Source organism: Acidimicrobiia bacterium (assembly GCA_040289475.1).
GTDB lineage: Bacteria > Actinomycetota > Acidimicrobiia > ATN3 > PSLF01 > PSLF01.
On record PSLF01000002.1, the window covers coordinates 1 to 57,671 of the forward strand.

Below are 57,671 nucleotides of genomic sequence, written 5' to 3' on the forward strand. Positions count from 1 at the left end.
GAAGATAAGGACTGGTCGAGTCAACGAGTCTATTAGCCAAAGTTCCTCCCGCCCATTTTGAGCGCTGAATAGCACGATGTTTGGCAGCTTTTGAATTGCAAGCCTGCTACGTTCACCGTAGTTATCCTATGCTACGCAGTCTTCGATGGATCGATATATGAGAAGAATTAGGCGAATAGCGTTAGGAAACGACTTTTTGCAGGCTATTGCGGTACTGGGAGTCTCGTCGCTTTTCGGTATTGCAATGTGGTACTGGCTGTGGCCGTTCGGCTTGCGGCTCCAGCTTGCGCTGGTTGGCGGAGTTTCGTTCGGAGCATTTTGTTCGCTTGGCTCCTGGCTACGCTCTCGAGATATCGAGTGGGAGCGGACCCATACCAGAGCACTGCCGCTCACTTTCAGAAGGCGAGTTCGTCGTCTCTGATTCGGAGTCTCTGAAACGGACCCAGCGCGCATAACATTCCGCCCGATACAGGTGACTCGATAGAGACTGGAGAGTTCTGAAGGCCAGCCGCTATTGGAGCGACTCTAGTACTTCTTCGTCCGGGTATACAGCTCTCACGACAGTCTTTATTCCACCTCTTATGTTGAACTCAGCTTCGACAATCATTCTCTTTGGCTCTACAGCTGCAACGAGATCGGAGAGGATGGTGTTCGTTACCTCTTCGTGGTAGTGCCCTTCGTCTCTGAAAGACCACAGGTAGAGTTTTAGAGACTTTAGTTCGACGAGTTTGGGACCGGGCACGTAAGCGATTCGGACTACGGCAAAGTCGGGTTGCCCGGTTCGAGGACAGACACAGGTGAACTCTGGGCACTCAAGCTCCACTACGTAATCTCTCTTGGTCTCGGGGTTAGTAATAGCCTCTAGCTCTCTTGATGGAGTAGTCGGCATTTCGAACTCCTTATCCTTCCCAGAAATCGCACACCGCGTCGGCAAATGCTTTGGGGCGCTCAAAAGGCGCAAAATGAGTAGCGTCTTCTATCTCTCGATAAATCGCGTTCTTTTTCATCGAGGCAAGAGCGGATGTGTCGAGAAATCCACCCTTTGGCGAGCGGGATCCCTGCATGAGCAAGATGCGGTGTTCTAGACCAACAAGCCTCGCGTATCCGTCGTGCTGTCCACCGGCTATGTAATTGACAGCTTCTATCTCTGGAGGACAGGCGAGCTTCACGCCGGCTGGACGCGAGGAGGGATCGGGGACGAGAGCGGTTTTCACGTATAGCTCGAAAACATCCGGATCGAAGAAGGAATAAGGAGGCTTGGATCCAAGTCTTTCCCGACACTCTTGCACCGATGCAAACGAGAACCTTCGCCTTCTAGCCTGAGGCACGAGGGGATTTGCGCTCGGATCCCAGCCAGCTACTCGCTCTGGGATTGCGATAATAGGCTCGAATAGGCTCAATGAGGCGAACAACTCGGGTACCTCGGAGGCGGCTATCGCTATTATGGCTGCCCCCATCGAATGTCCGACAGCCTCTACAGGCCTGCTATCTCCTTTCGTTAGCGCTTGGATTATCTCGACGAGGTCGCAGGCCTGACGGTGCCAGTCGTAGTTGTCAATATTTGGATCGGGTTTTGAAGACAATCCTTGGCCTCTCAAATCGTAGAGGATGTGTCTTGTACGGGGGCGGCACTCCAGCGCTCGCAGTACCGGTAGCCACATCCGTGAGGAGAAACCGTTGGCGTGTACCCAGACGGCCACGTAGTCGCACTCCTCCGGACCCAGCTCCCAGACAGCCAGAGCAACGCCGTCGGAGCTATGTATGTATCGGGGATTCTGGGTCTCTACAGAATGCGCTGTTTTTGAATCGATCAAGATGCGAGCCTCCATTTCCATTTGGACAGCTATCCTCATAGACATGTCGATTATCTCTTGTGTTGCTGAGACCTCCCAAGCTCGAGCATCGAGACGAGTGGTCGGAGTATTAGCGTTATGGCTTGCAGTTGGCTCGATTGTGCAGCTCGCACTGGCAACTGGTGCAATTGCTCAGAGTCCCCCTCAGAAACCCAATTCTCCCGAGATAGCCTCGATTGACAGGGATCTAGCCGAAGTGCTCGGAGAGCTCGAGCGCTTGGGGGAAGAGGAGCAGATAGCTACCGAGGCTTACCTCAGAGCTCAGGACGAGCTTGAAAAGGCAAGTATTGCTGAAGCATCCACCAGAGCTGTAGTGGACGAGATGAGGGGCCGGCTTGTTAACGCGCGCGCGGTGCTGGCTATGCGAGTAGCCGCTGCGTACAAGCGGGGGAGCGATTGGGGATATCGCCTTTCCTTGCTGCTTCAAGTGAGGAGCTTGGGTGAGGTGGGTATAGCTTCCAAGGTTGTTTCAGTGGTTGTAGGTCAAGACCAACGTACTGTGGCGGCGTGGAAAGAGGCCGAGGCAGATCAGGCCGAGGCCGAGGCTGCTCTATCTAGGGTTACCGAAGAAAAAGCCGCTTTTGCCAAAGAAGCATCCATTCGACTCCAGGAGATCCAGCGCGCAATCGAGACAAAGCAGAACTATCGCGCAAGCCTAGAAAGCCACAAGCGGGCCCTCCTGGAAGCTTATGAACAAGAACAGCGCCAGCGTGAACAGCAGGCTGCAGCCGCTGTTACAAGTTCTGACAAAGGGAGGTTTCGTGTCGCTGGAGCAGCCTCGGATAGAGTCGCCCGAGCAGTCGAGATCGCTCTTGGCCAGCTGGGCAAACCCTACCGTTTCGGAGCATCGGGACCAGATGCTTTTGACTGCTCGGGACTCGTGATGTACGCCTTCGAACAGGCAGGCTTGAGCGGCATTCCTCACAGGGCTGACCTACAGTACTTTCTCTCAGACCGCCATCCCTCAAGAGCAGAGCTCATGCCGGGAGACCTTGTCTTCTTCTCTAAACCCGGAACTCCTGAGGGCGTTCACCACGATGGCATATACGTTGGTGACGGAATGATGGTCCACGCGCCGCAGACCGGTGACGTGGTCAAGGTGTCGAGCATTGATCGTTCCGATTACTTCGGGGCCACTCGGTTAGCATGATTCAGCGTAGATGGAGAGGGCATGGATAAAACTATGAGTTCGAGTAACGATTTTCCTGGGGAAGCCTCGCCTAATTCGGCGGGCTACGCATCACCCAACGAGGCATTCGTTGCTACCCAGTATCATCGAGGGTACCCTACGGTTTCCCAATCTCCGCCGCCTGCGTACCAGGTGTCTACGCAGTATCCCGTGACTTCTGCTCAGCAGATTCCTGCCTCTGTTCAATCTCCACCCACGCTTTTGGTCACTACGACCGACGGCATCGACGGCAAGAGAATTAGCCAGTATCTGGGTGTAGTTGCTGGCGAGGTAGTGCTGGGCACCTCGATAACGAAAGACATAAAGGGTTCTGTTAGGGGATTTGTTGGAGGAAGGTCGTCGTCTTACGAAAAAGAGATTCGTCAGGCCCGGCAACTCGCTACCCAGGAGATGGTACTAGTAGCGCAGCAGATGGGGGCAACGGCAGTTGTAGGAGTCTCCTACTCTTACGTGACGGTCAACGCTTTGGTCATGGTGGCAGCCACGGGCACGGCTGTTCGCACTGAAGACCTGTGATTCTTTCCAAATCAGCTAATCGAAAGCCTCCGGCCTTGTGGTTCGACAACAAGTCGGAAGTGAGCCTAGATCGGCTTTTGCGGCCGTGAGACTATTTTCACCCTGTGATACTGCTTTCCAAAAGCGCGGCACTCTTCGTCGGTGGGAATCCAAATGTCAACCTTCTTACCTAACGGCCCCCGATCCTTCACGGTGAAGGTGCCGACTCCTTCGATGGATATGACAGTTCCGAGGGGGAGAAATCCTGGGGAAGTAGCTGCTGTCGACGTATCTGGCGGCGATCCAGACGCGGTATTGGATTTCATTGTGTAACAGGTAATGAGAAGCACACCCAGGTCGTCAGGGTTCGCTTCTATGTTGGGCGCAGAATTTGCGCTCGGGGATTTTGCCGATGCGGCTGGGCGCGGCTTGGCTACACCGGTCGGAGGGGGCGTATTCGTTTGAGGAACGGCGGTTCTCGGAGCCACGGGAACAGGTTTGGCCGGAACAGCTTTGGGGTAGAACATACCACTGCTTTTCAACTCAGGGATGCTCACCGCGTCGGGCCCCCCGATAGGTGGAGCGAGAAGATCCCTACTTAGAGGATCTCCAGCTCTGGAAGACCCGTACGGCGTTACAGCTAGGTACGCTGTCGCTACGGTGGCCACCAGAAATGCCTGTGTCAGTAACCGGTGGCGCTTGCGTATTCGAATGGGGCCAGAAGACCCCGCACATGCCCGCTTCCACATAGGGGCCTACAATACATGACTCGGCCCTCAATGTCACGTATCTCGTGAAATTATTCACAAGGAAGGACAGACATGAGTACTTTCCGCAAGCCCAAGCAGGCTCTTAAGCGATCCAAGGCGGGCGTAGAGAGCAGCGGTCTCCTCTCTTCGAGCTCGAAGGGCAATAGGAAGGAGGATCAAAGATCAGCATCTCGAGATGCAGAGGCCAAAAGGGCCCGAGAGATCGCAAAGAGGCTGGCCAGTCAATACCCAAACGCAGAGACAGCGCTCGTCTATAGGAACCCCTTTGAGATGCTCGTGGCCACGATTCTTTCGGCTCAATGTACCGACGCAAAGGTGAACGAGGTAACTCCAGCGTTGTTCGATACGTATCCAGGGCCCGAGGAGCTGGCAGCAGCGAGGTTAGAGGACGTGGAAACGCTGATTCGGCCCACCGGTTTTTTTCGCAACAAGGCGAAGACACTAGTGGCGATGGCGTCGATGTTGGTAGAAGAGTTCGGCGGTGAGGTACCTAGGCGCATGGAAGACCTCGTGCGCCTGCCGGGGGTCGGGCGAAAGACAGCAGCAGTAGTACAGAGTACAGCGCTCAAGAATGAGTTCCCCGAAGGTCCAGAGGGTATAGCTGTCGACACTCATGTGTTCCGGATCGCGAAACGTTTGGGGCTATCGGACAAGAACGATCCCGATGGGGTCGAGCGAGACCTCACGAAGCTTCTTCCTCGCAGTGAATGGGGCGATTTTGCACTTCGTCTCATCCTGCATGGGCGGCAAGTTTGCAAAGCCCGCAAGCCGTTGTGCGGAGAGTGCGTGCTAAACGATGTCTGTCCCTCTGCAGGCATCGTCGGATGACTAGAGTCGTTATTGTTGTCGAGGTCCTCCTGCAGTGGCGGCATGCGAGGGACCGAGAACTGTTTTTGGGATCGCCCTACACAGGTGAGTAGTCCCCGTGGCGAGGTCCGCTCGAATTTACAGATTTCTAACTGTAGAGAACGATTTTTCGCACACTTTAGTGCCAACCTTCTGTACAGAAAAACGCCCAATTGGGAATGTGCCGCTGGCACATGTAACAACGTCAGCCGAATACCCTAACGAAGGAGGTTGGCTTCGATGAGGAAGTGGAGAAAGATGTCGGTCGCGATAGTTGCTGCTGCGGTGCTGGGAGGACTGCTGCTTGCTTCCGCAGCACTGGCTCAAGACAAGGGATCTGACCAAGGGGCAGGCTCCCACGAAGCCGCGGCGGAAGCGAATAAGAACCCAGGACGCTGGGGCCAGAAGATCAGGGGTGTCATAGGTCGCCACACGATGAGAGAGAGCAGGGAAATCTTTTTGAACGGAAAGACCGTAGTGGTCAAGACCTACAAAGGCCAACTGGTTTCATCTGGAGACTCGAAGCTGACAATCAAGTATTTGGATGGCACCACAGGCGATGTCCAACTGGTAGGCGAAGTTAAGGTGTGTGCAAACGGAAACGCTCAAGCCGGCTTAGGCGATCTGCAATCCGGCAAGCCGGTCAGGATTCATACGGCGACGAATCTTCCGAGAGGGGATGTATCCGTCGTAATCCAGGCATCAAGCAAAGACGAGTTGAAAGGCTGCAGGGATCTCGTCGACTCGATCCGAGATAGACTTCGGGCTGAAGCAGGCGCATCTGAGGCCCCCTCGCAGCCATGAGGAACTCCTAAGAAAGCGGTCGAGCTCTCTCGGGAGCGCTGGACCGGGATACGGTTCAGCGCTCCTTTACATTTGGAGGATGGTCAAAACGCCGGCCATGCGTTGGTCGTTTGGGGTCACTGGATGCGGTGACCCGTACCTACCGCTGCAATACGAGGTAGAGATAGCACGAAGCGCGCACCATGGGGATCCCGATGTTCGTATGTGAGAGTTCCTCCGTGTGCCTCGGCCAAGCCTTTGGCAATGGCAAGTCCTAGGCCCACCCCTGACGATCGCCTCGTAGAAGAGGAGTCCACTTGGACGAAGCGGTCGAAGATGGCCCGACGCTTTTCTTCGGGCACACCGGGTCCTTCGTCTTCCACGAATACTCGATAACCGCCTTCGAAAGAGCGGATTCCGATGACTACCGTGCCATCCCCGTACTTTAGGGCGTTAGAAACCAGATTCGTCACGATCTGTTCTACTTTCGACTCGTCTGCCTGGACCACCGGCTGCTCGGCAGCAGGCAAATCAACACGGATTTGCATCCCTTTCTCTGCCGCCTGGGAGGCGTACTGTTCGGCAACTCTGTCGACCACTTTGGACAAATCAACTCTGGTGATTTCCAAAGACAGCGCGCCCTCCTGAAGGCGACTCATGTCCAAGAAGTCGTCGATGAGTTTGGACAATCGCTCGGCTTGGGCATCGATGATAGAAAGGAAGCGTCTTTGCTTGTCCTCCGGCAGCGTGCCTATTCCTTCCATCAAAGAGCTGGCGAAGCCACGTATAGATGTGAGCGGGGTGCGGAGCTCATGGCTGACCACGCCCAAAAGCTCGCTTTTCATGCGATCCAGATCGGTGAGACGTCGAACCGCTTCTCGCTCGGCCGCAAATGCACCTGCATAGCCTAGGTAATGGGAAAACTCTTCTGCGACCCTCTGCAGAAGGCGCATCTCTGCCGAGGTGAACTCTGGGCCTTCTGCCGGCCTTACGGCGACGACAAAACAGGGCTGGCCGGCCGAGGGAACAAACCCGACCCAAAACGTTGGTGGGGACTGAGGCCCGAGCTTGCCGCTTGGAAACACCGCGACCATTCCGGTTTTGGGGCGTTCACCGGGTCTAGGCCTGACATTTAGGGAGAGTTCGATCAAGTGGCGGGTAGCGTCCCATGCGGCTCTTTCCATCAACCGGGGTATTGAGGGGGAGCCCTGCTCGGTGTATGGCGTGTGTCCGGAGTCGTACTGGCTCACCATTCGATAGGGCTTATCAGTGGAAGCAGCCTTCCCTTCGGATGATGTCAGCGCGGCAAATTCTAGGGGAGAAGTGGTAACAACATAGGCCGCTCCACATACGGCTCCTAATCCTCTTGCTAATGTATGTAGACACTCGGACAGCATCTCTTCTACGTTGCCGAGTCGGCGTGCCTTGGAAAGCAGGACGTTCAATACCTCAGCGTGGTATGCCTGTCGTCTTGCAGCCTCGACGATTTCTTGAGACTCTATGGCCAATCCCAGCAAGGATCCTGCGGCCTCCACGGCAAATACAGTCAATGACTCGGATCCTTTGACGCCTCTGAGCTCGGGACGAATCTGTCGAAACCCCACTGCTAACAGACCCTTCGTTCCCATCCTGGTCACCAGGGGCTCGAGGATGACGTCTACGAGCCCTTCTGCTGCTATCCAGTCGTCAACTGCGCCAGAGGGTTGTTCGGGGACTGATAAGAGAATCACTCGTTCTCCCCCCTGAAGGACTCTGGATACAGGGGTATAGCTCATTTTGTTCTCGATTCCACCAGCAGCTGGCCCTCTGCTCCCAAGAACGTCTGCGACTTTGTACGTGTACTCCAACCCGGGAACGACCAGAGCGCCAAAGTCGGCTGCGCACAAGCGAGCTACGAATTCGATGGCACGAGATGCCACTTCGAGCGCCGGCTCTCCTGCGGTGATTCTCTGAAGCAGGCCGGCTATCGACTCCAGCAAGACAGTCTCACTCCAGCTACTTGGCTGTTGAGGATCGAAGAATGAACCTGAGGCACTAGTCGATGTAGTCACTTCGCTACCGTCACCGTGGCATGCGTCATTGGTATCTTGAGGACAGTTTTTCAACAAAACCTGCGACCAGGTTGGCAAGCTCGTCGGGAGCTTCTGCTGGTAGCGTGTGTCCGACACCTTCAAGGACAACCATCTCCGAATCCGGTATGAGCCTGTGCATTGTCTCCATCACGTACAGGGGAGTCATGACATCGGCTGTGCCCGCGACTAACAATACAGGGATGTTCAAGGTGGGTAACAGATCGGTTGCGTCTTGGTAATCCATGGCCTTGAACATTCTCAAGAGAAGTATCGGATCCAAGGCTCCGAGTCCCTCGAAGTAGTTGCGCATCGCTTCTGCTGTCGCTCTTGGCCCGACCATTCTCGCAATCTTTCCAATAGCGAAAGGGAGCGGCGTGCGAAAGGCTCCGTGCCACAGAATTCTGGCAGGGATCGCTGCCATCTCTGCTAATGGCTCCAATACCGACACGGCCACACGCGCGAGTGGAAAACCATATAGATCTCCGAGGGGTCGTCTGTGGGGGCCTGCCACCGCCACTAATCCTGCAGCAGCTCCCGGATTGATGCGGATTGCTTCTAGGGCGACTTGTACCCCAAAGGAGTGACCCACCACGATTGCCGTGTTCATTCCGAGTTCTTCCATGAGACAGAGCAGATCACGGGAAAAAGATGGAACTGTGATCTCCGAGGGGTTGCACGGATCCGACGATGCTCCATGGCCCCTGTAGTCCCATAGAACAACCCTAATTTTTTCGGCGATACTAGATACGAGCGAGTCCCAGTACGCATGCGCTACGCAGGCAATCCCGTTGCACACAACTACCGGAAGAAGGCTTGTTTGTCTGGGGTGTGGTCCGAAGACTTCGTAGGCTATCTCGGTGCCGTCAAACGATTCGAATACTCCAACCGAATGGGGCTGGAGATCGACAATAGGCGAGCCAGGTGTTTTGTGACCCGCGTTGTTCAGTCCCGAGTTCACCATTGGAGCCTTCGTTCTGAGGTCATCAAAAAGTTTGGACAACCATGGGCCTGATTTCACGACTTCTTCGTGACAGCGGCGTCATAAGATCGTTCGGACGCCAAAGGCTGCTGTTTAGATGTATCTTCCCATGCCATTTTCGGCCGGTGCACGTGCATGCTTCACTGGTTGTGCTCGGCTAGATTGATTTCTACGGAGGGTGGTTTGCTCAAGAAGTACTACGTCGAGTCGGAAAAAGACGCAACATCGCTGGTAGACTCGGTTAGACGATCAGCCGCATCGGGGGTGTCAACCTCCGCTGGGGCACTCGAAGCAGAGGTGGCGTCCATAATCGACGCCGTGCGCCAAAAAGGCGACATCGCTCTGTACGAGTTCACTAAGCACTTCGACGGAGTCGACCTAAGCGATAGGGGATTTGAAGTTTCGCCCGCGGCATTGGAAGCGGCCCTTCAAGAGATCCCTCACTCGGCTGTTACAGCTCTCGCGCGAGCAGTTGACCAAGTGCGGGCGTACTTCAAAGAGCAGTATGCCGCCGTCGCCTCCGAGTTTCATTTCCAACGGGGCGGAATCGATGTGCGTTTTGTGGTGCGACCGGTCGAAAGTGCAGGGATCTATGTGCCCGGCGGCAGGTATCGCTACCCCTCTTCTGTGATCATGACAGTAGTACCGGCAGTCGTAGCCGGAGTTCGGTCCGTAACGCTCTGCACGCCTCCCACTCCCAGGGGTGGCCTGGATCCATTGGTGGGGGCGGCAGCCCGCTTGGCTGGCGCCCACAGGGTCTTCACTTTGGGGGGAGTCCAGGCGATTGCTGCGATGGCGTATGGAACCGAGACAATTCCCCAAGTCGACGTCGTCGTCGGACCGGGGAATGCCTATGTGGCATGCGCTAAGCGCATGGTATTCGGGCAAGTCGGAATAGAGGCCGTTGCCGGCCCTTCTGAGCTGGTGGTCGTAGCGGACGACTATGCACCCTGGGATCTGGTCGCTACCGACTTGGCTGCACAAGCAGAACACGGTCCAGGTGGACTAGCGATTGCGGTGGTGTTTTCGGAAAAAGCAGCCGAGGCGCTAAACAAAGCAGTTACAGAGGAGGTCGCAAAAGACTCACGCGATCAGTTGCGTAAAACCATGCAAGCCGGAGGGGCCATTGCTGTTTGTAGAGACGAGGAATGTGCGTTGTGGGTTGTGCTCGCTGCTGCCCCTGAACACGTACAGGTGATGATGCGAGAGCCAGCTCGCTGCGAGCGTTTTGCCGACAGAATCAATTGTGCTGGCGTCGTGTTTTTGGGCTCTTCTACGCCCGCACCTTATGGTGACTACATTGCCGGTCCGAGTCATGTGCTTCCCACAGGCGGCTCGGCTAAGTTTGCCAGCGGGCTCGGAGTGTACTCTTTTCTTAGGTATCAAAACTACGTCGTGAACTCGGGTATTTCTGAAGAGTTGGAGCAGGCCGCTTTTGAACTAGCTTCGGTGGAGGGTATGGTTGCGCACGCTCGCTCCATACAACGCCGGCGTTCTCGAGGGGAGGTACCATTCCAGGCGCCAGGAGGGGCCGCGGCGGCCATAGAGGATCCGTCGTGAAAGGAAGTTCAGACTTGGATTCCGCCGGATCTGACACTGTGAGCTCGGGGTCGATCACGAGAGCCGCTCCAGCCGCCAGGCCCAACGTCCGACTCCTACAGCCCTACAAACCCTCGCTGCGTTCTGCACGCGTGTTGCTCGATGCAAATGAAGCTCCAACCACGCCAAAGCGAGTCAGGGAGCGGTTAGAGGAGCGATTAGCCTCCTTGGACCTCAACCGATACCCTTCGCGGATACGGGCCAGAGAAGTCGCCGCAATGCTGGAGTCGCTTCACGGCGCTTCAGAAAGCAAAGTCGTGATGGGAAACGGCTCGAATGAGATCCTCTTAGCGATACACCTAGCATTTGGTGGGCCTTCGAGACGAGCCGTGTACTTTGAGCCCACCTACACCGTGTATTCAGCGATCTCCGCAATTGTTGGGACCAAGGCAGTGGCCGTGCCGAGGGACGAGAGTTTCGATATTTCGACATCGTCTCTTGAACAGGCGGCAAGCTACCGGCCCTCGATCGTCCATTTGTGCAGTCCAAACAACCCAACTGGAAACGAGGACCCACCTGGCTTCGCAAAACGCGTTGCCTCGGCTTTTCCCGATGCTTTGGTAGTTGTGGACCGAGCCTACGCACCTTTTGGTGGCGACTCTGCAGAGGCAGATTTATTGAAGACAGGAAACCTTGTGATCGTGAGGACGTTTTCCAAGGCAGCCGGGTTAGCCGGACTGCGTATCGGCTATGCCCTGGCTCCCAAAAGCGTCGGCGAAATGCTCGAGAAAGCAGTTCTCCCCTACAACGTCGACGCAGTTTCCCTGGAAGCCGCAGCAGCATGTATAGAGGAGGCGGAATCCGTGCGGAAGCAAGAAGACGAACTCGCAAAAGAACGAGACCGAATCTTTTCCGCAATCCGTTCCCACCGAGAGCTAGTCGCATTTCCTTCGGCTGCAAACTTCGTTCTTTTTGGACCACGCGGGGCCGGCTCGGCTAGGAAGTCGTATAGAAGTGATTCCGAGCGGTTACGCCTTACTGAGATGGCACAACGCATTTTCTCGTTCCTTCTCGAGAAATCAGTGCTTGTTAGAGACTGCACTTCCTGGCCGGGGTTAATCGGTTGTCTCAGGGTGAGTGCAGGACTTCCTGTCGAAACAGACCATTTCATCACAGCTCTCGAAGGAGCTGTTGCTAGGATCAAGCCGTGAGTAGGCACTCTCGCATAGTTCGAACCACCAAAGAGACTACGATCGAGGTCATTCTGGAGTTGGATGGCATGGGCCGTGTGGAAGTCGAAACCGGGATCGGCTTCTTCGACCACATGCTAGAGCAGTTGGGGCGCCATTCTGGGACAGACCTACAGTTGCGGGCACGCGGCGATCTTCGGGTAGATCAACATCACACCGTCGAGGATTGTGGTCTGACACTGGGAGCTGCACTTGCGGAAGCGCTCGGCGATAAAAGGGGGATAAAGCGGTTCGGGCACGCTTTAGTCCCACACGACGAGGCGCTGGCCGAGGTAGCTCTCGATTTGAGCGGACGCCCGTTTCTCAGATACCAGGTGCCACCGAAGATGCCCAGTGCGGGGGAGTTTCCGCCACACCTGGCTCACGAGTTTTGGAAGGGCTTTTCGACCGCTTCCGGAACCACACTCCACGTGCTCTTGAGAGAAGGAAAAGACCCACACCACTGCCTGGAAGCGATATTCAAGGCGGTAGGCAGAGCCCTCGGGGATGCGATTACGCTTGGCGAGCGAGGATCCGGAGAGGTGCCCTCTACAAAGGGGGTGCTTTGACCGAAGATCTTGTCGCTGATTTCAAGGGTGTCGAGGATAGCCGAGTAGATCAAGTAGGCTCCGAGAATCGCTACACTCCGCGCATAGCCGTTATCGATTACGGGATGGGAAACCTTCACTCCGTCGTCAAGGGTCTTCAGAGAGCAGGGGCGGATGCATATACAGTCGACACTCCGGATACGCTAGGAGCCCCTGACTCCCTGGTACTTCCGGGGGTTGGAAACTTTGGAAAGTGTGTTTGCAACCTTCGGCGCGCGGGATTCGATTCCGTGGTATCGCAGTGGATAGAGGAAGATCGCTTTTTTCTTGGGATTTGCTTGGGCCTTCAGCTTTTATACGCTTATAGCGAGGAGGCAGAAGAGCCCGGTTTGGGCATTGTAGATGCACCGGTACTACGTCTTCCAAAGACAGTCAGGGTTCCCCACATGGGATGGAACACAGTGAGAGCTAAGGTATCTCCTCGAATCGCTGCTGGATCAGCATCCGAAAGTTCTACCACGTCTTCGAACTCCCTAGGACTCGCTGTCTCGAGGGATACAGATGTGACGCAGACCTCCGAAGGTGTGTACAGCTTGAACACAGCAAACGGCAAGTACTTCTACTTCGTTCACTCGTATGCGGCACCGGTCGCTCCGGCCGGCTCAGAGGTAGTGTTGGTTACGGACTATGGAACGGAGTTTGTAGCTGGCTTTCAGCGTGGCCGCGCGTGGGCTACTCAGTTCCATCCCGAAAAGAGCGGAACCGCTGGACTAGCCCTCCTCGAATCTTTCGTTGCGGCTTCCGCGGCATCGGGAGTCAATTCAGGCAAGAAGTGATAGAGGTATATGCGGCCATCGATATCTTGGGGGGGCAGTGCGTCAGGCTCAAAAGGGGGGATTTCGCCAATCCTATTGTGTATGGGGATCCAGTGGAAATGGCAGAGCGCTGGCAATCGGCTGGGTGTGACTGGCTGCACGTCGTGGACCTCGATGGGGCGCTTTGTGGAAGATCGGTCAATGTCTCGAAAGTAGCAGCAATCATCGCGACAACTTCCCGCCCGGTTCAGCTAGGGGGAGGGTTGCGGGACAGAGATGCTGTCGAGGCGGCTCTGGGAGCGGGCTGTGAAAGGGTAGTCCTGGGATCTGCCGCGGTTATCGATCCTGCGTCAGCCACGGAGATGGCACGCGCTTGGCGAGGACGAGTGGCTTTAGCTTTGGACATTAAAAGAGGTGAGATCGCTGTAGAGGGATGGACTAAAGGGTCAGGGATCACTGTAGACGAGGCAATTGGAATGTTAGCGGAGGCCCCATTTGCATCTGTCGTCGTGACCGACATTGCCCGCGATGGGCTAATGAGGGGGGTTGCCCTAGAAACCGTCGAGGAGGTTCTCGAAGTCACGCCTTGGCCGGTGATCGTATCGGGCGGCATTTCGTCTCGAGAAGATGCTGAAGCAATAGCGGACTTGTCGCACAGGCATCGTAGGGGACACAAGTTGCGGGGAGTGATCGTAGGGCGGGCGTTGTACGAAGGGGCAGTGACGATAGCCGAAATCAAAGCGGCTTTGGAAGGATGAAGTGCTGGCTACGAGAGTCATTCCTTGCCTCGATGTCGCGGGGGGGCGGGTAGTAAAGGGGATCGAATTTGCAGACTTGAAAGACGCTGGCGACCCGGTCGAGCTGGCTCGCTATTACGGATCTCAGGGTGCAGACGAGATCGTTTTTCTAGATATAACAGCCTCACAGGAGGGACGCAAAGCCACCTTAGAGATAGTCTCGAGGGTTGCTGAGACAGTTTTCATACCGCTTCTCGTAGGTGGGGGGGTTTCCTCGGTAGACGACGTTCGTATGCTCCTAAGGGCTGGGGCAGACAAGGTCTCGCTCAATACTGCGGCGGTAGAGCGACCCGCACTTTTAGCGGAGGCTGCAACGGAATTTGGGTCCCAGTGTGTAGTTCTGGCTATCGATGCTCGAAAAAGAGAGACAGGTCGCGGATGGGAAGTTTTTACCTATGGGGGTCGCAAGCCTACCGGTGTAGACGTCGTCTGGTGGGCCCAGGAAGGCGAGCGGCTGGGCGCCGGGGAAATCCTGCTAACTTCGATGAATCGAGATGGCACAACGGGCGGCTTTGATTTGCAGCTTCTTTCTGCAGTTACTGGCGCAGTTAGTGTTCCGGTAATCGCCAGCGGAGGTGCTGGATCCCCGGAGCACTTTGCAGAGGCCGTTCTAAAGGGTGGTGCCTCGGGCGTGCTTGCCGCGTCGATCTTTCACTACGGCGTGTACTCGATATGCGACGTTAAGCGACATATGGCAGCCTCTGGTATCCACGTTAGATTTTGACTCGAGTAGGGCCAGGGAGCGACTCATCCAATCGTCCAGAGTACTTTGGTTCAATTCCAAGGTTCTCACGTCGCTAGAAACATAAGATCTCATTGTGATTTTTCCGTCGTCCCAAGAGGAAGAGCCGGTGGAAGACACATCCGAGCAGACAGTTTCCGAGCCTGTCGATGCCTTCAACATTTCTGCGATTGACTTCGGTCCTGACGGGTTGGTTCCAGCCGTCATTCAGGATGTCTCGGATGGGACGGTTCTGATGGTCGCCTACATGGACGAAGAGGCTCTTCGTAGGTCACTTTCTACTCGAAGAACGTGGTTTTACTCTCGTAGTCGCCAGCAGTATTGGTGTAAAGGCGAGACCTCCGGAAATCGACAGCACATCGTCGAGGCCTACTACGACTGCGACGGAGATACTCTCCTTTTCAAGGTCGTTCAAGAAGGCCAAGGGGCTTGTCACACTGGACAGCGGACGTGTTTTTACCGGTCTTTTTCCGAGGGTAGATAGGTCCATGGACCAAAATTTGCAAGCATCCATCATGCATCGCGAGAGGCTTTGAGATGGAGCCGAACATTCACCCAGGAAAAGACGGATTTCTGCGTTTGGCGGAAAACTTTTCAGTCGTTCCGGTGTGGGCGGATGTGCTCGCGGATTTTGAGACTCCGGTATCGGCCTACCTAAAGCTGGTCGGCGATTCCCCTGGTTTTCTTCTTGAGTCAGTGGAGGGCGGGGAGCGCTGGGGACGGTATTCATTCATAGGCCGCAATCCTCGTCTTGTTCTTGAGTCGAAGGATCGAGAGGTACGAGTGTCGGGTTCTGTGCCGGGGTGGACGCCCGAGCCGGGAGGTAGTCCCCTCGATGCACTGTCGGGTCTGATTTCTGCGTTCTCCAGCCCTACGATAGAGGAACTGCCTCCTCTCCACGGCGGTGTGGTCGGATACATCGGTTACGACGTAGTCCGCTTTATGGAGAAGGTTCCTTGCACTACCGAGGACGACTTGCAGATCGCGGATATGTCAATGTTTCTCGCAGAAGAACTTGTCGTCTTCGATCACTTGCTGCAGAAGATCCAGATAGTAGAGAACGTGTTCATCGACGGCGACCCGGCGTCTGGCTATGCAGAGGCGAAGTCCCGGATAGAGGCTGCCATAGCCCAGTTGTCTCACCCACTCAGATACGAACCCTGTGCGGCATCGTTGGAAGGGGTCTTGGAGAATGCCAGTTCTAACATGACGCCCGAGGAGTACCAAGATGCGGTCGAGCGGGCCAAGGAATACATAAAGGCGGGTGATATCTTTCAGGTGGTCTTGAGCCAACGCTTTTCGGTTCCGCTCGCAGTTAAACCTTTCGACGTCTACAGGGCGCTCCGCCTTTTGAATCCCAGCCCCTATATGTATTACATAAGCAATGACAAGGTGACCATCGTAGGCTCCAGTCCCGAGATGTTGGTGCGGGTAAGAGACGGAGAAGTCGTTACGCGACCTATTGCCGGGACCAGACGACGGGGGGTCACAGCTGAAGAGGATGCTTTTTTGGAGGCCGAACTTCTCGGCGATCCAAAAGAGAGGGCTGAACACGTAATGCTCGTTGATCTTGCCCGCAACGACATTGGTAGGGTCGTAGAGTTCGGCTCCTGTCGCGTCGACGATTTGATGATCGTGGAACGCTACAGCCATGTCATGCACATTGTTTCATCGGTGTCGGGGCGACTCTCGCCGGGCAATGATTGTATCGATGTACTAAAGGCAACTTTTCCTGCCGGCACCGTGACCGGCGCCCCCAAAGTACGAGCTATGGAAATCATCGACGAGCTCGAGAAAACTCGGAGAGGTCCTTACGCTGGTGTAGTTGGATACTTCGACTTCTCGGGAAATATGGACACGGCTATTACGCTCAGGACGATGGTTGCAAAAGGTGACACAGCGTACGTGCAAGCAGGCGGGGGAATAGTTGCTGACTCCGATCCCCAGCTAGAGCTAAAAGAATCTGAAAACAAGGCAAAGGCCGTACTCTCCGCTATCGCTGCTGCTCATAAAATGGGCGGCGCGGTGGCAGATCATTGAATAAGCAAGGTCCAAAGTGTCTAGCGAACGCGCCTCGCCCATCGAGTCGCTGGCTAGTTCTCGGGGAGCGCAGATAAGTCAAGTGGGCGGTGTGCGTACCGCTTACAGCTATGGAAATCTGGCTTGCGAGATCAGCGCGGTTTTGAAAGAGGCCGGGCTTTTCGACTTGTGGGTCCGGCCAGTGCTCTCCGTTATAGGCGAGGACTCTGCTTCTTTTTTACAAGGGCAGCTGAGCCAGGACGTCCAAAGCATGTCCGAGGACACCTGGCGCTTGTCTTTTCGACTGTTTCCAAACGGCAAGATAGAGTCGTTTCTTCGCGTGATACGCGGTCTCGGCGACGATGGATCCATGTTTTTGTTGGACACGGACCCCGGTTTTGGAGGCGCTCTGCGTGACTCGTTGTGTCGATACTTGATTCGCGTGAGAGTACGCTTGGAGGAGCCGAAGAGTATCGGGTTTTTGCGTGTGGCCGGGCCAGAGGCATCTCGAGTACTACAGAGCGTTGGTATCGCAGTGCCAAGCCGAACCGACGAGGTACTCTCCCAGCAAGTCGCAGGGATCGGTGCTTCTCTTAAAGTTCTCGAGGCTTTGTATCCCGGTGCAGGACTTACCTCTCTTCAGGAGGGCATCAGGGCCTACGACATCCTGGTCGGTGAAGACGAGGCTGGTAGGGTCTGGAAAGCTCTTTCAGAAAAGGGTGCCACGCCGTGCGGGTGGATAGCGTTGGAGGCGTTTCGTATAGCGGCGGCCTTTCCATCTCTAGGGACAGAACTCGACGAGAAGACGATAGTCCAAGAGACGGGATTGGAGAAGATAGCAGTCTCGTTTCAGAAAGGTTGCTATCTCGGTCAGGAGCTAGTAGCCCGCATAGACTCTCGGGGACACGTGAACAGGTATCTGAGACGACTCAGAGCTAAAGAGCAATCTTCGAGTCCCAGTAGGGACGTTCTTTCCTCGACACCGCCGCCTGGGTCGAGGATCCTCTTCGAAGGACGACAGGTAGGCACAGTGACATCATCGGTGGCAGCTCCTTTTATAGGGACTGTGGCTTTGGCATACGTAAGACGCGAAGTGAGCGAAGGTAACTCAGTTATTGTCGATTGGAAAGACGGGCAGATCGAAGCGCTTGTAGAGAGCAGGCCCGAGCTAACGTAGAAATTACAACTGTTTTACTAATTGCTAATAGCTTCATCCGTAGAGGCTATCGAGTATAGGGACATGACGACACCGATCAAGTCTGTCCTTGTCGTAGAAGACGAAGAAAACATAGCCGAGATCGTCCGACGCTATCTTGAGCGCGAAGGCTTTTCGGTGACGACGTGCTTGACCGCTCAGGAGTGCTTCGAGGCTGTCGAGCGCTTGGGTCCTCAACTCGTCATTCTCGATATCGGCCTCCCCGATGTAGACGGCGTGGAAGTATGCAAGCGCCTCAGGGCTTCTCATTCCATCCCTGTCATTATGCTGACGGCCCGAGACTCTGAGGTCGACAGGGTTGTCGGGTTGGAGGTAGGGGCAGACGACTACATCACAAAACCGTTCTCTCCCCGGGAGCTTGTAGCCAGGGTCAAAGCGGTGCTGCGTCGCACTCATCCAGAACCCCAAGTAGAGCGGGTCCAGATAGGAGAAATCGTCGTGGACCGTGGCCGTCAAGAGGTGCGCAAGGGCAACCAGGTAATTGAGCTGACTGCTAAGGAGTTCGAGTTGCTTTGGTACTTCTGTATCAACAGGGGGCTCGTTTTGTCGCGGGAACAGATCATTAGGGCTGTTTGGGGATACGAGTACCTAGGGGAATCGAGAACGATAGATGTCCATGTTCGGCAATTGAGAAGAAAGTTGGGCGAGGAGTTCCCCTTGAAAACTCGCTGGGGCGTTGGGTATCAGCTCCGTGTCTAAGGTTGGAACAACCCCGGCTGAAGGCCGTATCCGAAGCGTTTCCCTCAGAAACCGTCTCCTGGCCGTAGTCACAGTTGCGTCGTTGGGATCGGTTCTTATTACCGGGGCCCTGTTGGCATCGTTTTATTCGCTTAGTGCGAGGCGAGAGGCAATTGCGGAGCTATCGCGCCAAACAGAGGCTCTCGCCGAAGAAGTGGGCAGGATCGTTCGAACCAACGAAGAGCTGAGATCTCCTGTTATGGCGCTTGCAAAGCGCATTCCTATTCGGGCAATCCTCAGCTCCGGCAAGCTCGATTACGTAGGCGTGTGGTTCATAGATCAGGGTTCCCAGCCAACAGAGGTCATCGGTTCTGAAGCCGACAAGCCTACGCCAGAAGCGCTAGAGGCAATCGTATCTAGGATCGAGGCGCAAAGAACTGACACGTCTCTTCGCCGCTCTCAGTTTGTTACTGGTGATTTAGAGACAGTTTCTAACAGGCGCCTTGTGTTTTCAGCGCGGACGGTGCCTAACACAGAGGGTCGACTGCTAGTTATAGCTGCGAGGCGTGTATCTTTGCCGAGCTTGCGAGTTTTAGCGAGGCTGCTAGTCGCTTCGATCGTGGGCCTTGGGATTTCTGGGGCTCTGGCATGGTGGCTTTCCCGCCGAATATTGGATCCAGTGGCGGAGATGGAGAAGGCCGCTTTAGGAATTGCCGGGGGCAACTATTCTGTAAGAGTCAAGCCACCAAAAGACCGAGAGCTCGCCCGACTCGCTGGGGCTATGAATGCCATGGCTGAACAGGTGCAAGCGGCGCGCCAGAGAGAGCAGGGGCTCCTCATGGCGGTGTCTCACGATCTCAGGACTCCTCTGACATCGATTCGTGCGTATGCAGAGGGAATTGCAGATGGAACCATCGAAGGGCAAGAGGAGATCGAGCGGGCTGCCGACGTCATAGCCAGCGAAGCGAAGCGCCTTTCGCGTCTAGTAGACGTGCTTTTCGACGCGGCACGTCTCGGATCTGGGCAGCTCGTTTTAAACGTGCACGAGGTGGACCTGGCCGATGTGGTCGAAGATGTAGCCTCGGTGTTTGCTTCTAGAGCGGAGAATATGGGCATTGAGCTTCAGACGTGCTGCGACAGAGGAGCTGTGGTTATGACCGACGGTGATCGAATAGCACAGGTGGTTTCCAACCTAGTCGACAACGCACTGAAAAACACCCCCTCTGGCGGCCGCGTTGTGGTGGGCGTCGAGAGGATTGGTCAAGAAGTGACGAGCTCACCAGCGGTAGGAAGTGGGAGGGTTGCGGGTGCAGACCCGGGTCAGTCGCCTGGAGTCGCAGGTCTTAGCGAGGCAACGAAGAGCTTGCAGATGGGAAAGCCAGTTTATCGCCTTTACGTGAGCGATACGGGTCGGGGTATACCTCCAAACGACATAAAGCGCATCTTTGAGCCGGGATTTTCCTCGGGCCGCCGAACCGACGGTGGTCCTGGCCTCGGGTTGGGCCTTGCGATTGTGAAGTCAATCGTGTCAGCGTTGGGAGGGTCTATCGAGGCTGCAAGCGAGGAAGGGAAGGGAACGACTATTTCTATCTACATTTCGTAGAATTCTTCAGGTCCAGGAGCGAGGCGTGATCAAACTGGCAGGCGCGCAAGGTTATTACGGAGACTCTCCGGAGGGAATCGATTCCGTACTGGCCGCAGAGCCCGACTTTATCGTGTGCGAAGCATTGTCGGAACTGACCCTCGCTATACTCCAGAAAGATCGATCAGAAGACGCCTCGCTCGGATACACCAAAGATCTGCCTGGGTATGTATCCAAGGTGCTGCCTGCTGTGGCCTCTGGAAAGACGCGATTGGTCACCAACGGCGGCGGGATCAATCCCGATGGGGCTGCGGCTGCTGCGGCGTCGGTAGCTATCCGGATGGGTTACGGGAATTTGACGCTGGGTATCGTAAAAGGCTCGGATTTCGGCCACCGTTTCGAGGAGTTTTCCGAGGCAACGTCGGGTTTCCCCCATATAAGGACCGGAGAGAAATGCCCTTTCGAGGATTTTGCCTTCGCTACCGCGTACCTCGGCGCGTTCCCAGTTGCCGAGGCGCTAGATGGGGGCGCTCAAATAGTGGTAACGGGACGAGTAGCGGATGCCTCTTTATTCGTGGGTCCAATGATTCACTCATTCCGGTGGACCAAGGACGACCTAAACAGGCTTGCAATTGGATCGGTCGTCGGGCACCTTCTGGAGTGCTCCACTCAGGTCAGTGGAGGTAACCTCTCCGGGGCGTGGAGAGAGGTGCCGGATCCGGCCCACATCGCTTTTCCACTCGCCGAAGTTGAGCCCGACGGGACCGCTACGATTACCAAGGCAGCTGGGGGTGGGGTCGTCGACTTTGACTCTGTTCGCCAGCAGCTACTGTACGAGGTCGGTAATCCGGGCGAGTACGTGACGCCTGATTGCATTGTCGATTTCACCAAAGTCGTGCTGGAAGATTTGGGTGGGGACAGGGTGCTCGTTTCGGGGGCGACTGGTTACCCGCCTACCGACTCGTACAAAGCGCTGATTTGTCGAGCTGGTGGGTGGCTCGCAGAGGCTAAAGCGGCTTTTGCATGGCCGGATGCATTGGCAAAGGCGCGGGCTGCGAAGAATGTGATCTTGGAAAGGGCCGCCTCTTACCTAGACGGTGAGGACGAGATCTGGACGGAGTACATGGGCGCATCCATTGGTGGCGGTCCCTCAGGGGTTTTCGGCCCGGCCTCCGAGGAGTATTTGGACGAGCTTGAAAGGAAGCCATTGGGCGAGCAGCCAAGCGAGGTTGTTTTGCGCATAGCCTTGAGGACCTCTGACAAAAACAAAGCGGATCGTTTCGCTCGAGAGGTCAACAAGATGGGCCTCTCGGGACCTCCGGGGCTTTTCGGCTTGGGGAGGGGTGGAGGAGGGATCTCGAGACTATTGGAGATTTGGCCGACTTTGGTACCAAAGTCGATGATCGACGATCAGACCAAGGTAGAGATCGCTACGGTGTCGGAGCGCTTACGATGAGTTCTAGACCTGCGCGCAAAATTTATCTAGCGGAGTTTTGCACCGCTCGGTCGGGGGACAAAGACGACGTTGTAAACATTGCTATTTTTGCGAAATCGCGGGCGGCATATGAACTCATCAAGGAACGTGTTAGTGCGGAGGCTGCGGCGCGGCACTTGAGCGGATTGGTGCGTGGAACTGTCGAGCGATACGAGGTTCCCAACGTGTTTGGCCTTAATTTTGTATGCACCCGTGCGCTCGACGGGGGAGCCTCGGTTTCCAGGAGGAGTGACAACCTTGGCAAAGCATTCGGCTCTCACCTGCTCGCTCTTCAGATCGAGATTCCAGAAGATATCACAGAGGAGCTTCTGCTCGGATGAACTCGAATACCAACGGCGTCGGCAGCGGGGTCGAAGACAGACATGCCTCCAATGGTGCGCGCAGAAAGCCGACGGCACGGGTTAGAGCTGTTGGCGATTGCATTGCCGTTGCCGTGTTCGTAATCGCTGGCATGGCCGAGCACGGAACCGTCCCACGACTACCAGGGATCGCAAGGAATCTCGCGGTATTCATAGGCGCTTGGCTTGTTTTTTCGTGGATGACGAGGCTGTACGCAGAAGACGGCGCCGAGCAGGTCGTATCCCTGAGACTGGCGGCTACGTGGTGCGCCTCGATCACAAGTGGGGTGTTAGTCAGGGCTGTCATAGTTGGAAGACCTTTAGACCGATCTCAGCTTATTTTTTGGGTAGTAGCGTCAGTATTCACTGCGGCGATGCTTGTGTCCTGGCGAGCCACGTACTTCGTCGCACGCGGGATTTTCGCTCGATCGAGGAAGGCGGTGTGAGGGGTGCCAACCCGATTGCTGGGTGCGATTCTGGAGCGCAAGCGCAGCGAAATAGAAGAACGAAAGCGAGCGGGAGCTGTCTCGGTGTCGGTCTCTCCCTGTGCTGGTCCTCCCGATGCTGGGGAAGACAGGTTCGAGGCGGCGCTTCGATCGCCTGGCATCTCGGTAATAGCAGAGATAAAGAGGTACTCGCCGTCCAAGCCTTCGATAAGGCGGGATCTCAATCCTACGGAGGTCGCGGTAGCCTTTGAAAGGGGGGGTGCGGCCGCGATCTCGGTCCTCACCGATGGCCCTGGATTTGGCGGAAGCCTGGAAGATATCGACAAAGTTCGGGCTGCATCCTCGCTTCCGATACTGCGGAAGGACTTCATCATCGATGTCTTTCAAATACACGAAGCAAGTGTGAGGGGGGCGAGCGCCGTGCTGCTAATAGCCACAATATTGGATGGTAGTCAGTTGAAGGAACTGATCTGTGCTGCCGAGAGTTTCGGCCTCGCTGCCTTGGTAGAAGTTCACACTGAAGACGAACTGGAGAGGGCGATAGAAGCGGGAGCCAGGATCGTGGGTGTCAATAACAGAGACCTCGATACTTTTGAAGTAGATCCTACGACTGCTCTGCGCCTCGCCACTCAGATTCCGAAGGAAATTGTTTCGGTGGCTGAGAGCGGAATAAAAGGTCCCGAGCAAGTGGCGGCAGCATGCGAGGCCGGCTATGACGCCGTGCTCGTGGGAGAGGGGGTTCTCGTTGCAGACGACATATCTCAGGCTGTGAGGAGGCTGGTAGAAGGAGGATCGGAATGCAAGGGACGACCAAGCTAACTATGTCGGAAAGCGAGATTCCGGAGGCTTGGTACAACGTCCTACCTCGTCTCAACTTCGAGCTGCAACCACCTCTTCATCCAGCTACGCGTCAGCCAATTGGCCCCGACGATCTCGCCGCTATTTTTCCGATGGCTTTGATAGGCCAGGAGGTCTCTACAGATCCTTGGATAGACGTTCCCGGCGCCGTCTTAGATGTATACAGGCTGTGGCGTCCGACACCAATGATCCGAGCAGCTCGTCTCGAGCAAATGCTGGGAACTCCGGCCAAAATCTTTTACAAGTACGAGGGGGTTAGTCCCGCTGGAAGCCACAAGCCGAACACTGCAGTAGCCCAGGCGTACTTCAACAAGGCCGAGGGAGTAAACCGCCTCACGACTGAGACGGGGGCAGGTCAGTGGGGATCAGCTCTCGCTTTGGCATGCACCTTTTTCGGAATGGAGTGCAAGGTTTACATGGTGCGCTCCAGCTATGAACAAAAGCCGTATCGCAGAGTGATGATGGAGACTTGGGGTGCAAGTGTCGTGCCCAGTCCATCCGAGCAGACGGAGTCAGGGCGAAAGATTCTCGAACGAGACCCCGACTCTCCGGGATCCTTGGGGATTGCGATTTCCGAGGCGGTCGAGGAGGCAGCGGGGCGCTCAGACACGAACTACTCTCTCGGGTCGGTGCTGAACCATGTTCTCCTACACCAGACAGTTATAGGTCTGGAAGCCAAGAAGCAGTTCAAGGCTGCCGGCGTTGAACCAAACGTTCTAATCGGCAGTTGTGGCGGGGGATCGAATCTAGGAGGTTTTATTCTCCCTTTCTTCGAAGACAAGCTGGCACGAGGCGACGAGCTGCGCATGATTGCAGTGGAGCCGACGGCGTGTCCGACTCTTACCAAGGGTAAGCTAGAGTACGACTTCGGAGATACCGCAGAACTCACCCCTCTTATAAGGATGTACACGCTGGGGCACGACTTTGTGCCCCCGCCTATTCACGCAGGAGGCCTACGGTACCACGGCGATGCTCCCATAATCTGCGGCATGGTCGAGCATGGCCTGCTGGAGGCCGTGGCGTATCCTCAGGGAAAGGTTTTTGACGCCGCGATTCAATTCGCCCGCAGCGAGGGAATTATTCCGGCTCCCGAGTCAGCGCATGCGGTTCGGGCAGCTATAGACGAGGCGCTGCGCTGCAAAGAGGAGGGGTCGGAGGAAGTAATCGCATTCAATCTTTCGGGTCATGGGAAACTCGACTTGAGTGCATACGACGCATATCTCCGAGGTGAACTGGAGCTAGACACGTGAGGCAGCGACGGGAAGGTAGTTGTGGCTGGGCCTGTGGCGACGGATTTAGTTACGGCCGACTAGAACAAGAAAACGTCCAGGATGCTGCCGGGGACAAAACATGGGTAAAAATTTGTGGCATTCGCAGGGTCGCCGATCTAGTGGTGGCCGCAGAAGAAGGGGCCGACGCCGTCGGTCTTGTATTCGATAGATCTAGCCCTCGGGCTGTGGCAATAGAAGAGGCGCGTCAGCTTGTTTCGATAGCTGGGCACGACATCTTGTGTGTGGGGGTCTTTAGAAACGAGCCAGCGACGTCTGTCGCGGTAGTCATCGACGAGGTAGGCCTTGATGCGATCCAGTACTACGGGGATGTAGCAGAGTTCGTCGCAATCAAGCGTTCCTTTCCCGAGCTGAGGCTCGCCACGTTTGCCGTTCCAGTGAGAAGTGATAGAGCAAACCGCCTTTTTCGGGATGTCCTGGCTGGCTTCGAGGGCGAAGAGGAACGGCCAGATGTTTTATTGTTCGACTCTTCAAAACCGGGAAGCGGTCGGCCCTGGAGATGGAGCGCTCTCGCGGATTATTTCGGGCCGATCCCGTTTGTGTTGGCCGGAGGACTGAACCCCGACAACGTCATAGATGCAATTAGCACGGTGCATCCATGGGGAGTAGATGTCTCGAGCTCTCTCGAGGTACGGCCTGGAGTCAAAGATCCCGCTTTGGTGCGGAAGTTCGTGGCTGCCGTACGCCTAGCTACAAAGATACGCGAAACCGTCGACGTCAAGACGAAGAGGCTCTATGAGAGGAGCTAGTTCTGAACTAAGGCGCTCGCCCTACTTTGGTCGTTACGGTGGTCGCTTCGTGCCCGAAACGCTCGTTCCGGCTTTGGATGAGTTAGAAACGGTGTTCGAGGAGGCATGGTCGGATCCTTCCTTTCGAGACGAGCTGAACTCATTGCTGGAGACATACGCTGGTCGTCCCACTCCCCTAACTAGAGCGTCGCGTCTAGCACAGCGAGTGGGCGTTTCGGAGGTTTTCATAAAGCGTGAGGACCTTTGTCATACCGGATCTCACAAAATTAACAACTGTTTGGGACAGGCGCTGTTGGCGAAGCGAATGGGAAAGCGAAGAATTATCGCTGAGACCGGGGCGGGTCAGCACGGTGTGGCCACAGCCACTGTTGCAGCCCTTTTTGGTTTCGATTGCACCGTGTACATGGGATCAGAGGACGTCCGGCGTCAGGCGTTGAACGTTTTCCGTATGCAGCTATTGGGGGCCAATGTCGTCGAAGTTACCGCGGGAAGCGCCACTTTGAAGGATGCCACATCGGAGGCGCTGCGCGACTGGGTAGCCTCAGTTGAGTACACGCACTACGTTCTCGGATCTGCTGTCGGCCCTCATCCCTACCCCCTGATCGTGCGAGAGCTTCAGTCTGTCATTGGTCAAGAGGCCAAAACCCAAATGCTTGAAGTCGCTGGGCGCTTGCCAAGCCATGTCATAGCTTGCGTTGGTGGGGGATCCAACGCTATCGGGATCTTCGGCGCGTTCCTCGAAGACTCGGAGGTGTCGTTGGTGGGCGTGGAAGCCGGTGGAGAAGGACTCGACACTGGACGCCACGGTGCCTCTCTCGAGATGGGATCCCCAGGGGTGTTGCATGGATCGTTTAGTTATATTCTGCAAGACGAGATGGGGCAGATTTTGGAAGCGCACTCGATCTCCGCTGGGCTGGACTACCCGGGCGTCGGGCCAGAGCACGCTTGGCTAAAGGAAACAGGGCGTGTTAGTTATCAAAGCGCTACGGATGTGGAAGCTATAAGAGCTTTTCAAGAGCTTGCTCGCTTGGAAGGTCTAATCCCTGCTCTTGAACCTGCCCACGCAGTGGCGTGGCTTTTGACAAACGGGGAACATCTGGGTGAAGAAGCTGTAGTTTTGGTGAATCTATCAGGAAGGGGAGACAAGGACGTTCAGGCTGTGGCGTCCTATCTCGAGGCTTATCCCCAGTATAAGCTCTGAACGAAGGTAGCATGCGAGTGTCTATGCTCGGACGAGCCCTGCCAAAAGGACATTTAAGACATTCAAAACAATCTTCGCCTCCTGTCCGTGCTTTGGTGCCTGTGGGGTGCTGTGTGACGCCAATGACTTGGGGAGATCTCCGGCTCGCCTTGGTGGGGAACCTGGCGTTGTGACCAAAAACTCGAGGGTCCCGACGCCTCGTAGCCCACTGCGCGATCCCGGAGGGGCGTTCGAACAGCGCCTCTCGGGAAAGGTTAGTTCGGGTCAGAAATTTTTGGCTGTTTATGTAACGGCTGGGCTGCCGGACGTAAAGCACTTCGAACCACTCGTGGAGAGAGTCGCAGCGGCGGGCGCCGACATCGTAGAGATAGGCATTCCTTTTTCCGACCCAATCATGGACGGACCCGTGATCCAGAGGGCATCCAAGCGGGCCCTGGAGTCGGGCGTAACCCCGCCTTGGGCTCTCGAGAGTGCCTCGCGGATAGCGTCGCTGTGCGGATCCGATGTAGACCTGGTGGTCATGACGTACTCGAATTTGGCTTTCCGCATGGGGTTCACATCTTTTTCCAGAGAACTTGCAGCGGCCGGTGTGGGTGGAGTCATTTTGGCCGACCTTCCCCTGGAAGAGTCGGAGCTTTGGGAGAACGCCGCGATGGAAGCTGGGGTGGCGCCGGTACTTCTAGCGGCTCCCAACTGCTCGGACGAGCGCCTGGCTCGGGTGGCTTCCCGGTCTAGGGGATTCGTTTATGGGATTTCGCTACTGGGCGTTACTGGAGCTAGAAAAACCGTTTCGGAGATGGCCAAAGAAATAGGTGAGCGATTGAAAAGGGTGAGCGACGTTCCAGTGGGAGTAGGGATAGGTATTTCCTCTGGATCCCACGCTGCCGAGGTCGCTGCTCACTGCGACGGCGTGATTGTCGGATCGGCGCTTGTCCAGCGGATTCTGGATGCGGAAGATCCAGTCGCAGCTATCGAAGCCGCTGAATCGTTCGTCGCGGAGCTACGGGGTGCCCTGAGTTGACAGGTTTCTTTTTCCTTAGGAACTGGGTGAGCTTTCGATTCTAAGAGCGAGTGCCGGGAGTGGGAGTCGAACCCACACGGGCGAAGCCCACGCGATTTTGAGTCGCGCGCGTCTGCCAATTCCGCCATCCCGGCGCACATTCGATGGAGGAAGCATGGTAGATGCATATAAAAAAAAGGAAGCGATTATCGGGACCGGAGTACAGCGAGCTTTTCACAGCTCGGACGGGCGAATTAGTTTTTGTCGACCAAAGACGCGGCCTCTTCTGTGGTGAGTTCTCCTATGTACCGGACGCGTTGGGAATCGGCCTCGAAGTCGGCTCTGTAGACATGAAGCAAGCTGGAGCCCTGAACGGGGAAAGATGCGATTCGCTTCGGATACTTTTCCAAAAACTCAGCGAGCTGCATCCGCTCACCGTCCCTGGGGCCTCCCCAAAACTCGACCACCCTTCCTTCTTCGGTGGCAGCTGGCATCAGATCCTCCTTCTTAGCTTCACCCTTTATCACTTGATAAAACAACATGTTGACGTGTCGAATTTCTGGGGGCAGCGTCTATGTGGCCTTAGCTGTTGATTTGGATTGTCTCCGACTAACCACTAGATCTCCTAAAACGATGTCAAAAGCAAGAATAGTAATCGCTGAAGACGAGGGAATAGTCCGTCTTGACCTGCGCGAAACCCTTCAAGAGGAAGGCTATGAGGTCGTGGGTGAGACCGCCCGCGGCGATGAGGTAGTCCAACTCGTCGAGAAGACCAATCCCGATGTAGCGATCCTCGATGTAAAGCTGCCTGGAGAAGACGGAATCTCTGTAGCACGCAAACTTAGTGCCCGCGGTGATGTAGCCATTCTCATGCTTACAGCTTTTTCTCAGCGGCAGGTAGTGAGTGAAGCGATAGAGGCCGGAGCGCTCGGGTACTTGGTCAAGCCTTTTCAGCGCTCAGAGTTGGCGCCTGCAATCGAGGTGGCCTTGGCTCGTCATAGAGACATGAAAGCATTAGAACGCCAGAGACGGGATCTAGAGGAGGCCCTTGAGACACGCAAAGTGGTAGAGAGAGCGAAGGGTAAGCTCATGCAAGAACGGGGCTTGTCAGAGGCCGAGGCTTACCGGGCTATCCAAAAGTCAGCAATGCAACGGCGCCTTACCATGAAAAAAGTGGCAGAACTCATCTTGGACGGTTCGATAACTGCGGGATCCAGCGATTTCTGAGACTGGAGCCTGTGGGCGGAGTTCGATCGCCTAGTAAGAGTAGAGATTGCCGTAAGGCCGCTTCGAGTAGGGATAGAGCTTTAGAAACTCGCCAGCACCTACTGCGTCTAAGATGGGACCGGGATCGATCCTGAGGCGAGAACAGAAGTCCTTTACCAGGTCCGTTACAGTTCGCACATCGTCCTCACCGAGGTCGGCGAAACCGACCTCTTTGCCCACCGAGTTTTCGTCCACAGGCTGGCGAATGTACATCGCTCCACCGTGCATACCGGTGCCGCAGTACTTTCCAACCACAGGCTGGTCGGCGGGGACCTCCAAACCGAGAACACAGATCGTGCCCCCTGCCATGTACTCGCCCAAGAACTTGCCAGCTCGCCCTCCTATAACAATGGCCGGCTTTTTGTCTTGAAACTCTTTCATGTGAATTCCAACTCGGTATCCCACTGAGCCCCGGACATACAGTCGCCCCCCGCGCATGCCGTACCCGAGGACGTCGCCGGCGTCTTTCTCCACCACGATGACACCTGAGTTCATTGTGTTGGCTGCTCCGTCCTGGACATCGTCATGACAAACAATAGTTGGGCCGTCCATGAAGATACCGAGGTCGTTTCCGGGCACCCCGTAGACTTCCACCGTCAATCCGGGCTCTACTAGGCCAGCGCAGATGTAGCGCTGGCCGCACACATTTTCCAACACGAGGTGAGTTGCCCCTTGGGAGATGGCATCTCTGATTGCTACGTTGAGGTCCTTGTAGTGCAGCCCGGACGTGTCGATCCGTAGGCTTGCAGAGGTAGGTGCGGTCGATCGTACGGCCATGGCTCGAATGTCTCAGCGACCAGCTGGTTTTACGCCGAGGATCTGTAGGGTCTGCTCGTCGAGACCGACGGCTCTAAGGCGATCACGGTTGCCACGGAGCGACTCTATCGAGTTGATTCCCAAAGCGCCCATGAACTCTTTAATCTCCCGTGTCCATCCTCTGAGCAAATTGGAGATCCTTTCTGCACCCCAGTCAGGGGGGATGCGGTCGACTAAGTAAGGGATCTGAGTCGTGATCCCCCAAGAGCATTTACCTGTGTAGCACTTTTGGCACAACGTGCACCCCACCGCCAGAAGGGCAGCCGTACCGATACCAACCGCGTCTGCCCCAAGAGCTATGGCCTTAACCGCATCTGCTGAGGATCGAATAGTTCCACCGGCGATTATCGACGCCATGTGCCTGATCCCTTCCTGACGAAGGCGATCGTCGACGGCTGCTATAGCGATCTCTATCGGGATCCCGATGTGATCGCGGATCATTGTCGGTGCGGCGCCAGTGCCCCCCCTGTAGCCATCGATGAAAACCCAGTCTGCGCCTGCTCTCACAATTCCCGAGGCGATCGCAGCCACGTTGTGAACTGCTGCGATCTTCACCCCGACAGGCTTGTAGCCAGTAGCCTCTTTTATTGCATAGATGAGCTGTCGAAGATCTTCGATGGAGTAGATGTCGTGGTGAGGGGCGGGGCTGATGGCATCTGCCCCAACTGGTATTCCCCGTGTTTTTGACACGTTTTCATCGACCTTTTCGCCTGGAAGGTGTCCGCCGATGCCAGGCTTTGCCCCCTGTCCGATCTTGATCTCGGCAGCCACGCCTTTGTTCAAGTAGTTGGGATCTATGCCCATCCTACCCGAGGCTACTTGAACTACTATGGCGTCTTGGAGGGGGTAGAGATCGGGATGAAGTCCGCCTTCACCAGTGTTCATGTACGTTCCATGCTCCCGAGCCGCCATTGCGAGCGACTTGTGCACGTTGAGCGAGATCGCCCCGAAGGACATTGCAGCGAACATGATCGGGACTTCCATCACGAGCGGCTTTTCCGTTCTAGTTTTTAGGCGCCAGTGCCCGTCTTCTTTCTTCTCAACCTCTACCATGTCAGGATGACGACCTATGAAGGTTCGGAGTTCCATAGGCTCACGCAGGGGGTCGATCGACGGGTTGGTTACCTGACAGGCGTCGAGCAAGAGGTGGTCGAAAATAACCGGAAGCGGCTTGTCGGCTCCCATTGCTCCGAGCAAGACGCCGCCGGTTGCGGCCTGCTTCCAGACGTTGTCACGGTAAAAGGGTGTCCAGTGGGCGTTTTCCTTGTAAGTGGTCTCGTTGGCTCTGATCGTTATGGCTTGAGGAGGGCAGTAGACCACGCACCTTTGACAGGCGGTGCATTTGTGGTGATCGGGTATTGGTCCGTCGTCGAAAGTAAAGTCGAAGACATCCCATCCGCACTCGATTACGCACTCTCCGCATTTGGTGCAAAGGCTCTCGTCGATATCTACCTTGAACTCAGGAGGCAGCTTCGCCTCTGGCTTTCTGCCTACCGCTAGAACACGGCGTGGCTTGGTAAGATCTACCGACATCTCACACCGCCTTTACTTCGAGATCTGGCTGGGGATGAACAATGTATTCCTTCAACACGAGAGTTTTCGTCGGACAGTAAGCTGCGCACAGACCACAGCGGATGCATCCGTCGTCGTCGATGACTATAGACGCCCGCTCCGCCGGCGCTATGGCGGGAAGCTTCCTGTCTCCTGGCTGTCCGGATCTGGGCACCATAAGCTCATCAGGTCGAACAATGGTGCCGTCTGGGCGCACAAGATCAATGGTGTCTTTAGGGCATACTTCGATGCAGGCGCCGCAGAGAACGCAAGGATTTTCTGTGTGGCTGACCTGGATCTGGCAAAAGTAACACCTTCTCGCTTGTTCTATCGCCGTTTCCTTCGAGTAGCCCAGCTCTACCTCGGCCTCGAATGAGTTCCGCTCTGCTAGGGCTATTACCGGTTGGTCCTCCCGGGGTCGCTCATAATCGACCATATTTCTCGTGTACCCAGGGAGAGCTTTGGCCTCCAACCACTTTGCGGGGGAGTCGGCTCCGCCAAGGAACCTGTGTATTCCCTCGGCAGCCTTGTGGGCATCTGCTACTGCCTCGATAACGTTGGCTGCGCCAAGGGCAATGTCGCCGGCGGCGAATACCCCCGGCACGCTTGTCATTCCTGTCGATGGATCAATCCGAAGCGTACCCCACCTTGTTGTCTCAAGTTCTATGTCGATCCAGGAAAGGTCTGGTTCCTGACTGACTGCGGCTATGACCAAGTCCGTGTCGATCTCAAACTCGGATCCCTCGATTGTAAGTGGCCTTCGCCTCCCGCTGGCGTCGGGCTCTCCAAGACGGTTACGCACACAGCGCAAAGCACGAACCTTACCCGAAGGGTCGGTTAGGATCTCGACCGGAGACGCCAAGAGCACCAGTTCTACGCCTTCCTGCTGAGCCTCGTGTATCTCTTCGGGACTCGAGGGCATTTCGTCCATTCCCCTGCGATACACCATTCTGACTTTGGATGCACCTAGGCGAACTGCAGAGCGCACGCAGTCTACCGCAGTGAAGCCGCCCCCTATGACCGCTACTCGCTTCCCGGCGATGTCCAGGGATCCACCATGGAGTCGGGCCTCTTCAGGGGCGTTGTCGCCTAGGTTGACCTTTTCCATGAACCAAAGGCCCGGATACACACCGGTTGCCTCCTCTCCAGGGATGCTCAGCCGAACCGGTCTCTGACATCCTGCCGCGATGAGTACTGAATCGTGCTCTTCTAGCAACTGACTCACCTGAACGTCAGTACCTATGCGAATGCCACACTCTATCTCGACCCCAAAGTCGTACAAATCCCTGATCTCTTCTGCAACGATGTCTCGAGGAAGTCTGTAAGCAGGGATTCCGGCCACAAGCATGCCTCCGGGGATAGGCATCGACTCGTACACAACGACGCGGTAGCCCAAGAGGGCCAAATCTTGGGCGGCTGTCAGCCCGGCTGGACCAGAGCCAACAATGCCGATACTCATTCCGTTGGCTGGCTGGCGTTCGGGCATCATGTGTCGCCACCGCTCCGATCGGAAGTCCGCGGCCGCTCTTTTTAGAGCTCTGATCGATACGGGGTCATCGTCGTCTGCTCGCCGACAAGCATCTTCGCAAGGGCGCGTACATACTCTTCCGAGCACCGCAGGAAAGACGTTGTAAATCTTGTTGAGGGCATAGGCCTCGTCGAATCGGCCTTCGGCGATGAGCCAGATGTAGCGGCGTGCGTCGGTGTGTGCGGGGCAGGCAGCCTGGCATTTTACCTGTTCTTCTACGTACTCAGGCTCTATTCCCACGAAAGGGACCTTGCTTGCGGGCCCCGGTAGGCCGAAGTCTGCAGGCGACGAGAATGACAAGGCACTCACGCTGCTTCCCCTTCCGCTATTGGACCTTCGGACTGGAGAGCATCGTAGTAGCGCGCGATTACGGGCTCTCCTGCTTCGGGGCGCCATACCCTGTCGGGTTCTGGGCAAATCATGCGAATGGCCGCCTCTTCACTGGCAACGTAAATCCGGTCTCCGGCCTCTGCAGCTACTAGTGGTCGGAGCTTGATCCTGTCATTGAGGGCTAGCATTCCTTCTGTAAAGCCAACCACGATCGCAAAGGGTCCGTTGGCAGCGGCCGAACCATATGTACGTCTCAAGGCTTGGATTACTTGTGCCTCGCTGGGATCCATCTCTTCGATGTCCGACCAGAATGGAGGCGCCACGACCTTGCAGGCGAGCTCGATTGAGAGACCGTGGCGTCTCACCAACAGATCGAAGATGTAAGCGAGTACTTCGGTGTCTGTTCCCAACGAGCAGTAATAGCCGTGCATCTCCAAATACCGCTTGTTTATTCCGTAGCTGGATATCTCTCCGTTGTGGACGATCGAAAAGTCAAGGAGACAGAAAGGATGAGCACCACCCCACCAACCGGGGGTGTTTGTGGGAAAGCGACCGTGTCCTATCCACGCCGCGGCTTCGTACTCGTCCAAGCGGAAGAAGCGGGCGACGTCAATCGGGAAACCGACCGCTTTGAAACCAGCCATGTTTTTCCCCGACGAGATAACAAAGGCGCCGTCAATGTCATGGTTGATAGTCATCACGGATTTCATGACGAGGTCTTCGGCAGTCAATCCGGAGGTTTCCAAAGCCTCTTCTTTAGGTCTCAAAAAGTAGCGGTGCAATAGGGGAGGATTAGATATCTGAGGGATGGGATTGGTGGGAATAGGTTCCGCATTGTCAGTGTGGAAGCGCGCGAACAGAAAGCCCTCCGCAGCTTCTCTGGCGGCCTCGGAGGTGTACATGAGCTGGAAAGCGAAGTGCTCGCGGTACTCGGGGAACAGACCATAGACGGCATATCCACCTCCCAGACCGTTGCTCCGCTCGTCCATGCAAGCCATGGCGCGCATGATCTCTTCACCGGATGTTCTGGCTCGCCCACGGTCAATGAAGGCGGCGAGGCCGCACCCTCCCAGAATCCGAAAGGGCGCCTCTTCCCGGAACCGCTCTGGATAGAAACGTTCTCCGTCTCGATGTTCCATCTGCTCTCGTCCAACAAAAAACGCCCGAGCCGTCTAGGCTCGGGCGCCTTTGCCCATCGCTTTACCCAAATTCGGATGCTAGAGGATAAATTCCCGAGCATCAAGTAACTTTACCGTTCTTTAGAACCGCTAAACCTAGGAACGCTATGACTGCTTACCCGGGGTGAAGCAAGCGAAGCCGAGGATGGTGCAATGTCGAAGAAGGCTAAGCACAAGTCTGATTCGAAAAAGCCGCCAAGTTTGGAACTTGGAAAAAGAAGCCGTCGTAAGTCAGCAGCGTCGTTTCGGGCGGGAAAAAAGGGTGTGGTCTCTAGGGGGCGACTTTTTGCGTTAGCTGGGGCTGCGGTACTGGTAATTGTCGCCTTTACGCTCTTGCTCGCATTTAGAGATGTTCCTCGCATGGTCCAGCATGGGTACGCAGAAAGGATGAGAGCGTACCTTGGGATAGCAGCCTCAGTGGCGCTTTTGGGTGCCGTCGGGCTCACGGTGGCAGGGGTAAGGGCAGCTAAACACATCGATGTGCTGGCTGAGCGCCTGACCGCAGAGTGGCGGTATCTCCAATCACAAGGGCTATCGTCGCTCCGTCAAACGTCCGCGTTAGATCTCGCTGTGTTGCTTTTCATCATGATCGTTGGGAGCTGGCTCAGGGCGCGTTATTTAGGCCAACCTATGCGATACGACGAAGCCTACACTTACAACTTCTACGGACGATTTCCCCTCACAGTGTCGCTCTCTGCCTACGACTCCCCCAACAACCACCTGCTGAACACGGCACTAGTTCACTTGTCTACTGTTCTCTGGGGCAACTACGAGTGGGCAATCAGGCTTCCGGCGTTTCTTTTCGGCGTAGCGACAGTCCCATCGGTGTATCTACTATCGAGAAAGTTTGCGGGGGCAGGCTCGGCGCTGGTAGCTGCATCAGCAAGTGCAGTCTGGCCGGTTCTTGTTGAGTACTCCGCCAATGCGAGGGGCTACTCGGCTGTAGCTTTCTTCTTCGTTGTGGCAGTCGCGGCAGCCCACAAACTCTTGGAGCGAGATATTCTCCTGCTTCGGATAGCCCTCGTATGCGCGTCGGTGGGAATGCTATACACAACGCCGGCCGGCATCTATGCGTTCGCGACATGCTGGGTGTGGCTTGGGGTTGGCGTTCTCGTGCAGCACCGCTACAGGCAGATGGGAGAACTTCGACGGCGTAGACGCCGTGCAACCGATCATGCGCGCAAATCGGACCAGCGAGAATCTTTGGGCGTGGATCTATGGACCGTGGTGGGACTGGGTCTGGTCTGTGGAGTGATCCTTCTCATGCTGTACGGATTTCCATTTGTAGTAGGAGGGTTGGCAGGTGTGCTCCAGCGCTCCGATATTCGCCCATTGGGACTGCGCGCTTATCTGGCTGCGGCCCCTGGGAATCTTGTCGACATCGCAGAGTTGGTTTTTCGATCGATACCGCTGCCGGTCGCTGTGGTAACCGTTATTTTCTGGTCAATTGGGTCGACGACAGCGCTTGCTGGCAGGGATCTGTGGCGAAAAGCCATCGCCGAACTGCCCGAAGCGGGTCTTTTGGCCGCGCTTTTCCTCACGCTTGTCCAGCGACAATGGCCTTACACGCGGGCGTGGATTTTTGTGGTGCCGCTTCTCTTGGTTGGAACCGCCAGAGGCCTCGAGGCCGCATTTTCCACCTTGAGTCGGGTAGTGGGGTCTCCGATTCGTCGGCTAAAAGCGATTGCTTTACCTCTGCTAGCTGTTGGTGTGGCGGCATGGTCCGCTGCAGCGCTCGCATCCTCGGGTTCTATATCGCGTTCGGAAGATACGGGTTACTCTCCAGACGCAAGAAACGCCACTCTCTATCTCAGCGGCAAGCTGGAAGAGGGAGACAGTGTAATTGTGCGGGTACCTTCCGATGCTCCACTCATGTATTACTTCGCGCGGGAGGGATTGGGGCTTGAGTACTTCAAGCCGCACCAACCCAAACGTGTTTTTGTTTATGTGGATACGCAAAGAGAACGGGTAGAGGGGGTGCTCGGAGCATTCGGGGTACGTCTTCCAGAGGGCGAAGTACCCAAACAGATCTGGGAAGGCGAGAGAGCCACGGTTTTCGAGGTAGACAATTTCCTTACTTCTTGACGGAAACGTAAATGTTGTCAGCTAGAGCTGATCCTAGCGCCACCGTTGCTCCCGCAAGTTCAAGGGTGAGGGTACCGTCGGGAGCAGTGTCGACTACCGACACGGTGCGTCCAGGGTCGAGGCCATGCTCTCTCAAATACAGCATCCACTCAAGATTCTCTTCGAGGGTTTCCGTCAAGCGCTCAATTACTGTCTGACAGCGCTCGGAAATTCGTGACAGCGGTACCACTCGATTCCTAAAACGTCGACCAAAAGGCACTCCAAGATTCGGTGGCGTAGAACAGTTGCGTTTGCTAATTCCATTCCAGCCTCGGTGAGTTCGATAGTTCGCTTGGGACCGAATTTGACGAATCCAGTTTCGTGAAGTCGCCTTACCATTTCCGAGACAGAAACAGGGGTCACGCCGAGACGCTCTGCGAGCCGAGCCTGGATGACTTCGGCGCCATCCTCGGGCATCTCCCGAATCGTAGAAAGATACTCTTCCTCGGTTTCAGAGAGCTTCTTCAGAGAGCTTCTGTGTCAATAACTACCGACCTCACCGTTCGGATCGTGTCTACGCGTACTATAGGACAGAGCTGATCAGATCATCTTTATCGCATAATTGCCAAGGCCGGTGTGTAGATAGTCATAGCAGACCACTGCCACATTAGATTCTAAATACTCTTCAACAAAATATTGCTTGCACTCTGAGAGAAGCGGCTCCGGCGTTTTAGAATGCGATCATGTCTCGAGTCATGTTCATTGATGGCCACTCAATAGCTTTCCGCGCGTTCTACGCGCTTCCCTATGACATGGCTACCACGTCGGGTGAACCCACCAACGCTGTTTTCGGGTTCGTGTCGATGCTCCTCAAGGCGGTCGCTGAGTACCGGCCCGACAAGATCGTCATCGTGTTCGATCCCCCGGGCAAGACTTTTAGAGAGAGCGAGTTCGCAGAGTACAAGGCCCAGCGAGCCGAGACACCGGAGGGTTTTCGGGCTCAGGAGCCCCTCATCCACGAGGTTGTCGAAGTGCTTGGCCTGCCCCAAGTTGAAGTCGAGGGTTTTGAAGCCGACGACGTCATTGCTACGCTCGCGGCCAGGGCTGCGGAATCCGGCGATGAAGTATTGATTGTCACTGGAGATCGCGACGCCATACAACTCGTCGAGGACCCCTCGGTCAAGGTCGTCTACAACCGCAAGGGAATAACAGATGTCGTTGAGTTCGACGAGGCTGCGGTGAAGGAACGCTACGGGATCGCCCCCCATCAATACGTCGACTACGCAGCTTTACGGGGGGATCCCTCGGACAATATCAACGGCGTTCCAGGCATCGGAGAGAAGACCGCCGCCAAGTTGCTCCAAAAGTACGGTTCGATCGACGGGATTTACGAGCACATTGAGGAGTTGACACCAAAGCTGCGCAAGGCCTTAGAGGAAAACCGTTCAATACTCGAGCGTAATCGGAAGCTAATGCGGCTAAGGCGAGACGTACCCTTGCCCGCGGATCCTGACAAGATCGAATCCCGGTCTCCTGACCTCAAAAAATTAGAGGAACTTTTTTCTGCTCTTGAATTTCGCTCTCTTTTTCAGCGAGTCAAGGATGCGTTCAGTGCAGAGCTGGCAACAGAGTCACGCGCAGCGAAGCTTGGCGAAGACTTTTCAGTTTTAGAGCCTGCTGCCTTTGGCGGCTTGGTCAAGAAGTTGTCATCTAAGGGAGCGCATGTGGCGGTCGGGGTTTCCGCTGAGCCCCCTAAAGAAAAATGGGCACCTGGTCGCTCCGCTTATGTGGCGATTTTCGACGGTAGCTCGTGCAAGGTTACCCAGGTGGAGGGAATCGCCGACCCGTGGGAAGAGGATCGTGCTCGTGATAGCGTGGGGTTGACTGAGGCACGACAGCTCTTCTCCGACAACAGCATAGTTAAGAACGGTCACAACCTCGTGGCCGTGGCGAGGGCAATGGGACACGCCCACTTGGCGGGTTGCGGATTCGACACTGCGGTTGCCGTATACCTGTTAGATCCCGGGGCGGCATCCCAGCCGAGCTTGGCCGGTGCCCTGGAAAAGTACGCGAACATTTCCTTTGGGCCAAAACAACAGTCCCTACATCCCCAATCAGACTCGGCCTCTGCCGCCGCCGAAGCGCAAGCCGTGGGGGTTCTGGTCCCACTCTTACGCAAGAGACTAGAAGAGGAGAGCATGCTCTCGCTCTACGAAGAAATCGAGTGTCCGCTAATTGGCATTCTTGCCTCTATGGAGAGGATCGGTATACGCCTTGATGTTCCCTACCTAAAAGAGCTGTCCGAGTCGTTTTCCTTCGATGCGAGACGTCACGAAGAGGAAGTGAAGCGGTTGGGTGGAGAGGACATAAATGTACGCTCCACCCAACAGCTTCAACGAGTCCTATTTGAAAAGCTGAAACTTCCCGTAGTCAGGGCTACCAAGACGGGATATTCCACCGATGCATCGGCGCTCGAAGCTATCCGCGATCAGCATCCGATAGTAGAGGAAATCCTGGCGTTTAGGGAGTTAGAGCGTTTGCGGACGATCGTTGACGGACTGTTGGATTTGGTGTACCCGGATGGTAGAGTTCACCCGCACTACAACCAGACATCCGCAGCCACCGGAAGGGTTAGCTCCGAAAATCCTAACGTCCAAAACGTCCCGATCCGTACGACTCTGGGACGCCAGATACGAAAGGCGTTCATTGCCGAGGATGGATGGAGGCTTATCACCGCTGACTATAGCCAGATTGAGCTCCGGGTCATGGCGCACTTGAGCGGGGACGAGAGGCTCCGCAAGGCATTGTCCGAGGCTCATGACGTCCATGCCGAGACGGCTTCCCAGGTTTTCGGTGTCAAGCTGGAAGACGTAACCGAAGAGATGAGACGCGCCGCAAAGATGGTCAACTATGGACTTTCTTACGGGTTGGAAGCATATGGCTTAGCTCAGAGGCTGGCTATTGAGACCGATGAGGCGCGTCGGATTATAAGCCGCTACTTCGAGTCGTTTCCCGGAGTGAAAAAGTACATGGACGAGGTAGTAGCCAAGGCAAGAGAGACGGGATACACTGAGACGATTTTTGGCCGACGTCGTTACATTCCTCAGCTCGAGAGCAGTTCCTACCAGATTAGACGAATGGGCGAGCGCATGGCGATGAACGCCCCGCTTCAGGGCTCTGCTGCGGACATCATAAAGCGGGCGATGATTCGCTTGGAGAACACGCTGCGCACTGAGCGAATGCATGCCCGTCAGATTCTCCAGGTCCACGACGAGATCGTGGTAGAAGCTCCCGAGAACGAGATTGAGGAAGCATCCGAGGCTCTCGCTAAAGCAATGACTGGAGCTGCAGACCTGGCTGTGCCCCTGGATATCGAAGTAGGGGTAGGCCGCGACTGGGACGAGGCAAAGGGCGCTTCCTGATCCTGAGATACCGGTGTTTCAAGCAACGCGCTTTTGCTCAGCTTTTGGAAATCTACAAGTGCTACCCTTTATAGACTCTGGATCCGACCAGGGACACCACCTCTTCCGTGCGGATGGTCCTCGTCGATGCCCGACACCTCTCTCGATGTCGGACGGTTGATGGCGACGACCATGGACGAAAGGTGGGGCACTGAATTGTCGACTGTAGGAGCGATCATGACACAGAGGGAATATGGCGCAAGATAACGAGGCAAATAAGAACGACGGCGGGTCTGTCGCGGTGGTAGAGCGGGATTTGACCCCTGAGGAAACGGACCAGTTGATCGACTCGAGTCTTCCTCGCTTTACCAATGGCGACATAGTCGCTGGGACTATCGTAAAAGTAGAGAGAGACGAGGTTCTTGTAGACATCGGCTACAAGTCCGAAGGAGTGATTCCAGCACGAGAGCTGTCGATCCGTCAGGACGTAGATCCCAGAGATATAGTCCAAGAAGGCGACAGGATCGAGGCACTGGTCTTGGATAAAGAAGATGCAGAAGGGCGCCTCGTGCTATCGAAGAAAAGGGCGCAGTACGAGAAGGCATGGATCGATATCGAAAAAATCCGTGAAACCACAGGCATAGTGGCTGGCCCAGTCATTGAAGTCGTAAAAGGGGGGCTCATTCTCGACATTGGCCTTAGGGGATTCTTGCCTGCGAGCCTAGTTGACCTTCGCAAGGTGAAAGACCTTCAGTCCTATGTAGGACAGATTCTCGAGTGCAAAATCATCGAGCTGGATAGAAACCGCAACAATGTGGTGTTGTCGAGGAAGGCATATCTCGAGGAGAGTCAGAGAGAGCGGCGGACGGCTTTTTTGGAAAGCTTGCAGCCTGGCGAGCGCCGCAAAGGCGTCGTGAGTTCGGTTGTGTCGTTTGGCGTCTTTGTCGACCTTGGCGGAATGGATGGCCTTGTTCACGTGTCGGAGATTTCCTGGCGTCACGTGGAGCATCCCTCGGAAGTAGTGAAGGTTGGAGACGAGGTCGAGGTCGAGGTGCTGGACGTCGACAAAGAATCTCAGAAGATTAGCCTTTCGATGAAGGCATGCCAGGAGGATCCCTGGGAGGTTTTTGCTCGAGAGCACAGCAAGGGAAGTGTGGTACAGGGACGTGTCTCCAAAATCGTTCCATATGGCGCGTTCATAGAAGTGGCCGATGGTATTGAGGGCTTGGTTCATATCTCGGAGATGGCTCACTACCATGTACAACAGCCCCAACAGGTTGTGTCTGTGGGGGATACGGTAAAGGTAAAGGTGATCGAAATCGATCTCGCTCGAAGACGGATCTCCCTCTCGATAAAGCAGGCTCTGGAGGAAGAGGGTGGGGAGGAGTACTCCGAGAGTGGGGAGAATTCAGATCGGGAGCTAATTGCCTCGGAGGCGACATCAAGCGAAGTAGCCGAGGCGCAAGAAGTAGATGTGGCAGCGGAACAAAAAGCTTCCGAAGGCTTGCACACGAAAGAGTCAGAAGAGTCCGGTACAACACAAACGGGGTCTTTGGCATCCGAAGAGAGCCCTTCGGAGCGTGCCGAAGCGTTGTCTACTCCGGCGCACGGAAGACCTGTCGAGGACGTCGAAACGATCCCTCTGGAGACCTCTGAGTCCCCCAGCGAGGCCGTCGAGGCTATTGCAGCGGAGATTCGAGAGGGAGAGAGCTGAGAGCGTTTTTTACTTACTGCACAACTGGCACTGCCACCAACCAAATTAGGCGCGGCCATATCCATCCAACTGGCTACGGCCTTCGCCAGGTTGATCATTAGCGTTAACTAGTTTGGGGTTGTCTTCGATGCTTCTGGTCGGGCTAACCGGTGGTATCGGGGTAGGGAAAAGCCTGGTTACAGCGAGGCTGCGCGAAAAGGGAGCGGTAGTGATAGATGCGGACGAGATCGCGCGAGAGGTCGTAGCTCCAGGCTCCAAAGTCCTCGAGCGCTTGGTAGAGCGCTTTGGAGAGAAAATCCTCGACTCTAAAGGACATCTGGACAGGAAGAAATTGGCAGAAGAGGCTTTCGGTGACCAAGAGGCTCTGAAGGATCTAAACGCCATCACTCATCCGGCGATCGGTGCAGAAATCGCCAAGCGCATCGAAGAACAGAGGGATACGGACCGGCTCGTGATAGTCGACGCCGCGCTGTTGGTTGAATCCGGAAGAGAAGGTTTTGACAAGCTGGTCGTGGTAGCAGCACGCCCACAGACACAGCTTGAGAGGCTTGTCACATATCGCCGTATGGATCCCCAAGAGGCCGAGCGACGCATCGCATCTCAGGCTCCCTTGGAAGACAAGATTGCAAAGGCCGATATCGTTATCTGGAACGAAGGGACAATTGAAGAGTTGATGAGGCGAGTGGACGAAGTCTGGGAGCAACTCTCTAGTGAAGCGAAAACGTATACCAGAAGGGATACTCGACGCGAGGACTGAGATGAAAGAAGCCGCCGAGAGGCGACTACCGAAGACGGATTTCGACTTTAGCCGGATCGCGAAAAGCAATGAGTACTGGGGAACTAGATCGGTGATCGAGTGGGTGTTTTTCGATGCTGGGGAGACGCTGGTTTCGCCGCGCCCAAGTTTTGGACGCGCAATCGAAGAGATCTGCTCCAATGCCGGGGTCGTCCTTGAGACCGAAGACGTCGACCGGGTAGCAGACGAGTGCTTGAAGTCGTTTCTAGATTTTTTGGCCCTCGTGGACGAGGACCGGTGTTTCTCGCTCTCCCCAGACAAATCCCGGCGATTCTGGACGCGCTACTACTCGCTGTTCCTCGAGAAAGCGGGCGCACCCCGCGCTCGCCTTGACGAGCTCGCACACCACATTTACGACGAGTTTTTGAAGTTCGAGAGGTACGCAGCTTTCGGGGATGTACTCCCTACCCTAGAGCGTTTGTCTGCAGCGGGATTAGGTATCGGCGTTATTTCTAACTGGGAGCCATGGCTTGAAGATCTTCTCGATCACCTAAGGCTTGGAGAGTTCATCTCAGTAAAGGTGATCTCGGGCAGGGAAGGGATAGAAAAACCGAACCGCGAGATGTTCGAGCGAGCTCTCGAACGAGCTGGCGTTCACGCCTCGCGGGCAGTCCATGTAGGTGACGATCCAAAAGCCGACGCAGAGCCTGCAGCCGAGCTAGGCATCGAGCCGGTGATTATAGATCGGAGGAGCCGTCACCCGGAAGTGACCTGGAAACGGATCGAGTCTTTGAAAGATTTGCCAAGGATAATCGGAGTCTAGGATTTGCCTGGATGAGCTGGGTGACGAGCAATTCGACATCAGGCGAGACGACGGGGACTATGCGTTTTCGCCTAATGGCTCCAATTGAACCGGCTGGCGACCAGCCGGAGGCCATTGAAGCTCTCACCGAAGGGCTCAAGCGAGGTGCGAAATTTCAGACGCTTCTGGGCATCACGGGATCTGGCAAATCGTTTACGATCGCCAACGTCATTGCCAGGTGGAACCGCCCCACGCTAGTAATTGCACCCAACAAAAGCCTCGCTGCACAACTTGCGGCGGAGTTTCGCGAGTTTTTTCCCGAGAACAGAGTCGAGTACTTCGTCAGCTACTACGACTACTACCAGCCCGAGGCGTACATCCCGCAGTCGGACACTTATATCGAAAAAGAGTCGACTATGAACGATGAGATCGATCGGTTGCGGCACTCGGCCACCTCTGCTGTTCTTTATCGACCCGACACTATCGTGGTCGCCTCTGTTTCCTGCATTTACGGATTGGGATCGCCCAAGGACTACAGAGAGCAGATGCTGTACCTGGCTGTGGGATCCCGCATATCACAAGAGACAATCGTTCGTCGTCTTGTCGACATCTATTACACGAGAACCTCCCAGTCTTTGGAGAGGGGACGGTTCCGGGTCCGGGGAGACACTATCGAGGTTCAGCCTGCTTACGAGGAGTCCGTATTGAGGATAGAGCTCTTCGACGATGTCGTAGAGCGTTTAGCGTGGTTGGATCCTGTGAGCGGAGAGGTACTAAGCCAACCGTACGACGCACATGTATTCCCGGCCACTCACTTTGTTACCTCTTCCGAGCGCCTCGAGCGTGCCATCGAGAGCATTAAAGAGGAGCTGGCCGAGCGGCTTGCCTACTTTGAAAAATCTGGAAAATTACTAGAGGCGCAGCGACTCCAGATGAGGACAAACCACGACCTGGAAATGTTGGCGGAAATCGGAACATGCGCCGGAGTCGAAAACTACAGCAGGCATCTCGATGGCCGGCCTGCGGGTAGTTGTCCGTATACCCTGCTTGATTACTTTCCCGAGGATTTTCTGGTGGTCATCGACGAGTCCCACGTGACGGTACCTCAGTTGCACGGACAGTACGAGGGCGATCGGTCGCGAAAGGAGACGCTAGTCGAGTACGGATTTCGTCTGCCCTCTGCTCTCGACAATAGGCCTCTTAAGTTCGAAGAGTTCGTTTCTAAAGTTCGTCAGGTGATATTTATGTCGGCCACACCGGGCCCATGGGAGCTGAAGAACTCCGAACGCGTGGTAGAGCAAATTCTTCGACCAACTGGTCTATTAGACCCCGAGGTCGAAATAAGGCCTACGAGGGGCCAGATAGACGATCTGGTCGGACAAATAAAGGAGCGAGCGCAGGCCAACGAACGGGTGCTCGTCACTACCCTCACTAAGAAAATGGCCGAAGACCTGACGCAGTTTCTCCTGGAACTGGGAATCAAAGTCCGTTACATGCATTCCGACATCGACGCGGTCGAGAGAATCGAGATCCTTAGGGATTTTCGCCTAGGTCACTTCGACGTGCTCGTCGGCATCAACTTGTTGAGGGAAGGCCTCGACCTTCCCGAGGTGTCTCTGGTTGCAATTTTGGACGCTGATAAAGAGGGCTTTTTGAGGTCGGAAACCTCTCTGATCCAGATGATAGGTAGAGCTGCTCGAAACGTTCGCGGTCAGGTCATCATGTACGCTGACCGAATTACCGGATCGATAAAGCGGGCAGTCGAAGAGACAAACCGCCGACGGCGCAAGCAGATCGAGTACAACCAAGCCCACGGGATCGACCCCCAAACAGTTCGCAAACGAGTAAGAGACATCCTAGAGATGGTGAGGGGACCGGAGGGCACACCACAAGGATCGGCAGAAGCAAGGCGTCTCAAGATCGAGGAGGTAATCGAGATGCCGGAGGACGAGGTAATGAGAATTATCGCATCTCTGGAAGAGGAGATGAAAGAGGCTGCGTCGGAGATGCGATTCGAGGAAGCGGCACGAATTCGGGACGAGATAAAAGAGGTGAAGAGAGAACTCCAAGAGGTGCGTGGAATCTATCTCGCGCGACGCCAGAAGCCTGCGGGGCGCTCAAGGCCGCCGCGTCATAGAAGCAGGGGGCGATGACACCAAGGCGGCCAGCGGCTCTTTAGTAACCGGGACTTGAAGTGTGAGGCTTCGAGTTGAATGTTGAAGGGTCAGTGAGAGAAGGTTTCTCTGGAGTCGGTTGTACTCTCGGTAAGGAACCTAGAAAAGCGCTTGATGACCATGTATAGGCCTATAAAGGGGGCGAGCAACATCCCTATCGGCAATGATCCGAGAATGGCTCCAGCAAAGGGTCCTATTCCGGGCTTGTCTACTATCCTTGCCGACGCTACAAAAACCACGTACGGCAATGACCCGAAGATTCCGGTCCAGATCATCACAGTCCCCAAGCTCCGACCCAGGGTTGGACCAGGGGACAGGATCTTCCTACTCGAAGCTAGTGAGACGGCAAAGCAGGCTGCTGATACGCATACCTCTATTAGTGCAAGCTGTGTCGTGTTCATACGCAAAGGCAGTGATCGATGTCGGCACAAGTAATTGTCGATCCAGGACGCGCTACCCAACGTCCCTATGGCGTGGCCATTTACAACTCTAACTTGATATCGACACTTTCGGACATAGCTCCACAAGATATTGAGCTTCGTCAGTTGTCGCTTGCCGATCCGGGAGAAGTTCTGCCGGGATGGCATGTTCCCTCTGGAGCACTTCCTAAACTTCGGATCCCCATGTTTCGTTCGCTGGTGCTAGCTGTCGCTGCTACGCTCCGTCCCGCAGCCGATCTGCTGTTGCTTCGTAGGTCGGACTCGTACTATCACGCCCTCGTTCCCGAAGAGGGCCTGCCGGTGGATCCCGAAAGACGCATTGTCTCGGTGCACGGTTTGGAGTCGCTATCTTGTTCGGGCTCGACTATGTCTAAAGCTAACCTAGCAATCCGCTCGGACTCGGCTCGAAGGTCTGGTGCAGGGATCCGAGGCGCAAGCGACCGCATCTTTGAGTACGTGGCCGCTTCCAGAGCCATAGTTACCACCTCCTCGTACCTGGCCGAGCACTTGACTAGAGAAGTCGGCATTGATCCGGCGAAGATATCTGTAATTCCAGGAGGGGTCGATCACACCCGCTTTTTCCCACGCGAAGAGAGCGAGGTGGAAGAGATCGTCAGCCGGTACTCACTACGTCGTCCCTACGCCGTTAGCGTGGCCGATTCAGGCGCGAGCGCCCGCCTTGTCGATGTCGAAGCAGTTGCGGATCGAGTGTGGAGAAAAGAGCGCGTTGAAGTAGTCATCGTAGGGACTTCGCGGGGAAGACGCCCGGGAACTCGTAGGCTTGGATACGTTCCTCGAGAACACCTTCCGGCGTTGTACTCGGGCGCAGTCGCATTCCTTACGCTTTCAAAGTTTCACGGGTTTCCGCTTTCAGTACTCGAATCTCTGGCATGCGGTACTCCGGTGGTGGCGGTCCGCTCGGAAGGGATGATCGAAGCTGTAGGTGACCATGCTTTTCTGGTAGAAGAGGGAGATGTGGACCGGGCGACCGACGGGGTTCTGAAATTCCTTGAGAAACGGTTTCGCAAAAAGGCATCTCTCGAGGGTATCGAGCACGCGCGTAAGTTTTCTTGGTACAAGACTGCGTTAGCGACTTTGGATCTGTATAGGCGGATCGTGTCCGGCGGAGCCGCGGCCGATATGCAATCCGATCAGAGAGAACGGGCAATCCCAAGTCCCCAAGAACTGGAATGAAGAGGAGAGAGGGCGGAAAACACAGGCTCGCCGCTTTACGCCTACAGCAGGGAGAGTGTTTGTGAGGGCTTTTCTAAAACTCCAGTCCGAGTCGGCTGGCAATCCTCTTAGAAGACTTGCACCTTTGTAGGAAGCGGTAGCGCGCAGCCTCTTCTACAGAGTCTTCCAACGGCGCAAGGCGGAGGAATTTGTTGCTACGACGAGAGAGAGCAAGCGATACGAGAGCATCGGCAAAGCTAGGATTGTTGGGCAGCACTGGCCCGTGCAAGTAGGTGCCAAAACAGTTTCGAACCCTACATCCTTCGGTTCCGTCGACCCCGTTGTTGCCCTGTCCATACCTGACAAATCCCAGGGGCGATGCTTCTCTGCCGAGAATCCAAGTTCTACCCCCGTGGTTCTCGAACCCTACAAGGCGTCCCCCGATATCTCTGGAGGCCACGACTTCGACGTTTCCGATCAAGCGGCGTCCGTGCCCGCTCTCTGTTACAGCTGGAAAGATGCCTAGCCCGGGAATAGTCTCCCCCGAGGCCGTTGTGTATCTGAGTCCTAAAAACTGATAGCCGCCGCACACCGCTAAGACGACCAACCCCTCTTCAATTGCGTCTTCGAAAGCTTTCTTGTCGATAGCGGCAAGGCGGCTCGCTACCCTTTGTTGGTCTTTGTCGGCTCCTCCACCGATTATGACGATATCGATCTCCCCAAATGAAAGACTCTCTACCGATTCCGTCGTATCCAAACGGGCTGGGATTCCCCGCAGCGCGCAACGCCTGAGAAGCGCTATCGCGTTTCCGCGATCTCCGTACAACCCCATGGACTGGGGAAAAAGATGGAGTATTCGGAGCGGAGTAGCCAAAGTCATTACGGTTGTTATCTTCTCGAATTCGCTCTTCATCGGCTCTGATCCTCTATGGGAGGGGCCAGCTTCCGCTTCACAAGGTCTGCGCGTAGCGTTCGCATAGCTGTGTATGTGGCTATGAATGGAACGGGCCAACCCGGAAGAGCATTCGATAGCGCTGTACATAAAGCGTGGTATGGGTCTCTAAGAGTAAGAACCAGACGCGGGTCCCAGCCGTCGTAGACAAGGCGGAGTGCAACGGACTCGGCTCTATCGCCACATGCCACAACCGGCAACATGCAGCCAAGAATTCCAGAAAAGTCGACATCCCAAATCCAGGAAATATCTCTTCCATCGGCGATCCTGTCGTTGAGCGCGAAGACGAGAGGGATGCGACAGCTTGGGTATTCTCCTAAAATCTCTGCCTCTTGGCGTACTAAGCGGAGGTTCTGAGAGATACTTTGAGGGTTCTTCGATAGGAGAAGGTATGCCGGGCGGCCATATACGTTGACCATCTCGGAGCGGCCGTACGCGGCTTTTGTTTTAGACAAGGCGCGTTCTATAGACGACCTCGAAAGCCCGGCCTCAGTGGCCACTGCCGCCGACGCTGAGGCGTTGTACACGTTGTGTAGACCGGGAAGGGGAAACATAAACTTCGTGGCTCCGGCGGGACACTCCAGCTGGACCCGCGTTCCCCGCATCCCTCCCGATTCAAAAACAGAAACGGAGTAGTGAGGCTGTGGTCGATTGAACCCACAGGATCTACACGAATAATGCCCGCCGCCTGTCGCGTAAGCTGTTTCGTAGTCTAGGTCTTCTCCGCAGGAAGGACACGCAGCCGAGTCAGGCGAAGAAGTTTTGACCTCCTCGGACTCTGGCACCGCCTCGATACCAAAGTAGACGACTCGAACCGATGGAGAAAGCGTTTCTGCCTGTTTAGCAACGTGACATATCCGAGGGTCGTCCGCGTTGGCTACTAGTGTCAATCTTCGACTCTCGTCTTTACGCCGTAATGCATCCAGCCAGCGACACACGACCGTATCGATCTCGCCGTAGCGGTCCAGTTGATCGCGAGCAAGGTTCAACAAGACCACGAAGTCCGGCCCCACTTCTTCGATCGCTGTCGGCAGCGCCCCCTCGTCGACTTCGAAAATAGCTGGGGTTTTTTTCGTTTCTAAAAGAGCGGAGACAAGCCCCGGTGTGAGGTTGGCACCAGCTCTATTGGTCGCGACTTTTCCAGCGACTTGCCTGAACACCTCCGCGAGCAATGACGTAGTCGTAGTCTTGCCGTTGGTCCCGCTCACAAAGACAACAGGATGCGACAGGCGTTTCGCGAGGTTCTTCAGAGCATTACGGTCCAAAGCCAGGGTGACCTTTCCCGGCAGAGTGCTTCCTCTATCGGGGTCGAAGAGTCTTAGCAGGCTGCGTACAGCGCGACCGACGGCTATAGCTCCCGATGCCTTTACTGCGGTTATCTCTCTTTACCTCCTAAATGTGATGTCATTGCAATAGAACCCGTCTCGACCAACTTATACGAGTTGTAAGCGATCTTATGTAACTGTCGGCCGGGTAGTGGCAATCGTGCGGTTTTTGGATATCCGGGCACTGCGCGATGCTGAACACATCATTCTTTACCATGACCCGAAGATGGGACCCTTCGAGCACTCAAATCCAGAGTGCTCGAGGATGAGTTTTTCTAGCCGAAGGGTAGAGGGTAGATGTCTGTGACCGACAAAATAGTCATCAGGGGTGCGAGAGAGCACAACCTGAAAAATGTCGATCTCGATCTACCACGTAACGCTCTGATTGTCTTCACTGGAATTTCTGGATCCGGCAAGTCGTCTTTGGCATTCGACACTATTTATGCCGAGGGTCAGAGGCGCTATGTGGAATCGCTCTCGGCATACGCTAGGCAGTTCCTCGGTCAAATGGACAAACCCGACGTGGACTTCATAGAGGGGTTGTCACCGGCCGTTTCGATCGATCAGAAGTCCCGCTCCCACAATCCTCGGTCAACGGTGGGGACAATTACGGAAATCTACGATTATCTTCGTCTCCTTTACGCCCGTATTGGAAGACCGCACTGTCCCAAGTGCAACAGGTCCATTTCCCGCCAGAGCTCGTCCGAGATCGTAGAGCGGGTGATGGATTTGCCTGAAGGAACGAGGATTACAATTTTGGCACCCGTGGTGCGTGGACGTAAAGGCGAGTTCGAGTCGCTTCTTTCTGACTTGGCTAAGCAGGGATTCGCTCGCGCTCGAATCGACGGCGACACCGTCGAGCTGGGCCCGGGAATCCGTCTGGATCGCTACAAAATTCACACCATTTCGGTAGTCGTAGACCGCGCTCTGGTGCGGCCTGGTTCCAAGCAGCGAATAGCGGACTCCGTGGAAACCGCGCTGGAGTTGGCTAACGGCGTGGCCGAAATAGAGGTCTCGGGGGAAGGGGACTCTGCTGTATTGGCAGAAGCCGACAGGATCAGCACCGGATCGAAGCGCCCCGACAGCGAAGCCAACAAAGAGCAGATTGAGCCGCAGATGTTTGTCTTCAGCCGCCACCTTGCCTGCCACGAATGCGGGGCTTACTTTGACGAGCTGGCACCCAGGAACTTCAGTTTCAACTCGCCGTACGGGGCATGCGAGGCGTGCTCGGGCTTGGGGGTGAGGTTGGAGGTCGACCCGGATTTGGTGGTTCCCGACCCCTGCTTGTCGGTGGCAGAAGGGGCTATCAAGCCGTGGGGGAGCGGACGCTCTCGCTACTTCGACGCGCTAGTAAAAAGCGTGGCCAAAGAGTTCGACATTGACCTCGATGCTCCTTGGAAGTCCCTTCCAAAGCGCAAAAGGAACCTGCTTTTATACGGGACCGACGAGCCCGTGATGGTCAGGTACCGCAACCGATACGGCAGAGAACATACCTATTGGGCTCAGTATGAGGGCGTAGTGAATTGGCTTGAGCGGCGTCACGGTGAAAGCGAGAGCGACTGGTCGAGAGAGCAAATCGAGTCGTATATGAGAGAGGTCCCATGCCACGCGTGCGGCGGAGCTAGATTGAGGCGCGAAAGTCTTGCCGTGAGGATTGGGGATTCGAACATTGCCCAGGTTTGTGCTATGTCGATTTCCCGTCTTTATGAGTGGGTGAGTTCTCTGAGGCTCAAAGAGCGCGAGCAGCTCATTGCCCGTAGAGTGCTGAAAGAAATTACTACGAGATTGAAGTTTTTGATCGACGTCGGTCTGGATTATCTCACTCTGGACCGCCCTGCAGCGACGCTGGCTGGTGGCGAGAGTCAACGCATTCGGCTCGCAACCCAAATCGGGTCGGGTCTTGTGGGCGTGTTATACGTTCTCGATGAACCGTCTATCGGTCTGCACCAGCGAGACAACCGGAAGCTTATCGAAACTTTGGTCAAGCTCAGGGATATGGGAAACACGTTGATAGTCGTGGAACACGACGAGGAGATGATCAGATCTGCAGACTTTATCGTAGACATTGGTCCTGGAGCGGGAGAGCACGGAGGTGAGATCGTTGCAGCCGGCAGTATCGATGTGATCACCTCCGAACCTCGATCAATCACCGGTGCCTACTTAGCAGGGAGGAAGTCTATTCCGGTGCCCGCAAGACGCAGAGAGCCAGGAGAGAAGTGGCTTCACGTAGAGGGGGCCCGCGAGCATAACCTAAAGAACATCGATGTATCGTTTCCTCTCGGTTGCTTCGTGTGCGTGACAGGCGTTTCCGGCTCCGGGAAATCTACCCTCGTAAACGACATCCTACACAGGGCGCTGATGGCCGAGGTGTATGGCTCCCGAATGGTTGCTGGAGCCCATAGGCGCATCCGAGGTGTCGAGCACATCGACAAAGTCATAGGCATCGACCAAAGTCCCATAGGAAGGACGCCGCGATCGAATCCAGCAACATACACTGGCGTTTTTGACTACATAAGGAAGCTGTTTGCCATGACCCACGAGGCGAAGGTGCGGGGATATACTCCCGGCCGCTTCAGCTTCAACGTTAGGGGAGGACGCTGCGAGGCATGTTCTGGGGACGGCACTATTCGCATAGAGATGCATTTTCTACCCGATGTCTTTGTGCCATGTGAGGTGTGCAAGGGTGCCCGCTACAACCAAGAGACACTCGAGGTGACCTTCAAAGGTAAAAACATTGCCGACATACTCGAGATGTCGGTGGAGGAAGCCCTCCACTTTTTCTCAAATCAGCCTTCTATATTTCGGCATCTGCAGGCCCTAGCTGGCGTGGGCCTCGACTACATAAAGCTTGGTCAACCTGCAACGACCCTCTCTGGCGGGGAGGCGCAGCGCGTAAAGCTCGCGACCGAGCTCGCCAAGCGACCTACGGGCCGCACCCTTTACATCCTCGACGAGCCGACAACGGGGCTTCACTTCGACGACATAAAAAAGCTCCTGGCGGTACTCGATCGTCTGGTGGAGGTCGGCAATACCGTCATAGTCATCGAGCACAACCTTGACGTCATAAAGACAGCGGACTGGATCGTCGATCTGGGCCCCGACGGTGGCGACCGAGGAGGTAGGGTGGTTGCCACCGGTCCTCCAGAGCATGTTGCGAAAGCGGAGGAATCCTACACAGGCCAGTTCCTCTCCCAGATTCTGCTATCCGCACAGTAGGGATCCGACCGAAGAACGACTGGTCATCGGTAGGATTGAGTTTTGTTTAGCCCTGGGATACCCAGTTAGCCCGCTTCTTTTTACCCTGGCGGTTTGACCGAGTTGACCACTAGGTCTTCGGCACCCGGATAACCTGGGGGAAAAAGGCCCCACACGACAAGAACCGCGTTTTCTAAGGGATACATCCAACGCACTTCCTCGAGCTGAGTGCCGTCAACAGTACCTTTTCCCTTCACAAGTATTCCCCCTCGGAACGGCTCTTCAGTGGAGGTGAGCTCCGGAAGAATTTCGGAGAGGTAGTATCCGACTGTCTCGAGTGCGTCGGCGCCGTCGATCCCTTCGGCGGCGACATTTCCTATTCCTATTCGGGGGATGGGACTTTTTGATCCATTGGGCACCAAGGTCGCCCATAGCTCGATCTGGTCACCCTTCAAGATTTCCCATTCAGATGGGACCGTTACTATCGTGCCGTTTGGGCCTTTGTAGCGGCCCTCACCCAGGTCTTGCAGCTGTGGTGAACCTGTCCCGGCAACCTCATTTTCAAGAACGGAATTGCTCGGATGTTGGGTGATAGATGAGGCCTGCTGCTCGCCACGGTTTCCTTTCCCGGATATCGAGGCCGTGCCGCTCCGATAGGCCATTGCAGCTAAGACCACCGAGCCTATCGCTGCTATGAATGCGATGCCCCCAATTGCAGCGCGCTTTCGGGGTTCGAGCCGCCCGATCGAGTGAAGGCTGTGTAGGCCTTGAAAGTGCTGCACTATATGGCGAAGCCGTCGGCGCCAGGATCGACGCTTTTGGTGGCAGCGCGGTGCCCTGCCAAAGACACGGCGGATGTCTTCGTCCACCAGTCCCCCCTCGAGTTTCACATCGGTACCGCCTTATGACCTTGACCGTAGGGTTCGAGAATCCTGAGCAGAGTTGGAGTGTTCCAGGCCGTAGCGGTGGTTCGACAACAATTGAGCGTAACTGCGACCTGACGGCTCTGCTATGCCTCAATTCACAAAATCGATGCCTAGGAGAGGTGATCCTACCCCGATCTCTTCGGACTTTCTTTGTTTGTACGGTATCGCAATTCTGAGCAACGAATCAGCCAAGGGAGAAAGGGTAGACCTTTGTAATGGTTGGTGAATACCAAAGGCCGCCTAATCAACCCGCGATCTCGAGCATGCGATCCAGAGCGAGCTTGGCGTCGTGTGCGGTGTCGGCATCAACCGTTATCTGGTTGACAATTCGCCCATCGGCCAGAGACTCCAAGCACCACGCCAAGTGGGCGGCGTCGATGCGGAACATTGTGGAGCATGGGCAGACTATTGGATCTAAGCTCATTACGGTCTTTCCAAGAGGAGCCATTTCTCTGGCTAGCCGCTGGACCAAGTGAATCTCGGTTCCCACTCCCCACGTGGACCCTGACTGAGCCTCGGTGATCGTCTTCTTTATCTGCTCAGTGGATCCAACGAAATCAGCCAGGAGTACGACTTCATGGGCGACCTCGGGGTGAACAATAACCTTGCCTTCTGGATGCTCTGCCCGAAATCGATGCACCATGTCGGTGGTGAAGCGTTGGTGCACAGAGCAGTGTCCTTTCCAGAAGATGAAGGTCGCCTCTTTGAGCGCTACCTCGTCGATTTCCGAGTAGTCGGCGTTTGGATCCCAAACGAACTCGTCACGCTGGGTGAAGCCCATAGCACGTGCGGTATTCCTGCCGAGGTGCTGATCGGGTAGAAAGAAAATCTTCTCTCGCTGTTGTAGCCCCCACTCGATTACCTTGGGCGCGTTCGAGGATGTACACACCGCACCACCTCGCGCGCCTACAAAAGCTTTTACTGCAGCCGACGAGTTCATGTATGTAATAGGCATGACCGAATCAATGTCGAGAACCTGAGAAAAGTACTCCCAAGCCTCTTCCATAGCATCGATTGGAGCCATGTCCGCCATTGAGCAGCCAGCGTTGAGATCGGGGAGGATTACGATCTGGCTGTCGGAGGTGAGGATGTCAGCCGATTCTGCCATGAAGTGAACTCCGCAAAAGACAATGTATTTAGACTCGAGGTGTTCTGCGGCGTACTTGGCGAGCTTGTAGGAGTCGCCTGTGGCATCGGCCCAGCGATACACCTCGTCTCTTTGGTAGTGGTGGCCGAGGATTATGAGATCTTTACCGAGTCGCTGGCGAGCGTCGGCAATCATTTTTTGGAGCGCGGCTTCGTCTGCCTCCCGATAGCGCGCGGGTAGCGTAGCCTGTAGCCGGAGCATATTTCCTCCAGGAGTTATTCGATAATGGCCCCGATTGACCGGTGACCCCCCTGGCCGGGGTCACGGGGATGGCGGCCTCGGAGCCTTTGCGAGCTAAAAGCCGTCTTCTAAGCCAGGCGGCTTTCGTATTCAGTGTAGCTAACACACGAGGGGCTGATCACATTTCTTAGGTCTCTTGGAGCTCTGGGCGCCAGTGTGCCGAGCCGTACAGCCTGGAGCTCCCTTCTTATGCATGCAACTCTCAATTCGACAGTAGGACGAAGCCAGCTGGACTGAGGGAGAGTCGAGCCTGGCGCTCCTCTCCCATACCACAGGCAATCCCGGTGTGGGAGGGTATTGACAGCTCGGATCACCGCCTATAGGATCTCGACCATTCAAGCGACAAGCCTCATGTGCCGGGGGCGGGGCAGCTGGAATGATCAGGGGAACACAAGCCTACGCCAGATTGCGGCCGAAGAAGCCTAATTCGGCGCTACCCTTCCTAATCTCTCTCTCTCTCTCGTAGCACTCGCTCCTGCTGCCACCAGCCAAGCTGAACCTCAGAGCCCATATCTTCTAGTCGCCTCGAGCCAGGGGCTTTCTATGGCCCAGGCGCCATCTAGGGCGCTCCTCACGCTCGAAGACGACTCCGGCGTCGTCGCCTACGAGCACTCCGGGGAGGGAGTGGTAGCGGGACTCGGGGTATCTGGAGAGGAGAAGTTTCCAAAAAGATCCTTGGGCGAAGTATCTTCTCCACCGGTGTTGGCTTGGAGTCCCCAAGGCAAGCTTGTGGCAGGAGCATCAACACCCTCCGGCATACGGGTCTTTTTACTCTCTTCTCAGAGCGGTCTCATAGAAGGCACCCCCCTCCCAGTAGACACCCAGGGCGGGCAGGTGTTCCTCGCAGCAGACACCTCCTCGCTTTATGTGACATACACGAAGGCGTTTCCCACCTCGGGGGTTTACATCTCCAAGTCCCGAGACGGCCTCACGTGGTCTTCGCCCCGCCTCGTCACCCCGGCCTCTCTAGAGGCTCGATCTGCTGTAGCAAGCGCTGCCTCTGGTGTTTTTGTCGCAGTAGCCGATGCTAGAAAGCTCAGCTTCCTAAAGGAAATGCCTGGGGGCGGCTTTGCGCTAGCGGAGGAAACCACGCGGCTCTCGTCGAATACTTTCTCGTTTGGAGGCGATCCGCCTCGCGCTACCTATGCCAAAAACAACGGGATCTACCTAGCCAGCCTGGGTCCTGCAGGAGTAGAAGAGATCCGCCTCGGCAAAAAAGAAGAGAAAGATTCGATCCTGGTCCTTCCCGCTAGCTCCTCTGAGAGTCTTTCTTTCGTCTTCTCTGCGTCACCTTCCTCAATGCTGCGCTACAAGATCACAAAACATGGTGCCGAGGGTCCCCTCATAGTTGCCGACAGGCGAGCGGCCTCGCTTCAAGCCGCAGAAAGAGGCGGGCCCGCCAAGACATGGCTTTCGTGGATGGAGACCTCTCCGGGTGGAAGCTCGCTGTACCTGCATCCAGAAGATCTAGGGCCACCTTGGGCGAGGTGGTTAGCGCCCAGGGAACGCTCTGTGGTAGCAGGCACGATTGCGCTGAGGGTCGCAGCCAGAGACGAGACGGGCCTCTCGTCGCCGCCACGCTTCTTCGTCGCAGAAGAGTCGGGACCTCCAGAGGACAGAGGCGAGCCGATTACCTGTCTTAGAGGGCGACCCGGCTTCGTGCCAGTTCCTCCTGGTGAGAAGCCCTCTCCGATCGACCGAAGAGAGTGCAAGCAAAAAAAGAAATCCACCCCGACATATGCCAACAAGCCTCAGCCAAAGCCACCTGGGATTTCAGGGCCCCAAGAGGAGATCGAGTTCGTCGAAACGTTCGACACCCGCCAAGTCGCAGACGGCTGGTATCGCTTCGGAGCGTTCCTCGAGGACACCTCTGCCAACGAGACATTCGCTGTCTTGGATCCTTACGTAGACAACTCCCCACCCGAGGTTTCGATTGACCTGCCTCTAACCGACACGTTGGTCTCTTCTACAGCAGACGTGATCGGTACGGTGACCGATGCCACTCTGTCTGCATGGACCCTCCATGCCTCTATCCCAGGCCAACCTCCTCGGCTGCTGTCTTCGGGACCCGCACCCGTTCTCGGGGGATCCCTAGGCACTTACAAGACGACTTATGCTCCTGCTGGATATGCCGGGCCTGTTTACCTCGTCCTGTCCGCCACCGACTCGGCCGAGCCCGTTGCTAACACTGCCAGTTACACTCGGAGGATTTACTCTGACGACCCAAGGGATGCCTATGGGTTCTTGGGCTTAGCTTTCTCTTACGAGCTCTCCACTACAGTGGCGGTAACGGCCGACATCTCTGGGGCGGTCTCGTCTTGGGTCCTAGAGGCCTACAAAAAAGGCGAAGCCACCCCTTCTCTCACCCCTCCTTCTTTTTCTGCCCAAGGCAGTACTGCTGGGCCCTCGACCCACCTTGCTGACTGGGACATAAAGAACAGGTGGGGACCTGGCGAAGTATCATTCATCCTCTCCACCTACGACCAAGAAGGAGATAGGTTCGAGGACCGAAAAGATGTCTCGTTTTACTGGACGCCGGCCCGCCTGGCAATAACCGCTCCTAGTCTTGACGGGCCTCTGTCCGGAACCATCTCGATAGAGGGTTACATAGAGGGCTCCAACATCTGGGCGTGGGCGTTGGGCACCCCTGTCTCCGACAGCGCTCCTTCTTTCTCGCCGGATGACGGCTTGGTCGTTTTCGAGTCCACCAGGGAGCTCGGATTCTCGGGGCCACTGTCTGGGTGGGTGCCTTCTTCCAAGGACATCTGGGTGGTGGGATCCGACGGGACGGGGCTACGCCGCCTCACTGGGGGACCGGAAAGCCTAGCTTTCGGATACAACTCCACGCCCTCTTTCTCTCCCGATGGCGCATGGATCCTGTTTTCTTCCACGAGGGACGGTAACCAAGAGATCTACAAGATGTCATCCGAGGGAGGCGGCCTTACGAACCTGTCATCCAATCCCGCCCAGGACCTTTATCCCGCATGGTCCCCGGATGGAAGATCGATCGCATTTGTCTCTACGAGGGAGGGCACGGAGGCCCTCTACCTCATGGGCGCCGACGGCTCGGGGCCTCTAAAGCTCTTGGAAATGGGTGGTGGGATCCGCTCACCTGACTTCTCTCCCGACGGAAAGAGAATCGTTTTCGAGGCAGGAACGCCTGGGTCGCAGCAGATCTACCAGGT

51 protein-coding genes and 1 tRNA gene (1 of these 52 running past the window's edge) are annotated in these 57,671 nt (G+C 55.7%); 34 read left to right on the forward strand and 18 right to left on the reverse strand.

Features of this window, described 5'->3' with window-relative positions; all coding sequences use genetic code 11:
• Positions 1-157: 157 nt before the first annotated feature.
• Complete coding sequence (locus C4318_01540) at positions 158-421, forward strand: hypothetical protein (protein ID MER3453827.1); 264 nt, start codon at positions 158-160, stop codon at positions 419-421.
• 90 nt (positions 422-511) lie between these two features.
• Here the strand turns inward: C4318_01540 and C4318_01545 are convergent, their stop codons facing one another.
• A complete protein-coding gene (locus tag C4318_01545) occupies positions 512-889 on the reverse strand; it encodes an NADPH-dependent 7-cyano-7-deazaguanine reductase QueF (GenBank protein MER3453828.1) in 378 nt (125 codons plus the stop codon).
• A 10-nt stretch (positions 890-899) separates the two neighbouring features.
• Entirely contained in the window at positions 900-1,859 is a 960-nt protein-coding gene (locus tag C4318_01550) for a hypothetical protein (GenBank protein ID MER3453829.1), read from the reverse strand.
• Between C4318_01550 and C4318_01555 the strand changes: the two genes are divergently transcribed.
• Positions 1,762-3,003 carry a hypothetical protein gene (locus C4318_01555; protein MER3453830.1) on the forward strand — a complete coding sequence of 414 codons (1,242 nt, stop codon included), beginning with the start codon at positions 1,762-1,764 and terminating at the stop codon, positions 3,001-3,003. The two genes, C4318_01550 and C4318_01555, sit on opposite strands and share 98 nt — an antisense overlap.
• Before the next feature lie 33 nt (positions 3,004-3,036).
• On the forward strand, positions 3,037-3,558 hold the full coding sequence (locus C4318_01560; GenBank protein ID MER3453831.1) for a hypothetical protein: 522 nt from the start codon (positions 3,037-3,039) through the stop codon (positions 3,556-3,558).
• A 65-nt stretch (positions 3,559-3,623) separates the two neighbouring features.
• Here the strand turns inward: C4318_01560 and C4318_01565 are convergent, their stop codons facing one another.
• Entirely contained in the window at positions 3,624-4,286 is a 663-nt protein-coding gene (locus tag C4318_01565) for a hypothetical protein (protein ID MER3453832.1), read from the reverse strand.
• A gap of 72 nt (positions 4,287-4,358) precedes the next feature.
• On the opposite strand from C4318_01565, the gene nth reads away from it, so the two are divergent.
• Both nth and C4318_01575 read left to right on the forward strand, forming a co-directional pair.
• A complete protein-coding gene (nth, locus tag C4318_01570; protein ID MER3453833.1) occupies positions 4,359-5,135 on the forward strand; it encodes an endonuclease III in 777 nt (258 codons plus the stop codon).
• A gap of 258 nt (positions 5,136-5,393) precedes the next feature.
• On the forward strand, positions 5,394-5,957 hold the full coding sequence (locus tag C4318_01575) for a hypothetical protein (protein MER3453834.1): 564 nt from the start codon (positions 5,394-5,396) through the stop codon (positions 5,955-5,957).
• Between the two features lie 116 nt (positions 5,958-6,073).
• Here C4318_01575 and C4318_01580 read toward each other — a convergent pair whose 3' ends face one another.
• Positions 6,074-7,915: a hypothetical protein gene (locus C4318_01580; protein MER3453835.1), complete on the reverse strand. Its 1,842-nt coding sequence runs from the start codon at positions 7,913-7,915 to the stop codon at positions 6,074-6,076.
• 97 nt (positions 7,916-8,012) lie between these two features.
• Positions 8,013-9,026 carry a hypothetical protein gene (locus tag C4318_01585; protein ID MER3453836.1) on the reverse strand — a complete coding sequence of 338 codons (1,014 nt, stop codon included), beginning with the start codon at positions 9,024-9,026 and terminating at the stop codon, positions 8,013-8,015.
• A 96-nt stretch (positions 9,027-9,122) separates the two neighbouring features.
• Between C4318_01585 and hisD the strand changes: the two genes are divergently transcribed.
• The 19 genes from hisD (at position 9,123) to C4318_01680 (ending at position 27,549) form a co-directional block, all read left to right on the forward strand.
• Positions 9,123-10,547, forward strand: a complete 1,425-nt coding sequence (hisD, locus tag C4318_01590) for a histidinol dehydrogenase (protein ID MER3453837.1) — start codon at positions 9,123-9,125, stop codon at positions 10,545-10,547.
• Positions 10,499-11,737, forward strand: coding sequence for a hypothetical protein (locus tag C4318_01595; GenBank protein ID MER3453838.1), 1,239 nt, complete (start codon positions 10,499-10,501; stop codon positions 11,735-11,737). The genes hisD and C4318_01595 overlap by 49 nt, the downstream gene beginning before the upstream one ends.
• On the forward strand, positions 11,734-12,324 hold the full coding sequence (locus C4318_01600; GenBank protein ID MER3453839.1) for an imidazoleglycerol-phosphate dehydratase HisB: 591 nt from the start codon (positions 11,734-11,736) through the stop codon (positions 12,322-12,324). The genes C4318_01595 and C4318_01600 overlap by 4 nt, the downstream gene beginning before the upstream one ends.
• A complete protein-coding gene (hisH, locus tag C4318_01605; GenBank protein MER3453840.1) occupies positions 12,321-13,139 on the forward strand; it encodes an imidazole glycerol phosphate synthase subunit HisH in 819 nt (272 codons plus the stop codon). Before C4318_01600 ends, hisH begins: the two co-directional genes overlap by 4 nt.
• Entirely contained in the window at positions 13,031-13,876 is an 846-nt protein-coding gene (locus C4318_01610; GenBank protein ID MER3453841.1) for a 1-(5-phosphoribosyl)-5-((5-phosphoribosylamino)methylideneamino)imidazole-4-carboxamide isomerase, read from the forward strand. Before hisH ends, C4318_01610 begins: the two co-directional genes overlap by 109 nt.
• Before the next feature lies 1 nt (position 13,877).
• The gene (locus C4318_01615; GenBank protein ID MER3453842.1) at positions 13,878-14,639 is read left to right on the forward strand and encodes an imidazole glycerol phosphate synthase subunit HisF; all 762 of its coding nucleotides are present in this window, start codon (positions 13,878-13,880) and stop codon (positions 14,637-14,639) included.
• Positions 14,640-14,817: 178 nt separating this feature from the next.
• A complete protein-coding gene (locus tag C4318_01620; protein MER3453843.1) occupies positions 14,818-15,141 on the forward strand; it encodes a phosphoribosyl-AMP cyclohydrolase in 324 nt (107 codons plus the stop codon).
• Positions 15,142-15,194: 53 nt separating this feature from the next.
• Positions 15,195-16,697 (forward strand): anthranilate synthase component I, encoded by a 1,503-nt coding sequence (gene trpE / locus C4318_01625; protein ID MER3453844.1) that lies wholly within the window; start codon positions 15,195-15,197, stop codon positions 16,695-16,697.
• A gap of 16 nt (positions 16,698-16,713) precedes the next feature.
• Positions 16,714-17,853, forward strand: a complete 1,140-nt coding sequence (locus tag C4318_01630) for a hypothetical protein (protein ID MER3453845.1) — start codon at positions 16,714-16,716, stop codon at positions 17,851-17,853.
• A 63-nt stretch (positions 17,854-17,916) separates the two neighbouring features.
• Complete coding sequence (locus tag C4318_01635) at positions 17,917-18,591, forward strand: DNA-binding response regulator (protein MER3453846.1); 675 nt, start codon at positions 17,917-17,919, stop codon at positions 18,589-18,591.
• Positions 18,569-20,173, forward strand: a complete 1,605-nt coding sequence (locus C4318_01640) for a hypothetical protein (GenBank protein ID MER3453847.1) — start codon at positions 18,569-18,571, stop codon at positions 20,171-20,173. The genes C4318_01635 and C4318_01640 overlap by 23 nt, the downstream gene beginning before the upstream one ends.
• A complete protein-coding gene (locus C4318_01645) occupies positions 20,124-21,608 on the forward strand; it encodes a DUF1446 domain-containing protein (GenBank protein MER3453848.1) in 1,485 nt (494 codons plus the stop codon). The genes C4318_01640 and C4318_01645 overlap by 50 nt, the downstream gene beginning before the upstream one ends.
• The gene (locus C4318_01650) at positions 21,605-21,967 is read left to right on the forward strand and encodes a hypothetical protein (protein MER3453849.1); all 363 of its coding nucleotides are present in this window, start codon (positions 21,605-21,607) and stop codon (positions 21,965-21,967) included. The genes C4318_01645 and C4318_01650 overlap by 4 nt, the downstream gene beginning before the upstream one ends.
• The gene (locus C4318_01655; GenBank protein MER3453850.1) at positions 21,964-22,431 is read left to right on the forward strand and encodes a hypothetical protein; all 468 of its coding nucleotides are present in this window, start codon (positions 21,964-21,966) and stop codon (positions 22,429-22,431) included. The genes C4318_01650 and C4318_01655 overlap by 4 nt, the downstream gene beginning before the upstream one ends.
• A 3-nt stretch (positions 22,432-22,434) precedes the next feature.
• Positions 22,435-23,250: an indole-3-glycerol phosphate synthase TrpC gene (locus tag C4318_01660; GenBank protein MER3453851.1), complete on the forward strand. Its 816-nt coding sequence runs from the start codon at positions 22,435-22,437 to the stop codon at positions 23,248-23,250.
• The gene (locus tag C4318_01665; protein MER3453852.1) at positions 23,229-24,539 is read left to right on the forward strand and encodes a TrpB-like pyridoxal phosphate-dependent enzyme; all 1,311 of its coding nucleotides are present in this window, start codon (positions 23,229-23,231) and stop codon (positions 24,537-24,539) included. The genes C4318_01660 and C4318_01665 overlap by 22 nt, the downstream gene beginning before the upstream one ends.
• Positions 24,536-25,327 (forward strand): phosphoribosylanthranilate isomerase, encoded by a 792-nt coding sequence (locus C4318_01670; GenBank protein ID MER3453853.1) that lies wholly within the window; start codon positions 24,536-24,538, stop codon positions 25,325-25,327. The genes C4318_01665 and C4318_01670 overlap by 4 nt, the downstream gene beginning before the upstream one ends.
• Positions 25,314-26,528 carry a tryptophan synthase subunit beta gene (trpB, locus tag C4318_01675; GenBank protein MER3453854.1) on the forward strand — a complete coding sequence of 405 codons (1,215 nt, stop codon included), beginning with the start codon at positions 25,314-25,316 and terminating at the stop codon, positions 26,526-26,528. Before C4318_01670 ends, trpB begins: the two co-directional genes overlap by 14 nt.
• A gap of 70 nt (positions 26,529-26,598) precedes the next feature.
• On the forward strand, positions 26,599-27,549 hold the full coding sequence (locus tag C4318_01680; GenBank protein MER3453855.1) for a tryptophan synthase subunit alpha: 951 nt from the start codon (positions 26,599-26,601) through the stop codon (positions 27,547-27,549).
• A 51-nt stretch (positions 27,550-27,600) separates the two neighbouring features.
• Here the strand turns inward: C4318_01680 and C4318_01685 are convergent.
• Both C4318_01685 and C4318_01690 read right to left on the reverse strand, forming a co-directional pair.
• Positions 27,601-27,683 (reverse strand) — tRNA-Leu (locus tag C4318_01685).
• Between the two features lie 99 nt (positions 27,684-27,782).
• Positions 27,783-28,070 (reverse strand): hypothetical protein, encoded by a 288-nt coding sequence (locus tag C4318_01690; GenBank protein ID MER3453856.1) that lies wholly within the window; start codon positions 28,068-28,070, stop codon positions 27,783-27,785.
• Positions 28,071-28,161: 91 nt separating this feature from the next.
• On the opposite strand from C4318_01690, the gene C4318_01695 reads away from it, so the two are divergent.
• Positions 28,162-28,755, forward strand: coding sequence for a response regulator (locus tag C4318_01695; protein MER3453857.1), 594 nt, complete (start codon positions 28,162-28,164; stop codon positions 28,753-28,755).
• A 30-nt stretch (positions 28,756-28,785) separates the two neighbouring features.
• Here the strand turns inward: C4318_01695 and C4318_01700 are convergent, their stop codons facing one another.
• The 4 genes from C4318_01700 to C4318_01715 are packed head-to-tail and all read right to left on the reverse strand — an operon-like array spanning position 28,786 to position 34,092.
• Positions 28,786-29,571 carry a hypothetical protein gene (locus C4318_01700; protein ID MER3453858.1) on the reverse strand — a complete coding sequence of 262 codons (786 nt, stop codon included), beginning with the start codon at positions 29,569-29,571 and terminating at the stop codon, positions 28,786-28,788.
• A gap of 12 nt (positions 29,572-29,583) precedes the next feature.
• Positions 29,584-31,143, reverse strand: a complete 1,560-nt coding sequence (locus C4318_01705; protein ID MER3453859.1) for an FMN-binding glutamate synthase family protein — start codon at positions 31,141-31,143, stop codon at positions 29,584-29,586.
• Position 31,144: 1 nt separating this feature from the next.
• Entirely contained in the window at positions 31,145-33,085 is a 1,941-nt protein-coding gene (locus tag C4318_01710) for a hypothetical protein (GenBank protein MER3453860.1), read from the reverse strand.
• Entirely contained in the window at positions 32,995-34,092 is a 1,098-nt protein-coding gene (locus C4318_01715; protein MER3453861.1) for a hypothetical protein, read from the reverse strand. The genes C4318_01710 and C4318_01715 overlap by 91 nt, the downstream gene beginning before the upstream one ends.
• Before the next feature lie 258 nt (positions 34,093-34,350).
• Here C4318_01715 and C4318_01720 point away from each other — a divergent pair, with 258 nt between their 5' ends.
• Positions 34,351-36,282 (forward strand): hypothetical protein, encoded by a 1,932-nt coding sequence (locus C4318_01720; protein MER3453862.1) that lies wholly within the window; start codon positions 34,351-34,353, stop codon positions 36,280-36,282.
• On the opposite strand, the gene C4318_01725 is transcribed toward C4318_01720, so the two are convergent.
• Both C4318_01725 and C4318_01730 read right to left on the reverse strand, forming a co-directional pair.
• On the reverse strand, positions 36,272-36,634 hold the full coding sequence (locus tag C4318_01725) for a hypothetical protein (protein ID MER3453863.1): 363 nt from the start codon (positions 36,632-36,634) through the stop codon (positions 36,272-36,274). The genes C4318_01720 and C4318_01725 overlap by 11 nt on opposite strands.
• On the reverse strand, positions 36,469-36,738 hold the full coding sequence (locus C4318_01730) for a hypothetical protein (protein MER3453864.1): 270 nt from the start codon (positions 36,736-36,738) through the stop codon (positions 36,469-36,471). The genes C4318_01725 and C4318_01730 overlap by 166 nt, the downstream gene beginning before the upstream one ends.
• Before the next feature lie 266 nt (positions 36,739-37,004).
• Between C4318_01730 and C4318_01735 the strand changes: the two genes are divergently transcribed.
• The 5 genes from C4318_01735 (at position 37,005) to C4318_01755 (ending at position 45,067) form a co-directional block, all read left to right on the forward strand.
• Positions 37,005-39,683: a DNA polymerase I gene (locus C4318_01735; protein ID MER3453865.1), complete on the forward strand. Its 2,679-nt coding sequence runs from the start codon at positions 37,005-37,007 to the stop codon at positions 39,681-39,683.
• 232 nt (positions 39,684-39,915) lie between these two features.
• Complete coding sequence (locus C4318_01740) at positions 39,916-41,376, forward strand: 30S ribosomal protein S1 (GenBank protein ID MER3453866.1); 1,461 nt, start codon at positions 39,916-39,918, stop codon at positions 41,374-41,376.
• 127 nt (positions 41,377-41,503) lie between these two features.
• Entirely contained in the window at positions 41,504-42,133 is a 630-nt protein-coding gene (locus C4318_01745) for a dephospho-CoA kinase (GenBank protein MER3453867.1), read from the forward strand.
• A gap of 1 nt (position 42,134) precedes the next feature.
• Positions 42,135-42,935, forward strand: coding sequence for a hypothetical protein (locus C4318_01750; GenBank protein MER3453868.1), 801 nt, complete (start codon positions 42,135-42,137; stop codon positions 42,933-42,935).
• A gap of 59 nt (positions 42,936-42,994) precedes the next feature.
• Entirely contained in the window at positions 42,995-45,067 is a 2,073-nt protein-coding gene (locus tag C4318_01755; GenBank protein MER3453869.1) for an excinuclease ABC subunit B, read from the forward strand.
• A gap of 71 nt (positions 45,068-45,138) precedes the next feature.
• Here the strand turns inward: C4318_01755 and C4318_01760 are convergent, their stop codons facing one another.
• Positions 45,139-45,363, reverse strand: coding sequence for a hypothetical protein (locus C4318_01760; protein MER3453870.1), 225 nt, complete (start codon positions 45,361-45,363; stop codon positions 45,139-45,141).
• Positions 45,364-45,507: 144 nt separating this feature from the next.
• Here C4318_01760 and C4318_01765 point away from each other — a divergent pair, with 144 nt between their 5' ends.
• Positions 45,508-46,722 carry a hypothetical protein gene (locus tag C4318_01765; protein MER3453871.1) on the forward strand — a complete coding sequence of 405 codons (1,215 nt, stop codon included), beginning with the start codon at positions 45,508-45,510 and terminating at the stop codon, positions 46,720-46,722.
• A gap of 73 nt (positions 46,723-46,795) precedes the next feature.
• Here the strand turns inward: C4318_01765 and C4318_01770 are convergent, their stop codons facing one another.
• Positions 46,796-47,581 carry a glutamine amidotransferase gene (locus C4318_01770; GenBank protein MER3453872.1) on the reverse strand — a complete coding sequence of 262 codons (786 nt, stop codon included), beginning with the start codon at positions 47,579-47,581 and terminating at the stop codon, positions 46,796-46,798.
• 29 nt (positions 47,582-47,610) lie between these two features.
• Positions 47,611-48,918 (reverse strand): hypothetical protein, encoded by a 1,308-nt coding sequence (locus C4318_01775; GenBank protein ID MER3453873.1) that lies wholly within the window; start codon positions 48,916-48,918, stop codon positions 47,611-47,613.
• Positions 48,919-49,281: 363 nt separating this feature from the next.
• Here C4318_01775 and C4318_01780 point away from each other — a divergent pair, with 363 nt between their 5' ends.
• Positions 49,282-52,194, forward strand: a complete 2,913-nt coding sequence (locus C4318_01780) for an excinuclease ABC subunit A (GenBank protein ID MER3453874.1) — start codon at positions 49,282-49,284, stop codon at positions 52,192-52,194.
• Between the two features lie 80 nt (positions 52,195-52,274).
• Here the strand turns inward: C4318_01780 and C4318_01785 are convergent, their stop codons facing one another.
• Both C4318_01785 and C4318_01790 read right to left on the reverse strand, forming a co-directional pair.
• Positions 52,275-53,063, reverse strand: a complete 789-nt coding sequence (locus C4318_01785) for a hypothetical protein (protein ID MER3453875.1) — start codon at positions 53,061-53,063, stop codon at positions 52,275-52,277.
• 280 nt (positions 53,064-53,343) lie between these two features.
• Positions 53,344-54,447 carry a quinolinate synthase gene (locus C4318_01790; protein ID MER3453876.1) on the reverse strand — a complete coding sequence of 368 codons (1,104 nt, stop codon included), beginning with the start codon at positions 54,445-54,447 and terminating at the stop codon, positions 53,344-53,346.
• A 582-nt stretch (positions 54,448-55,029) separates the two neighbouring features.
• Here C4318_01790 and C4318_01795 point away from each other — a divergent pair.
• Positions 55,030-57,671, forward strand: partial view of a hypothetical protein gene (locus C4318_01795; GenBank protein ID MER3453877.1) — the 5' portion only. It continues 1,330 nt past the right edge of the window; the window shows 2,642 of its 3,972 coding nt (coding positions 1-2,642); the start codon lies at positions 55,030-55,032; its stop codon lies off the right edge, out of view.

Bases quoted from the DNA above. Each gene is read 5' to 3' on its own strand.
- C4318_01550 (MER3453829.1), bottom strand. From the start codon at position 1,859: ATGTCTATGAGGATAGCTGTCCAAATGGAAATGGAGGCTCGCATCTTG.
- C4318_01690 (MER3453856.1), bottom strand. From the start codon at position 28,070: ATGTTGTTTTATCAAGTGATAAAGGGTGAAGCTAAGAAGGAGGATCTG.
- C4318_01790 (MER3453876.1), bottom strand. From the start codon at position 54,447: ATGCTCCGGCTACAGGCTACGCTACCCGCGCGCTATCGGGAGGCAGAC.
- C4318_01555 (MER3453830.1), top strand. From the start codon at position 1,762: ATGTATCGGGGATTCTGGGTCTCTACAGAATGCGCTGTTTTTGAATCG.
- C4318_01635 (MER3453846.1), top strand. From the start codon at position 17,917: ATGACGACACCGATCAAGTCTGTCCTTGTCGTAGAAGACGAAGAAAAC.
- C4318_01565 (MER3453832.1), bottom strand. From the start codon at position 4,286: ATGTGGAAGCGGGCATGTGCGGGGTCTTCTGGCCCCATTCGAATACGC.
- C4318_01760 (MER3453870.1), bottom strand. From the start codon at position 45,363: ATGATCTGGACCGGAATCTTCGGGTCATTGCCGTACGTGGTTTTTGTA.
- nth (MER3453833.1), top strand. From the start codon at position 4,359: ATGAGTACTTTCCGCAAGCCCAAGCAGGCTCTTAAGCGATCCAAGGCG.
- C4318_01560 (MER3453831.1), top strand. From the start codon at position 3,037: ATGAGTTCGAGTAACGATTTTCCTGGGGAAGCCTCGCCTAATTCGGCG.
- C4318_01750 (MER3453868.1), top strand. From the start codon at position 42,135: ATGAAAGAAGCCGCCGAGAGGCGACTACCGAAGACGGATTTCGACTTT.
- C4318_01720 (MER3453862.1), top strand. From the start codon at position 34,351: ATGTCGAAGAAGGCTAAGCACAAGTCTGATTCGAAAAAGCCGCCAAGT.
- C4318_01705 (MER3453859.1), bottom strand. From the start codon at position 31,143: ATGTCGGTAGATCTTACCAAGCCACGCCGTGTTCTAGCGGTAGGCAGA.
- C4318_01700 (MER3453858.1), bottom strand. From the start codon at position 29,571: ATGGCCGTACGATCGACCGCACCTACCTCTGCAAGCCTACGGATCGAC.
- C4318_01765 (MER3453871.1), top strand. From the start codon at position 45,508: ATGTCGGCACAAGTAATTGTCGATCCAGGACGCGCTACCCAACGTCCC.
- trpE (MER3453844.1), top strand. From the start codon at position 15,195: ATGGAGCCGAACATTCACCCAGGAAAAGACGGATTTCTGCGTTTGGCG.
- C4318_01710 (MER3453860.1), bottom strand. From the start codon at position 33,085: ATGGCGCCCCGAAGCAGGAGAGCCCGTAATCGCGCGCTACTACGATGC.
- C4318_01540 (MER3453827.1), top strand. From the start codon at position 158: ATGAGAAGAATTAGGCGAATAGCGTTAGGAAACGACTTTTTGCAGGCT.
- C4318_01745 (MER3453867.1), top strand. From the start codon at position 41,504: ATGCTTCTGGTCGGGCTAACCGGTGGTATCGGGGTAGGGAAAAGCCTG.
- C4318_01695 (MER3453857.1), top strand. From the start codon at position 28,162: ATGTCAAAAGCAAGAATAGTAATCGCTGAAGACGAGGGAATAGTCCGT.
- C4318_01655 (MER3453850.1), top strand. From the start codon at position 21,964: ATGAACTCGAATACCAACGGCGTCGGCAGCGGGGTCGAAGACAGACAT.
- trpB (MER3453854.1), top strand. From the start codon at position 25,314: ATGAGAGGAGCTAGTTCTGAACTAAGGCGCTCGCCCTACTTTGGTCGT.
- C4318_01735 (MER3453865.1), top strand. From the start codon at position 37,005: ATGTCTCGAGTCATGTTCATTGATGGCCACTCAATAGCTTTCCGCGCG.
- C4318_01575 (MER3453834.1), top strand. From the start codon at position 5,394: ATGAGGAAGTGGAGAAAGATGTCGGTCGCGATAGTTGCTGCTGCGGTG.
- C4318_01650 (MER3453849.1), top strand. From the start codon at position 21,605: ATGAGTTCTAGACCTGCGCGCAAAATTTATCTAGCGGAGTTTTGCACC.
- C4318_01770 (MER3453872.1), bottom strand. From the start codon at position 47,581: ATGACTTTGGCTACTCCGCTCCGAATACTCCATCTTTTTCCCCAGTCC.
- C4318_01665 (MER3453852.1), top strand. From the start codon at position 23,229: ATGCAAGGGACGACCAAGCTAACTATGTCGGAAAGCGAGATTCCGGAG.
- C4318_01545 (MER3453828.1), bottom strand. From the start codon at position 889: ATGCCGACTACTCCATCAAGAGAGCTAGAGGCTATTACTAACCCCGAG.
- hisD (MER3453837.1), top strand. From the start codon at position 9,123: ATGCTTCACTGGTTGTGCTCGGCTAGATTGATTTCTACGGAGGGTGGT.
- C4318_01740 (MER3453866.1), top strand. From the start codon at position 39,916: ATGGCGCAAGATAACGAGGCAAATAAGAACGACGGCGGGTCTGTCGCG.
- C4318_01730 (MER3453864.1), bottom strand. From the start codon at position 36,738: ATGCCCGAGGATGGCGCCGAAGTCATCCAGGCTCGGCTCGCAGAGCGT.
- C4318_01755 (MER3453869.1), top strand. From the start codon at position 42,995: ATGCGTTTTCGCCTAATGGCTCCAATTGAACCGGCTGGCGACCAGCCG.